This is a genomic window from Helicobacter pylori SA213A (genome assembly GCF_000476275.1).
Classification (GTDB): domain Bacteria; phylum Campylobacterota; class Campylobacteria; order Campylobacterales; family Helicobacteraceae; genus Helicobacter; species Helicobacter pylori_CL.
Map to the genome: position 1 here is coordinate 1 of NZ_CBOM010000002.1, position 57671 is coordinate 57671.

53 protein-coding genes, 1 tRNA gene and 4 pseudogenes (1 of these 58 running past the window's edge) are annotated in these 57671 nt (G+C 39.0%); 29 read left to right on the top strand and 29 right to left on the bottom strand.

All coding sequences use genetic code 11. The features are described from left to right. The 4 genes and pseudogenes from hofE to acnB form a co-directional block, all read right to left on the bottom strand. Positions 1-823 (bottom strand): annotated as a pseudogene (gene hofE / locus QT74_RS01220) (outer membrane beta-barrel protein HofE); the annotation flags it as partial. 93 nt (positions 824-916) lie between these two features. Beyond that, a complete protein-coding gene (locus tag QT74_RS01225) occupies positions 917-2206 on the bottom strand; it encodes a DDE transposase (RefSeq protein WP_033764010.1) in 1290 nt (429 codons plus the stop codon). A 257-nt stretch (positions 2207-2463) separates the two neighbouring features. Continuing rightward, positions 2464-2730 (bottom strand): hypothetical protein, encoded by a 267-nt coding sequence (locus tag QT74_RS01230; protein ID WP_033764153.1) that lies wholly within the window; start codon positions 2728-2730, stop codon positions 2464-2466. An 80-nt stretch (positions 2731-2810) separates the two neighbouring features. Then, on the bottom strand, positions 2811-5369 hold the full coding sequence (gene acnB / locus QT74_RS01235; RefSeq protein WP_033764012.1) for a bifunctional aconitate hydratase 2/2-methylisocitrate dehydratase: 2559 nt from the start codon (positions 5367-5369) through the stop codon (positions 2811-2813). A gap of 130 nt (positions 5370-5499) precedes the next feature. Here acnB and QT74_RS01240 point away from each other — a divergent pair, with 130 nt between their 5' ends. The 8 genes from QT74_RS01240 (at position 5500) to QT74_RS01275 (ending at position 14019) form a co-directional block, all read left to right on the top strand. Next, a complete protein-coding gene (locus QT74_RS01240; protein ID WP_033764014.1) occupies positions 5500-6183 on the top strand; it encodes an MqnA/MqnD/SBP family protein in 684 nt (227 codons plus the stop codon). Between the two features lie 108 nt (positions 6184-6291). Continuing rightward, complete coding sequence (gene pyrH, locus QT74_RS01245; protein ID WP_001148056.1) at positions 6292-7014, top strand: UMP kinase; 723 nt, start codon at positions 6292-6294, stop codon at positions 7012-7014. A 41-nt stretch (positions 7015-7055) separates the two neighbouring features. Next, on the top strand, positions 7056-7280 hold the full coding sequence (locus QT74_RS01250; protein WP_000712202.1) for a DNA-directed RNA polymerase subunit omega: 225 nt from the start codon (positions 7056-7058) through the stop codon (positions 7278-7280). Next, entirely contained in the window at positions 7267-9594 is a 2328-nt protein-coding gene (locus QT74_RS01255; RefSeq protein WP_033764016.1) for a RelA/SpoT family protein, read from the top strand. The genes QT74_RS01250 and QT74_RS01255 overlap by 14 nt, the downstream gene beginning before the upstream one ends. Positions 9595-9617: 23 nt before the next feature. Next, positions 9618-10826, top strand: coding sequence for a tyrosine--tRNA ligase (gene tyrS, locus QT74_RS01260; protein ID WP_033764018.1), 1209 nt, complete (start codon positions 9618-9620; stop codon positions 10824-10826). A 16-nt stretch (positions 10827-10842) separates the two neighbouring features. After that, the gene (gene fabX / locus QT74_RS01265) at positions 10843-11934 is read left to right on the top strand and encodes a decanoate oxidase/trans-2-decenoyl-[acyl-carrier protein] isomerase FabX (protein WP_000255243.1); all 1092 of its coding nucleotides are present in this window, start codon (positions 10843-10845) and stop codon (positions 11932-11934) included. 6 nt (positions 11935-11940) lie between these two features. Next, a complete protein-coding gene (locus QT74_RS01270; protein WP_033764020.1) occupies positions 11941-13263 on the top strand; it encodes an N-acetylmuramoyl-L-alanine amidase family protein in 1323 nt (440 codons plus the stop codon). A gap of 18 nt (positions 13264-13281) precedes the next feature. After that, positions 13282-14019, top strand: a complete 738-nt coding sequence (locus QT74_RS01275; RefSeq protein ID WP_033764022.1) for a hypothetical protein — start codon at positions 13282-13284, stop codon at positions 14017-14019. 93 nt (positions 14020-14112) lie between these two features. Here QT74_RS01275 and flhB read toward each other — a convergent pair whose 3' ends face one another. After that, positions 14113-15189, bottom strand: coding sequence for a flagellar biosynthesis protein FlhB (gene flhB / locus QT74_RS01280; RefSeq protein WP_033764024.1), 1077 nt, complete (start codon positions 15187-15189; stop codon positions 14113-14115). After that, the gene (mobA, locus tag QT74_RS01285) at positions 15182-15787 is read right to left on the bottom strand and encodes a molybdenum cofactor guanylyltransferase MobA (protein WP_033764027.1); all 606 of its coding nucleotides are present in this window, start codon (positions 15785-15787) and stop codon (positions 15182-15184) included. The genes flhB and mobA overlap by 8 nt, the downstream gene beginning before the upstream one ends. 87 nt (positions 15788-15874) lie before the next feature. Between mobA and moaA the strand changes: the two genes are divergently transcribed. From moaA to QT74_RS01305, 4 genes and pseudogenes are all read left to right on the top strand, one after another. Next, a complete protein-coding gene (gene moaA / locus QT74_RS01290; RefSeq protein WP_033764029.1) occupies positions 15875-16840 on the top strand; it encodes a GTP 3',8-cyclase MoaA in 966 nt (321 codons plus the stop codon). A gap of 243 nt (positions 16841-17083) precedes the next feature. Next, positions 17084-18633 (top strand): annotated as a pseudogene (locus tag QT74_RS01295) (hypothetical protein). An 11-nt stretch (positions 18634-18644) separates the two neighbouring features. Further along, the gene (locus QT74_RS01300) at positions 18645-19598 is read left to right on the top strand and encodes a hypothetical protein (protein WP_033764033.1); all 954 of its coding nucleotides are present in this window, start codon (positions 18645-18647) and stop codon (positions 19596-19598) included. Positions 19599-19698: 100 nt separating this feature from the next. Then, complete coding sequence (locus QT74_RS01305) at positions 19699-20019, top strand: YkgJ family cysteine cluster protein (RefSeq protein WP_033764035.1); 321 nt, start codon at positions 19699-19701, stop codon at positions 20017-20019. A gap of 8 nt (positions 20020-20027) precedes the next feature. Here the strand turns inward: QT74_RS01305 and ftsY are convergent, their stop codons facing one another. Both ftsY and QT74_RS01315 read right to left on the bottom strand, forming a co-directional pair. Continuing rightward, positions 20028-20909 carry a signal recognition particle-docking protein FtsY gene (ftsY, locus tag QT74_RS01310; RefSeq protein WP_033764037.1) on the bottom strand — a complete coding sequence of 294 codons (882 nt, stop codon included), beginning with the start codon at positions 20907-20909 and terminating at the stop codon, positions 20028-20030. Between the two features lie 5 nt (positions 20910-20914). Beyond that, positions 20915-21472: a hypothetical protein gene (locus QT74_RS01315; protein WP_033764039.1), complete on the bottom strand. Its 558-nt coding sequence runs from the start codon at positions 21470-21472 to the stop codon at positions 20915-20917. Between the two features lie 97 nt (positions 21473-21569). Between QT74_RS01315 and QT74_RS01320 the strand changes: the two genes are divergently transcribed. Further along, a complete protein-coding gene (locus tag QT74_RS01320) occupies positions 21570-22244 on the top strand; it encodes a 5-formyltetrahydrofolate cyclo-ligase (RefSeq protein ID WP_080247122.1) in 675 nt (224 codons plus the stop codon). After that, positions 22222-23733, top strand: a complete 1512-nt coding sequence (gene rny / locus QT74_RS01325; protein ID WP_033764155.1) for a ribonuclease Y — start codon at positions 22222-22224, stop codon at positions 23731-23733. Before QT74_RS01320 ends, rny begins: the two co-directional genes overlap by 23 nt. Here rny and QT74_RS01330 read toward each other — a convergent pair whose 3' ends face one another. The 15 genes and pseudogenes from QT74_RS01330 to QT74_RS01400 all read right to left on the bottom strand — a co-directional run bounded on the left by QT74_RS01330 (position 23734) and on the right by QT74_RS01400 (position 37476). Beyond that, the gene (locus QT74_RS01330; protein WP_267864631.1) at positions 23734-25050 is read right to left on the bottom strand and encodes an MATE family efflux transporter; all 1317 of its coding nucleotides are present in this window, start codon (positions 25048-25050) and stop codon (positions 23734-23736) included. After that, on the bottom strand, positions 25050-26363 hold the full coding sequence (locus tag QT74_RS01335) for a Na+/H+ antiporter family protein (RefSeq protein WP_033764045.1): 1314 nt from the start codon (positions 26361-26363) through the stop codon (positions 25050-25052). Before QT74_RS01335 ends, QT74_RS01330 begins: the two co-directional genes overlap by 1 nt. 126 nt (positions 26364-26489) lie before the next feature. After that, positions 26490-27368: a carbon-nitrogen hydrolase gene (locus tag QT74_RS01340; protein ID WP_000638593.1), complete on the bottom strand. Its 879-nt coding sequence runs from the start codon at positions 27366-27368 to the stop codon at positions 26490-26492. Positions 27369-27371: 3 nt separating this feature from the next. Next, positions 27372-27518: a hypothetical protein gene (locus QT74_RS01345; protein WP_000656207.1), complete on the bottom strand. Its 147-nt coding sequence runs from the start codon at positions 27516-27518 to the stop codon at positions 27372-27374. Between the two features lie 25 nt (positions 27519-27543). Continuing rightward, entirely contained in the window at positions 27544-28203 is a 660-nt protein-coding gene (locus QT74_RS01350; protein ID WP_195742332.1) for a tRNA threonylcarbamoyladenosine dehydratase, read from the bottom strand. A 52-nt stretch (positions 28204-28255) separates the two neighbouring features. Further along, a complete protein-coding gene (locus QT74_RS01355; RefSeq protein ID WP_025275877.1) occupies positions 28256-28495 on the bottom strand; it encodes a hypothetical protein in 240 nt (79 codons plus the stop codon). Then, positions 28482-28862 carry a flagellar export chaperone FliS gene (gene fliS, locus QT74_RS01360; RefSeq protein ID WP_001199081.1) on the bottom strand — a complete coding sequence of 127 codons (381 nt, stop codon included), beginning with the start codon at positions 28860-28862 and terminating at the stop codon, positions 28482-28484. Before fliS ends, QT74_RS01355 begins: the two co-directional genes overlap by 14 nt. 43 nt (positions 28863-28905) lie before the next feature. Further along, entirely contained in the window at positions 28906-30963 is a 2058-nt protein-coding gene (gene fliD / locus QT74_RS01365; protein ID WP_033764048.1) for a flagellar filament capping protein FliD, read from the bottom strand. 16 nt (positions 30964-30979) lie between these two features. Next, positions 30980-31339, bottom strand: a complete 360-nt coding sequence (locus QT74_RS01370) for a FlaG family protein (protein WP_000245951.1) — start codon at positions 31337-31339, stop codon at positions 30980-30982. Between the two features lie 96 nt (positions 31340-31435). Next, complete coding sequence (locus QT74_RS01375) at positions 31436-32638, bottom strand: murein hydrolase activator EnvC family protein (protein ID WP_033764051.1); 1203 nt, start codon at positions 32636-32638, stop codon at positions 31436-31438. Continuing rightward, positions 32631-33436 (bottom strand): annotated as a pseudogene (locus QT74_RS01380) (FtsX-like permease family protein). Before QT74_RS01380 ends, QT74_RS01375 begins: the two are co-directional and overlap by 8 nt. Then, positions 33423-34094 carry an ABC transporter ATP-binding protein gene (locus tag QT74_RS01385; protein ID WP_000111071.1) on the bottom strand — a complete coding sequence of 224 codons (672 nt, stop codon included), beginning with the start codon at positions 34092-34094 and terminating at the stop codon, positions 33423-33425. Before QT74_RS01385 ends, QT74_RS01380 begins: the two are co-directional and overlap by 14 nt. Then, positions 34091-35272 carry a tRNA (guanosine(46)-N7)-methyltransferase TrmB gene (gene trmB / locus QT74_RS01390; RefSeq protein WP_033764053.1) on the bottom strand — a complete coding sequence of 394 codons (1182 nt, stop codon included), beginning with the start codon at positions 35270-35272 and terminating at the stop codon, positions 34091-34093. Before trmB ends, QT74_RS01385 begins: the two co-directional genes overlap by 4 nt. 10 nt (positions 35273-35282) lie before the next feature. After that, positions 35283-36530, bottom strand: coding sequence for a fibronectin type III domain-containing protein (locus QT74_RS01395; RefSeq protein ID WP_033764055.1), 1248 nt, complete (start codon positions 36528-36530; stop codon positions 35283-35285). After that, positions 36493-37476 (bottom strand): RluA family pseudouridine synthase, encoded by a 984-nt coding sequence (locus QT74_RS01400; protein WP_033764057.1) that lies wholly within the window; start codon positions 37474-37476, stop codon positions 36493-36495. Before QT74_RS01400 ends, QT74_RS01395 begins: the two co-directional genes overlap by 38 nt. Positions 37477-37610: 134 nt before the next feature. Between QT74_RS01400 and QT74_RS01405 the strand changes: the two genes are divergently transcribed. From QT74_RS01405 to QT74_RS01420, 4 genes and pseudogenes are all read left to right on the top strand, one after another. Further along, positions 37611-38075, top strand: coding sequence for a GTPase (locus tag QT74_RS01405; protein ID WP_033764060.1), 465 nt, complete (start codon positions 37611-37613; stop codon positions 38073-38075). A 163-nt stretch (positions 38076-38238) separates the two neighbouring features. After that, positions 38239-38821 (top strand): annotated as a pseudogene (locus tag QT74_RS01415) (YcjF family protein). Positions 38822-38841: 20 nt separating this feature from the next. Then, positions 38842-39987 carry an FtsW/RodA/SpoVE family cell cycle protein gene (locus QT74_RS08075; protein ID WP_080247132.1) on the top strand — a complete coding sequence of 382 codons (1146 nt, stop codon included), beginning with the start codon at positions 38842-38844 and terminating at the stop codon, positions 39985-39987. Further along, a tRNA-Ile gene (locus tag QT74_RS01420) sits at positions 39949-40025 on the top strand. Before QT74_RS08075 ends, QT74_RS01420 begins: the two co-directional genes overlap by 39 nt. Before the next feature lie 23 nt (positions 40026-40048). Here QT74_RS01420 and QT74_RS01425 read toward each other — a convergent pair. The 6 genes from QT74_RS01425 to QT74_RS01450 all read right to left on the bottom strand — a co-directional run bounded on the left by QT74_RS01425 (position 40049) and on the right by QT74_RS01450 (position 45355). After that, positions 40049-41005 carry a ribose-phosphate pyrophosphokinase gene (locus tag QT74_RS01425; protein WP_080247125.1) on the bottom strand — a complete coding sequence of 319 codons (957 nt, stop codon included), beginning with the start codon at positions 41003-41005 and terminating at the stop codon, positions 40049-40051. A gap of 64 nt (positions 41006-41069) precedes the next feature. Beyond that, positions 41070-41555, bottom strand: a complete 486-nt coding sequence (locus tag QT74_RS01430; RefSeq protein ID WP_033764063.1) for an HIT family protein — start codon at positions 41553-41555, stop codon at positions 41070-41072. A 9-nt stretch (positions 41556-41564) separates the two neighbouring features. Next, entirely contained in the window at positions 41565-43046 is a 1482-nt protein-coding gene (locus tag QT74_RS01435; RefSeq protein WP_033764066.1) for a Mur ligase family protein, read from the bottom strand. Then, positions 43033-43758, bottom strand: a complete 726-nt coding sequence (estV, locus tag QT74_RS01440; protein ID WP_033764068.1) for a lipase EstV — start codon at positions 43756-43758, stop codon at positions 43033-43035. The genes QT74_RS01435 and estV overlap by 14 nt, the downstream gene beginning before the upstream one ends. Further along, positions 43758-44801 (bottom strand): D-alanine--D-alanine ligase, encoded by a 1044-nt coding sequence (locus tag QT74_RS01445; RefSeq protein ID WP_033764163.1) that lies wholly within the window; start codon positions 44799-44801, stop codon positions 43758-43760. The genes estV and QT74_RS01445 overlap by 1 nt, the downstream gene beginning before the upstream one ends. A 77-nt stretch (positions 44802-44878) precedes the next feature. Continuing rightward, positions 44879-45355, bottom strand: a complete 477-nt coding sequence (locus QT74_RS01450; protein ID WP_033764070.1) for a phosphatidylglycerophosphatase A family protein — start codon at positions 45353-45355, stop codon at positions 44879-44881. Positions 45356-45504: 149 nt separating this feature from the next. On the opposite strand from QT74_RS01450, the gene QT74_RS01455 reads away from it, so the two are divergent. The 11 genes from QT74_RS01455 to sabA form a co-directional block, all read left to right on the top strand. Continuing rightward, positions 45505-46614, top strand: a complete 1110-nt coding sequence (locus tag QT74_RS01455; RefSeq protein WP_033764072.1) for a pyridoxal-phosphate-dependent aminotransferase family protein — start codon at positions 45505-45507, stop codon at positions 46612-46614. Between the two features lie 8 nt (positions 46615-46622). After that, positions 46623-47084 (top strand): phosphoribosyltransferase, encoded by a 462-nt coding sequence (locus QT74_RS01460; protein WP_000559434.1) that lies wholly within the window; start codon positions 46623-46625, stop codon positions 47082-47084. A 1-nt stretch (position 47085) separates the two neighbouring features. Then, positions 47086-48405, top strand: a complete 1320-nt coding sequence (gene rimO, locus QT74_RS01465; protein WP_033764074.1) for a 30S ribosomal protein S12 methylthiotransferase RimO — start codon at positions 47086-47088, stop codon at positions 48403-48405. A 110-nt stretch (positions 48406-48515) separates the two neighbouring features. Continuing rightward, positions 48516-50366 (top strand): GTPase, encoded by a 1851-nt coding sequence (locus QT74_RS01470; protein WP_033764166.1) that lies wholly within the window; start codon positions 48516-48518, stop codon positions 50364-50366. Then, positions 50363-52081, top strand: a complete 1719-nt coding sequence (locus QT74_RS01475) for a LeoA/HP0731 family dynamin-like GTPase (RefSeq protein ID WP_033764076.1) — start codon at positions 50363-50365, stop codon at positions 52079-52081. The genes QT74_RS01470 and QT74_RS01475 overlap by 4 nt, the downstream gene beginning before the upstream one ends. 163 nt (positions 52082-52244) lie before the next feature. Further along, on the top strand, positions 52245-52496 hold the full coding sequence (locus QT74_RS01480) for a hypothetical protein (protein ID WP_229261562.1): 252 nt from the start codon (positions 52245-52247) through the stop codon (positions 52494-52496). A 9-nt stretch (positions 52497-52505) separates the two neighbouring features. Then, positions 52506-53573 (top strand): HP0729 family protein, encoded by a 1068-nt coding sequence (locus QT74_RS01485; RefSeq protein WP_033764081.1) that lies wholly within the window; start codon positions 52506-52508, stop codon positions 53571-53573. A 49-nt stretch (positions 53574-53622) separates the two neighbouring features. Further along, the gene (gene tilS / locus QT74_RS01490) at positions 53623-54633 is read left to right on the top strand and encodes a tRNA lysidine(34) synthetase TilS (protein WP_033764168.1); all 1011 of its coding nucleotides are present in this window, start codon (positions 53623-53625) and stop codon (positions 54631-54633) included. A 92-nt stretch (positions 54634-54725) separates the two neighbouring features. Next, a complete protein-coding gene (locus QT74_RS01495) occupies positions 54726-55712 on the top strand; it encodes a tRNA dihydrouridine synthase (protein WP_033764083.1) in 987 nt (328 codons plus the stop codon). Then, positions 55682-56599, top strand: a complete 918-nt coding sequence (locus tag QT74_RS01500; protein ID WP_033764084.1) for an outer membrane beta-barrel protein — start codon at positions 55682-55684, stop codon at positions 56597-56599. The genes QT74_RS01495 and QT74_RS01500 overlap by 31 nt, the downstream gene beginning before the upstream one ends. Positions 56600-56817: 218 nt before the next feature. Then, on the top strand, positions 56818-57671 hold the 5' end (the start) of the coding sequence (sabA, locus tag QT74_RS01505; protein ID WP_033764086.1) for a Hop family adhesin SabA/HopD. The gene runs 1096 nt beyond the window's last position; the window shows 854 of its 1950 coding nt (coding positions 1-854); the start codon lies at positions 56818-56820; its stop codon lies beyond the right edge, outside the window.

The window sequence follows — 57671 nt, forward strand, 5'->3', positions numbered from 1 at the left end:
TTTGAGATCGTAATCCTAAACCCCTAAATTTCGGGTTGCTATCAATATGGATTTTAATCCCGGGCGCTTCGTAAGTCTTAGGTGAAAAATAAAAAAAGGGCGTGGCTTGAACATGTTTGCTAGAAAAATAGAGTTGCACCGCATGGATGCCATAATCAACATCTTTTCTGCCATCTTCAGTAACAATAGGGGCATACCAATCTCGTATCCATTGCCCCGCAGCTAAAGCCCTCCCAAAAGAGCTGAACCATTTTAACGCTATTTTAGAGTTGATTTTATAATCCAGTTCAAAGCCTTGCGTATAACCGCTCATAAAATCCATGTTAGAAAGGTAACGCCCTAGTTTTAGGTGGAATTTATCGCCGTAAGAATAAAACAAATAGGAATTATACAAGACATAATTACGGGTGTGAGCGTCAGATTCTATGCGAGAGTCTTTCCAAGGAGCGTCGCCTAAATACCCCCACCAACGCCCTATGAAGAAAAAAAGTTCTGAGCCATAGACTTGATGCGTGGCTTGGTCTATGAGCGTTTTGGTAGAATCGTAAGCGAGCGCTCCTAAAATCCCGCCAACGCCTATTTTTAAGCTGTGTTTTTCAATGTTTTTAGGGAGCAGATTGGAATCCACTTGAAGCTTGATCGTGGCGGTTACAAAAGTGGCTGTGGGGAAAATCCCTTCTTTGGAATTGAGTTTGGAATGGTTAAACCCCACTTTAGAAAAGGATTCCGCTACCCCGCTAAATTTATAATCAAAAGCCAACAAAGGGCTTTGATTGTAAAGAATGGAAACAAACAATAGAGGTAATTTTTGAAATTTTAACACAGAATAACCTTTGTTTAATTTTCGCTCGTATCATATTCTAATTTTGTTAAAAAACCCATTAAAAATAAAAGTATTCAAATAATTATCTAAATATTATTCTTTTTTTGTCCCGCTTTCATTTTTTATCGGTTCAAAAGAATACCCTAAAGCCTGATAAATTTGATTGTGGTAACGGACTTGATTGTCTTCTAAACTTTCTTGAAAAGACTTTTTAAAATGCGGATCCAGTGTGTTTAAAAACACCTCTAGCCCAATTGCACTGGAATAATTCACCCAATCATGCCTTAAATCGCTCTCCAATAAGGAGGCGTATTCTATAAGCGTTTCATCGCTATTTTGTAAGGCATTGACAATGAATAAATTCTTTCTGTCTTTAGGCTGGGTGAGCAAGAGTAAAGAGAGGTTGAAATTGATTTGTGTGGAAAGGATTTTAAAGGGCTTGTATTCTAAAAGCCCTATTTGAGAAAGAATAAGGCCGCTTTTAGTGGTAGGGGTGTTTAAAATCAAAATAGAATTTTTAAAAAACGCATCGTTTTTTCTAAAATTTTTAGAAAAACTGGTGGCTTGCTTGTAAGAAATATTTTCTTGGTGTTTGACTTCAATGTTTAAAGACTCCGTGATTTGCCTCAAGCGTTCGCCTATTAGGCCGTCATCATCGTATTCAATCACGGGCGAATTAGGGTTAATGAAAGCCGTGAGCATGCCTAATTGCTCTTTATAGTCAATCCCCCCAAAATACAAGCGCTCGCTTAAAGAAGGCTCGGTATGATTTGCTAATTGCGCTTTATTCACCGTAGGCACATAAGTAGGGGTGCTGATGGTGGTGTTTTGGAGCAAATTTTCCACGCCTTCTTTAGTCAATAAGGCTATCACAAAAGGGAATTTTTCTTTTTCAATTTCTTTATAGGTTTGCTCTAATTTTTCAGGACTCTCTTCATCGCTGTCAAAGACTTGGATATTGAAATCGTTGTTTCTGGTGTTCAAATACGCTAAAAGGGTGTTCATCACCGAAATGGCATAACGCCCCACCACCTTTTTAGGCAGTAAAACCGCTAATTCAATCTTAGGCTCATAGCTTTCTTTAGCTGGAGTTTGAGAGGCGATAGATACGGGGTTGAGTTTGTTGAGTATGTCATGATAATAAGTTTTAAGGCTCTCATCTTGGTTGTTGTTATCGTATTGAGACACAAAAGAAAAGATTTGATTTTGCAACATCAAGTCTTTCAAGCATTCCAAAGAGCAAGGCTCTGTCTTAATGATTTGCTGGTGCGCTGGAGGCAGTGGGGAAAACAGATAGCTTTTAGCGTTCAAGCTTATCGCGCAAAAAGTTGAAACAATCAGCACAAAGCGTTTGAAAAATCTTTTTCTTAAGGCGTATGGCATTTTTTAATATCTTTTAAACTGAATTTCCTAAAATTTTATTATAGAATATTTAATAAGGGGACTGATTTTACCCCCACAACCCAACAAGAGAACTTTTTTCAAGGCGTGTGGGATCAAACGCGTTTTGAATACTCAAACCCTATAAAATCCTCATTACATGGACACAAAGCGAGAACCAAACCCCCCAACTTTAATTCCTTCAACCATTAAAGGATTGCATCATTGAATGGCACATGCTTTCATTTTTTGATTATCCCCTAGCGCCAATTATAGATATAAGGCCTTAAGCTAATGCAATAATCTCTAGTGCTTAATATATCCTTACGCATATCCCCTAATTGCCCAGACAACACTTCTTGCACTTTTCTTAAATTGTTAATCTCAGTGTTTTGCGCACTAATGATTTTTTTCAAGTCCCCTATCTCTTTAATCAAATCCGCATTACTGATCGCTTTATTGGCTTGCATTGAATCCGCGCTTAAAAAAGCCAACGCTACACACCAACTCACAACGATTTTTTTCACCACCACTCTCCTTTTTTATCCTCTCTCAACACTCAGCCATAGCTAAACAAAAGGGATCACCCCTTTTAATGAAAATAAAACTAAAGCCTGAAATTCTCCATTAAATTAAAGTTCATGTAGCGATAGATCTTGTCTTTTTGGCTCTCTAGCTTTTCGCTCACTAAATTCATGTATTCTTCTTTAGTGGGGATTCTCCCTAGTAAAGCACACGCCGCCCCAAGCTCCGCGCTACCTAAATACACTTTAGCCCCTCTACCCATGCGATTATCAAAATTGCGCGTGGAAGTAGAAAAAACGACCGCATTATCCCTAACCCTCGCTTGATTGCCCATGCACAAGCTACAGCCTGGGACTTCAGTCCTTGCCCCGGCAGCCCCAAAAATCGCATAATAGCCCTCATTAATAAGCTCTTGTTCGTCCATTTTACTGGGTGGCACTACCCAAAGGCGTGCTTGACTGGGAGGAGCGTTTTTAACGATTTCGCCAAAGGCTCTAAAATGCCCAATATTCGTCATGCAAGAGCCAATAAACACTTCATCAATAGCGTGGGGTCTTTTGCCGGTCGTATCCGCTAAAACTTCGCTCAAAGTAGCGACATCATCAGGGTCATTAGGGCATGCCAAAATAGGCTCAGTGATTTCTGACACATCAATTTCAATGACAGCGGCGTATTGAGCGTTACTATCTGGCTCTAACAACACCGGATTATCCACCCAAGCTTGCATTGCATCTCGGCGTTTTTTCAAAGTCTCTTTATCTTCATAACCGCTTGCAATCATCTCATCAATGAGCTTGATATTGGATTTCAAGTATTCAATCATCGGCTCTTTATTCAAACGCACCACGCAAGCAGCCGCGCTCCTTTCAGCGCTCGCATCGCTTAGTTCAAAAGCCTGCTCCATTTTAATATCAGGCAAGCCTTCAATCTCTAAAATACGCCCGTTAAAGACATTGATTTTACCCTTTTTCTCCACCGTGAGTAACCCTTTTTTAATGGCATAATAAGGGATCGCATTCACTAAATCCCTTAAGGTGATCCCAGGATTCATTTCCCCTTTAAAACGCACTAACACCGATTCTGGCATGTTCAATGGCATCGTGCCTGTAACCGCTGCAAAAGCGACTAACCCGCTCCCTGCCGGGAAACTAATGCCTAAAGGGAAACGGGTGTGGCTATCCCCCCCTGTGCCTAAAGTGTCAGGCAGTCCCATGCGATTCAGCCATGTATGGATCACGCCATCGCCCGGATGCAACGCCACACCGCCTCTTTGAGTGATAAAGCCAGGCAAGGTCGCATGCAAACTCACATCGCTAGGCTTTGGGTAAGCGGCGGTATGACAAAAACTCTGCAACACAAAAGGTGCATCAAATTTCAAACTCGCTAATTCTTTAACCTCATCTCTAGTCATCGCCCCTGTGGTGTCTTGACTGCCCACGGTGGTAACCTTTGGCTCACAATAAGTCCCAGGTAAGATCCCTTTTACCCCACAAGCATGCCCTACAATTTTTTGGGCTAAAGTGTAGCCTTTAGCGTCGCTTTTAGGAGCGGCTGGCTTTTTGAACGCTTCCGATTCGCCTAGCCCTAAAAATTTACGCGCTTTATTAGTCAAGCCCCTACCAATGATTAAAGGGATACGCCCAGAAGCCCTGACTTCATCTAATAAGGTTTCAGGCTCTAGTTTAAAAGTGCTAACCACCTTATCGTTCAGCGTGATTTCGCCTTTATAAGGGTAGATTTTAATAATATCGCCCTCTTTTAGATCCTTAACATCAGCCACAATAGGTAACGCCCCGCTATCTTCACAAGTCGCAAAGAAAATCGGAGCGATCACCCCTCCAATCACAATGCCCCCACTCCTTTTATTAGGCACAAAAGGAATGTCCTTACCAAAATGCCACATGATAGAGTTTGTCGCGCTTTTTCTAGAGCTTCCTGTGCCAACCACATCGCCCACATACGCTACAGGAACGCCTTTAGTTTTAATAGCTTCAATGCGTTGTTCGTAATTTTCAATCCGGTTTTTTAGCATGGCTTTGGCGTGTAAAGGAATATCGCTTCGTGTGAAAGCATCGCTCGCCGGGCTTAAATCATCGGTATTGGTTTCGCCATCAATCTTAAACACGCACGCTTCAATGCATTCATTCAAAGGCTCTTTATTCAAAAACCATTCGGCATTCGCCCAAGACTCTAACACTTCTTTAGCCAGAGCGTTAGTTTTACTCATTGCGGCGATCTTATCAAACGATCCATAGACTAAAAGAGTGGTTTTTAACGCTTTCGCGCTCTCTTTAGCGATGCTTTTGTCTTGACTCTCTAAGCCCATAATCAAAGGCTCTACATTATACCCCCCAAGCATCGTGCCTAAAAGAGTGGTCGCTTCTAAAGCGCTAATGTGTGCACATTCTAGTTTTTTTTGAGACAATTTGGCTAAAAATTCCGCTTTCACTTTCGCCCCCTCATCAACCCCAGGGCTTACTCTGTGAATGAGTAATTCTTTAGCGAAAGCGGCGTTTGTAGGATCTTTTGTTAAAATCTCAACAACGGCTTGAACTTGTTTAGCGCTTAAGGGGAGTGGTGGGATATTCTCACTTTCTCTTTCTGAAACGCTTTTTTTGTAATCTTCTAAAAAATCTTTCATCATTTCTCCTTTTTAAATAGCATTATTTACTAATGCCCTAATCATTTGCCCCATGATAACAAAACTCTTTTTACTTTTAGTTAAGTTGTAAGAAACTTTAGCTACCATGCGATACAAAAAAGGATTTTAAGTGCGTTTTGGTAAAATTGATTATTTGAACATGCTCCCTTTTGATGTGTTCATCAAATCCTACCCCACCCCTTGTTATTTCAAACAATTTTTACGGCTTAAAAAAACCTACCCTTCCAAACTCAATGAGAGTTTTTTATTCAGGCGTATTGATGCGGGGTTTATTTCTTCTATCGCCGGCCATTCATTCGCTCTCCATTCCCATTCTCTAGGCATTGTGGCTTATAAGGAAGTTTTAAGCGTGCTGGTTGTAGATACAAAAAACGCTTTTGACAAAGAAAGCGCTTCTTCAAACGCCCTCTCTCAAGTGTTAGGGTTAAAGGGCGAAGTGTTAATCGGCAATAAAGCGCTGCAGTTTTATTATTCCAACCCCAAAAAAGATTTTATAGATTTAGCCGCTCTTTGGTATGAAAAAAAACGCTTACCGTTTGTTTTTGGGCGTTTGTGTTATTATCAAAACAAGGATTTTTACAAGCGCTTGTCTTTAGCTTTCAAACATCAAAAAACAAAAATCCCTTACTACATCCTTAAAGAAGCCGCTTTAAAAACCAACTTGAAACGACAAGATATTTTAAACTACTTGCAAAAAATTTACTACACTTTAGGCAAAAAGGAACAATCAGGCTTAAAAGCGTTCTATCGTGAATTGTTATTCAAACGCATCCAAAAACCCAAGCGTTTTTAGTGATTCGCTGAGTGAGAATGTAGGCTTAAAATTTAGAAAGGGTGTTTTTAAGCAAGATTAGGTTACAATCACAAGTTTTATTAAATATTAATTAATTAAGAAGGGATCATGCAAGCAAAGATAAAAAACAAACGGGTTTTGGTGAAATTTTCTGGGGAAGCGTTAGCTGGGGACAACCAGTTTGGGATTGACATTCATGTGTTAGATCACATCGCTAAAGAGATCAAAAGTTTAGTGGAAAACGATATTGAAGTGGGTATTGTGATTGGTGGAGGCAATATCATTAGGGGGGTTAGCGCGGCTCAAGGGGGGATTATCAGGCGCACCAGTGGGGATTATATGGGCATGTTAGCCACCGTGATTAATGCGGTAGCGATGCAAGAAGCTTTAGAGCATATCGGCTTAGACACAAGAGTGCAGAGCGCGATTGAAATCAAAGAGATTTGTGAAAGTTACATTTACAGAAAAGCGATCAGGCATTTAGAAAAGGGTAGGGTGGTGATTTTTGGTGCAGGCACGGGAAACCCGTTTTTTACTACGGATACGGCGGCCACTTTAAGAGCGATTGAAATTGGATCGGATCTAATCATTAAAGCGACTAAAGTGGATGGCATTTACGATAAAGACCCTAACAAATTTAAAGACGCTAAAAAATTAGACACTTTAAGCTATAACGACGCTTTGATAGGGGATATTGAAGTGATGGACGATACCGCTATTTCTTTAGCTAAAGACAATAAGCTCCCCATTGTGGTGTGTAACATGTTCAAAAAAGGGAATTTATTGCAAGTGATTAAGCACCAACAAGGCGTGTTTTCTATGGTAAAATAAGCCCTTTAAAATTTGATAGAGCTCAAAATAAAAGGATCAATTTGAAAAAAGAGAGAACAGAGAGTTTAGTCGCTCAAGCCTTAAAAAATATTGGGAACGACCGCTACATGTTAGATAATTTAGTTTTCGCTCGTGTGAAGCAATTAAACGCCGGAGCCAAAACTTTAGTGAATATGGACCCTAAACGCCATAAATTAGTGGATATTGCCATTAGAGAAATCGCTGAAGGGAAAATTGATATAGACAGGATAGATGAACGAAATTGATAAATCCGTTGATATCGGATTCTTACGGATTTTGGATGTTATTAAAAAAGTTACGACCCCAAAGGGTGGCATTGAAATCTTAAGGACTTTAATTGATTCCACGCCCAAAATTGAAAACGCCCTAAATTTAGCGACCAAAAGCCATAAGGGGCAATACAGAAAAAGCGGCGAGCCTTATATTGTCCATCCTATTTGTGTGGCAAGCTTGGTAGCGTTTTGTGGGGGCGATGAGGCGATGGTGTGCGCTGCGCTTTTGCATGATGTGGTAGAAGACACGCCCTGTAAGATTGAAACGATTGAGCAAGAATTTGGGCAAGATGTGGCTAATTTAGTGGATGCGCTCACTAAAATCACTGAAATCAGGAAAGAAGAGTTAGGGGTGAGCTCTCAAGATCCCAGAATGGTGGTTTCAGCGCTCACTTTTAGAAAGATTTTAATTAGCGCGATACAAGATCCAAGAGCCTTAGTGGTAAAGATTAGCGACAGGTTGCACAACATGCTCACCTTAGACGCCTTGCCTCATGACAAGCAGGTGCGTATTTCTAAAGAAACTCTAGCGGTTTATGCCCCCATAGCGAGCCGATTGGGCATGTCTTCAATCAAAAATGAATTAGAAGACAAGAGCTTTTATTATATTTATCCAGAAGAATATAAAAATATCAAGGAATATTTGCACAAAAACAAGCAGTCTTTACTCTTAAAACTCAACGCTTTTGCGAGCAAGTTAGAAAAAAAACTTTTTGATAGCGGGTTTAGCCATTCGGATTTTAAACTTGTTACAAGGGTGAAACGCCCCTATTCTATCTATCTTAAGATGCAACGAAAGGGCGCGGTTAATATTGATGAAATTTTGGACTTGTTAGCCATTAGGATTTTATTGAAAAACCCGATTGATTGTTATAAAGTTTTAGGGATTATCCATTTGAATTTCAAACCCATTGTTTCTCGTTTTAAAGATTACATCGCTTTACCGAAAGAAAATGGCTATAAGACGATACACACGACCATTTTTGATGAATCTTCTGTTTATGAAGTGCAGATCCGCACCTTTGATATGCATATGGGGGCGGAGTATGGTAATTCAGCCCACTGGAAGTATAAAGCTGGGGGCGTGGATCATGAAGATCACCATGAGGGCATGCGGTGGTTGCAAAATTTTAAATACCATGACAGCGATCTAAAAAACGACCCTAAGGAATTTTACGAACTCGCTAAGAACGATTTGTATCGTGAAGATATTGTCGTTTTTTCGCCTCATGGGGACACTTACACCTTACCGGTAGGAGCGATTGCTTTAGATTTTGCTTACATGGTGCATAGCGATTTGGGCGATAAAGCCACGGACGCTTATATCAATAGTAAAAAAGCCTTACTCAACCAGGAATTAAGGAGTGGGGATGTGGTTAAAATCGTTAAAGGCGATAAAATAATACCTCGTTTCATTTGGATGGATCAGCTTAAAACTTCTAAGGCTAAAAACCATTTGCGCATCCAAAGAAGAAACCGCTTGAAAGAAATTGACACTAAGAGCATGATTAATATCTTAGCGACTTTTTTTGGGCGCTCTGTTTTTGAAGATGTGGGTTTAAAAGATTATAAAAACTTTGAAGAAAAATTAACAGATTGCGGGGTGGAGATTACCTTAACAGAAGCGATGAAAAGCTTTGAAAATTTAGCCAAGCTCACTGAAGAAATTGAAAATAAAGTATTTTCTTTAAAAGAAGATGCGATTTTAGAATACCAAGAGATGAGTTTATGGACTCGAGGTTTAAGGTATTTGGGTTTTAAAACCAATGTCTTGAATTTTTTAACCCCCAATCGGCAGTGGCAGTGTAAGGAATTAGAACATTTTAGCGTTTGTTCAAGCAACGCTTTAGAAATCAAACAGGTGTTGTTGAATGATTGTTGTTACCCTAAATACGGCGATGAAATCATTGCGATTGTAACGGATTTGAAAGATCCAAAGGCGGTTGCACACCATAAATTTTGCAAAAAAGCGATGGCGGAAGTGGACGCTAAAGCGCCTATGGTTTATATAGAATGGCACAAACGGGATCGAACGATTTATAAAATGATGTTTTATTTAGGCGAAAAAAAGTCGGTTTTAGCGGGTTTGTTAACTTTTTTAAACAGGAATGAATGCAATATTGTGGGCGTGTCTTATTTGGGCTATAAAGACAAATATTCTAGCCATTGCGAAGTGAGTTTTGAAATAGCCACGGATAAGGCGGATTGGATCAGAGCCTTAATCAATCGCAAATATCAAGATAGGATTGTAGAATTATCCAGTCTAGATGACGCTTATGAGTCATAATAAGCCCTAATTAAGGAATAAACATGGAACAAAAAATCAGTACCGCCTTAAAAGAGATCAAAAGAGGCGCTAATGAAATCATTGGATTAGAATATATTGAAAAGCTGGTGAGAAAATATTACGAAACCAATGAACGCTTTATCGTTAAAGCCGGGTTTGATCCTACCGCTCCCGATTTGCATTTAGGGCATACGGTATTGATCCAAAAATTAGCTTTATTGCAACAATATGGGGCTAGGGTCAAGTTTTTGATTGGGGATTTTACCGCTATGATAGGCGATCCTACAGGGAAAAATGAAACGAGAAAACCCTTAAACCGGGAGCAAGTCTTAGAAAACGCTAAAACTTATGAAGAGCAAATCTATAAAATTTTAGATCAAAAACACACCGAAGTGTGCTTTAATTCCACTTGGTTGGATGCTTTAGGCACAAAGGGCATGATAGAATTGTGCGCGAAGTTTTCAGTCGCTAGAATGCTAGAAAGGGACGATTTTGCTAAACGCTATAAAGAAAACCGCCCCATTAGCATCGTGGAATTTTTATACCCTTTGTTGCAGGGCTATGATTCAGTGGCGATGGATGCGGATATTGAGCTTGGGGGCAATGATCAAAAGTTTAATTTGCTAGTGGGGCGCTTTTTGCAACGGGCTTACGGCTTGAATAAAGAGCAATCTATCATCACCATGCCTTTATTAGAGGGGCTTGATGGGGTGCAAAAAATGAGTAAAAGCTTGGGGAATTATGTGGGGATCACTGAAGAGCCTAATGCGATGTTTGGAAAGATCATGAGCGTGAGCGATGATCTCATGTGGCGCTATTACACCCTTTTGAGCGCTAAGACTTTAGAAGAAATTGAAGACTTAAAACATGGCATTTTAAACCAAACCTTGCACCCTAAAGCCGTTAAAGAAGATCTCGCTAGTGAAATCGTGGCTCGTTATTATGATAATGAACAAGCATTCAAGGCTAAAGAGCAATTTTCTAAAGTGTTTAGCGCAAACCTTTTGCCCGAAATTTTATCAGAGAGCGATTTTGATGAAGGGGTTGGGGTTTTAGATGTTTTAAAACAGATTGGCTTTTGCCCATCCACTTCACAAGCCAGGCGTGATATTCAAGGAGGAGGGGTAAAGATTAATCAAGAAGTGATAAAAAATGAGAGTTATCGTTTTGTTAAAGGAAATTATGTTATACAGCTTGGTAAGAAAAGATTTATGAAATTAAATATTAACTAATATTAAGGAAAGAGCTATGGTATCAACACTCAAACCGCTAAAAATCGGTAAGCACACCATAAAATTCCCTATCTTTCAAGGGGGAATGGGTGTGGGGATTAGCTGGGATGAACTAGCTGGAAATGTTGCCAAAGAAGGGGCTTTAGGAGTGATTTCAGCCGTAGGGACTGGTTATTATAAAAACATGCGTTTTGTAGAAAGGATTGTGGCTAAAAAACCCTTTGAAGCTTTGAATTTTTACTCCAAAAAAGCGTTGAATGAGATTTTTGCAAACGCTAGGAAGATTTGCGGGAACAACCCTTTAGGAGCGAATATTTTATACGCTATCAATGACTATGGCCGTGTTTTAAGGGACTCTTGTGAAGCGGGGGCGAATATCATTATTACAGGGGCTGGTTTGCCCACCAACATGCCTGAATTCGCTAAGGATTTTAGCGATGTGGCGCTCATCCCTATTATTTCTTCAGCGAAGGCTTTAAAAATCCTTTGTAAAAGATGGAGCGATCGCTATAAAAGAATCCCGGACGCGTTTATTGTGGAAGGGCCTTTGAGTGGGGGGCATCAGGGCTTTAAATACGAAGATTGTTTTAAAGAAGAATTCCGATTAGAAAACTTAGTGCCTAAAGTCGTGGAAGCTTCTAAAGAATGGGGGAATATCCCTATCATCGCCGCTGGGGGGATTTGGGATAGGAAGGATATAGACACCATGTTGAGTCTTGGAGCGAGTGGGGTGCAAATGGCGACTCGTTTTTTAGGCACGAAAGAATGCGACGCTAAAGCGTATGCCGATCTTTTGCCCACGCTTAAAAAAGAAGATATTTTACTCATTAAATCGCCTGTAGGTTATCCGGCTAGGGCTATTAATACGGGGGTGATCAAACGCATTGAAGAGGGTAACGCGCCCAAAATCGCATGCGTGAGCAATTGTGTAGCGCCTTGTAACAGAGGTGAAGAGGCTAAAAAGGTGGGCTATTGTATCGCTGATGGTTTGGGGCGCAGTTATTTAGGGAACAGAGAAGAGGGGCTTTATTTTACCGGGGCTAATGGCTATAGAGTGGATAAGATTATCAGCGTGCATGAATTGATTAAAGAGCTTACAGAGGGTTAATTTGTAGTGCTTGTGAGGTTAGGGGTTGTTGCATGTCTTTTTTGGTTGCATTTTGCTTATGCTACAACCCTTAAAATTACCAACATTGTGCCTTTTGGCTCTAGCAGCGTTAAAATTCTGTTCAATCAAGAAATTAAGAAATTCAAAGAAGTTCCGCTTAAAAATTTCAAGAGTTATTTGGAATTAGAGGCCGTTTTAACCATTCCTAAAAAGCATTACCAATTTTCCAAGCAATCTTTTATCACGATCGCGCAATTCAGCCCTAAATTAGCGCGAGTGGTTATCGGCTATGCTCCTAAGATGACTTATGAGATTAAAATCCTTAAAGACAAACTCTATGTTTCTATCGTGGAGAAAAAGCCATTAGCTAGGCATCAAATGGTGCTAAAACCACCCAAACACCATGCACTCAAACACACAACGCCAAAACCCACCCCTAAGCCCATTAAAAAAGAGGCTAAAGAGGCTAAAGAAAAAACGCCAACTAAGCGTGCACGCTCAAAACATGCGCATTCTCCATTGAACGAAAGGAGCGCTAAAAAAGAAATTCCTAAAAAAGAAATTCCTAAAAAAGAAGCGGAAAATGAGAGTAAGAACCAAGTCTTTATAGCAGAAAAAAATGATACTTTCATCAAAACCAAACGCAAAAAACACAAAAAGATCGTTTTAGACGCCGGGCATGGGGGGAAAGATTGCGGGGCGATGAGCGCGAATTTGGTGTGTGAAAAAGACATTGTTTTAGAAGTGGTGAAGTTTTTGCATAAAGAGCTTAAAAAAAGAGGCTATAGCGTTTTATTGACAAGGGATAAGGATGTTTATATTGATTTAGTGGCTCGCACGGAATTAGCCAATAGAAAAAGCGCGGATTTATTCATCTCAGTGCATGCCAATTCCATCCCCAAACATTCCACTTCTAACGCTCATGGCATAGAAACTTATTTTTTATCCACCGCAAGGAGCGAAAGGGCTAGGAAAGTGGCTGAGCAAGAAAATAAAGACGATGTGAATTTGATGGATTATTTTTCTAAAAGTTTGCTTTTAAATTCATTGAACACGCAGCGACTGATTGTTTCTAACAAACTGGCGATTGATGTGCAATACGGCATGCTCCAAAGTGTCCGCAAAAATTACCCTGATGTGGTGGATGGGGGTGTTAGGGAGGGGCCTTTTTGGGTGTTAGCCGGGGCTTTAATGCCTTCAATTTTAATAGAAATTGGTTATAATTCCCATGCGATAGAATCTAAACGCATCCAAAGCAAACCGTATCAAAAGATCTTGGCTAAGGGCATTGCTGATGGCATTGATAGTTTCTTCAGCAAGAATGATTAGGCAATGATTAGGTTGTAGATGAATTTTTATCAAAAAATATACACGCATAAAGTCGTTTTTTCTTCATTGTTTTTTTTGTTGTTTTTGTTCAATGTGGAAACTTTGTTGCTTTCGCATTTCAGCGATGATTTTTCGCAATTGTTTTTTTTGTTTGAAAACCATGTTTATGATTTCATTGTCAAATTAGATTACTTGGGGCTAATAGGCGTTTCTTTAATTTATCTGCTTGTGCTTATTCTAAAGCCTTTCACCCTCACGCGCCAAAAATGCGCTTGCGTAGGGATATTATGCCTTTCTTTCTACGCTTGGAATTTTCCTGTTAAACATTCTTTAATCGTGCTTTATCTTTTCTATTTTGCGCTGTTAGCGACTTTATTGTGGCGTTTTTTAGGGGCTAGCATGAAACAATCCTTCTTGCCGTCTATGAATATTTGCATCGTGTGGGTTTTTGCTTCTTCTTTACAGAGTTTTAGATTTTTAAGCGTGTCCGATTGCGTGGATTTTTCCCTTTTTACACTCGCTCTTATTTTATTGATACTGGTTTTAATCTATCACAAACGCCTTTTTGGGTTGTATGAATACGCTAACACGCTTATTTTGATTGTGGGGCTTAGCGTGGTGGTGCTGTGTTCTAGCATGTTCATTCAAACCAAAGAATACTATGGCATGCGGTTGGGTTTTTACTTTTTAGGCTTGTTAGGGTGGCTTTTAGAATACATCCATAACACTTTAAGGCGTTTGGAGCATAAGATTTAAAGGCTTGGCCCTCATTCAATAGGGATAGCTAAAGTTTTTTGAGTGTCTTTGATTGAGTGTCTTTTTGGGGCTTAAAAGCGGGTTTAAGAAATCTTAAAGAGGTTTGATGATTTTTTGTTTTTGGCGTTCTTGCTCTAGTTTAGCCACTTGAGCGAAGACAATCGCCACCGCTTCAAACAATTCTTCTGGTATGGCAGCGTTTAATTTCACATCTCTATAAAGCTCTCTAGCGAGCGTTTTATTTTCTATAATTTCTATGTCATGCTCTCTAGCGATGCCCTTAATCCTAATGGCTAAATAATCCGTGCCTTTAGCCACCACCACAGGCACAGGGTGTTCTTCATCAAATTGAAGAGCGACGGCATAATGGGTAGGGTTAGTAACCACGACATTGGCTTTAGGGATTTCTTGCATCATTTTATTCGTGGCGTTTTTTACCATCATCTGGCGGATTTTGGCTTTGATTTCTGGGTTTCCTTCTTGCTGTTTGTATTCGTCCTTAACTTCTTGTTTAGTCATTTTTAAAGAGTTGGTGTATTGGCGGCGTTTGATGACTAAATCCACAAAAGCCAAGACAAAAAATAAAAACAAGAGCGAAGAAATGAGTAATAACGCCTTATTTTTAAACCACAATAACTGGCCTTGCAAATTCAAAAGAGCCGCATGGTTTAATTCCCCTAAAAATAAGGAAAAGATGAAAAACCCCAGGAAAAAAGCTAAAAAAACTTTTAAGGTGATCAAACTCCCATCAAGGAGCTTTTTTAAAGAAAAAAGGTTTTTGACGCCATTGATAGGGTTGATTTTAGAAAATTTAGGCTCAATGACTTTAGGGGCAAAGAGCCAGCCAAATTGCAAGACATTGGATAAAAACGCCACCACCATTAAAATGATTAAAAGGGGTAAAAGCAATAAAAAAGTGTCTTTAGCCAGCTGGTTAAACAGCTCTTGAACGCTTTCTTTATTGAAATCTAGGGAAAAATCTTTCAACACATGGCGATACATTTCGCTAAAGCCATCCACCCACCATATGAAAAAAACAAAAATACTCATTAGCCCGGCCAATAACCCCAAAACCCCCACCACTTCCATGCTCTTAGGCACATTGCCTTCTTCTCTGGCTTTTTGGATTTTTTTCGCGCTAGGGAGTTCGGTTTTTTCTTCTTCAGCCATTGGCCCTCTCTTTTAAAATTTGAACGGCTAATTCATAGTCTTTTAAGGTGTTGAGGTTTAAAAATTCTTCTTCTTTGTCAAAATGGATAGCGATAGAAGAGGTATTTTTCACAAGATCGCTCAAGCGATAATTTTGCGTTTTAAGAGCGTAAAAAAGAGCGTTAAGGCTATTTTGATGCCACAGAGAAATTAAATAATGTTCTTTTGTGGGGCTTTTAGCATAGATTACGCTAAAATTTTTAATCCCACAAAGAGCCTTGATGCTCTCAAAGGACACTAAAGGCGTATCTATAGGGATAAAAAAAATATAAGGGGTTTGCAGCGTTAAAAAAGCGTTATGAATGCCAAAAAGGGGTGAAAAAAGATCGCTCTCTTTTTCTAAAAGGTAGGGAGCGTTTAGTTCATACGATTTTTTAGCGCTGATAATGACTTTTTTGAAAAGTTTTAAAAGGTGCGTGTATTGGTATTCTAAAAGGCTAGAATACGATTTTAAAGGCGCAAGAGCCTTATTAATTTGAACGCCATTAATGATAAAACGAGAGCTTTTGCCCCCAGCCAGTAAAACGCAAGGAATGTTATCAATGATAGGGTTTTTCAAAAGATCTATCCTTGTTTAATGTTGTTAAGTCATTGTTTTATTATGTTACACTAAAAGCTTAAATAAAAGGGCATAAGGGAAAAGGGAGTGTTAGTAGATAGTTTTAATAGGGTTATTGACTATATTAGGGTGTCTGTAACCAAGCAATGTAATTTCAGGTGTCAGTATTGCATGCCTGCTACGCCATTAAATTTTTTTGATGATGAAGAATTATTGCCTTTGGATAATGTTTTAGAATTTCTTAAAATCGCCATTGATGAGGGCGTTAAAAAAATTAGAATCACGGGTGGGGAGCCGCTATTACGCAAGGGTTTAGACGAATTTATCGCTAAATTGCACGCTTACAATAAAGAAGTAGCGTTAGTTTTAAGCACTAATGGTTTTTTACTCAAAAAAATGGCTAAGGATTTAAAAAATGCCGGGTTATCACGAGTGAATGTTTCATTAGATTCTTTAAAAAGCGATAGGGTTTTAAAAATCTCTCAAAAAGACGCTCTTAAAAATACTCTAGAAGGGATTGAAGAGTCCTTGAAAGTGGGTTTAAAACTTAAATTAAACACGGTTGTGATGAAAAGCGTTAATGATGATGAAATCTTAGAGCTTTTAGAATACGCAAAAAACAGGCATATACAAATCCGCTACATTGAATTTATGGAAAATACGCATGCTAAAAGTTTGGTTAAAGGCTTGAAAGAGGAAGAAATATTAGATTTGATCGCTCAAAAATATCAAATCATTGCGACAGAAAAACCCAAACAAGGGTCTTCTAAAATCTACACGCTAGAAAATGGCTATCAATTTGGTATTATCGCCCCGCATAGCGATGATTTTTGCCAATCTTGCAATCGTATCCGTTTGGCTTCTGATGGCAAGATTTGCCCATGTTTATACTATCAAGACGCCATAGACGCTAAAGAGGCAATCATGAATAAGGATACAAAAATGATGAAAAGGCTTTTAAAACAATCTGTCATCAATAAACCAGAAAAAAACATGTGGAATGATAAAAACAGCGAAACTCCCACAAGGGCGTTTTACTACACAGGGGGGTAGGGAAAATATTTATTATTTTAAACCTTTTTATTAAAAATAAGGCGGTTTGTTTAGGATTTTTGGTTATAGTGGCTAGGATCAAACAATAAGGAGGTCTTTATGGAAAAAGTCCTAGCGTTTTTTAGTCCTAGTCTTTTATTTCTAGCTTTTCTGGGGGGGGGGTTACTTATAGGCCTACCCTAAACCTTTTAAAATCCCCAAAATCTCTCGCTTTTTTAAAACTCTCTTTTTTGGAGTTGAATCATGAAAAAAGATCGAGAAAAAAACAAAAATACAACAACATTACAGATTTAACCATCATGGGTTCAACTGCTGAAGAAAGTGCACTTCATGCTAGCGCCAATAGGGAGCATTTTTCTGCCTGGGATAGATTAGAAGAGATCTCAAAAAGGAAGATAAACCCTAACTATACTAAACAAAATATCAACCAACAGGCGGGGTATTCTGCTGAAATCAAAGAGCAAGCCCATGTTAATGCACATAATATCCTTGCAGGAAAAATGGGAAGGTTGCGTCAGTATGATGATCTTTCTAGTGAGCAAAAGGCTCAGGTTAAAAAGCTTTTCCCAAACTATGCCACGCCCAGTAAGAACCACGAACTCGTGGATTATATCAGTGTGGATGAAAAGGGGAATGTCATTCCTGGCACGGCTGTGCAGAGTAAATTTGTGGGCAGAAATGGTGAAGAGTGTTTTAAAAAACTCTTATCTAAAGACTATGAAAAATACTTTGAAAACGGTGCGAAGATGAAAATCGCTAGGAATCATTATGGGGATTTTCAAAGAGCGGTCAATACTAGGATCAAGAGCCTAGAATCTCAAATCGCTAAACAAAAGGGGCTTGGCGATTTTCAAAAAGCCGCTCATTTAGAGGAAAAACTCCAAAAATGCAAAACAATCAAAGCCCATACAAGGCCTGCGAGTGCCACTAAAGCAGAGGCGATTGAAGCCAGATTGAACCCAAAACTCTCCACTGCCAAAGATGTTGCCAGCATTTCGCATCAAGCAGGAATGAACGCCGCACAAACCGGTGCGTTGATAGGTGGTGGGGTCTCAGCAATAACAAATATCTATGAATGTATCGCAAATGGCAAGGATCCTATGAAGGCGATCAAGCACACCGCCATTGCTACCCTAAAGGGTGGAGCGCTTAGTTATGGTAGCGCGTTTGCAAGCTCATCTTTGGGAGGTTTGATGCAAAGCAGCGCTAATAAAATCATCCAAAGCCTTGGCAAGGGTTCATTGCCTGCAATGTTTGTGGGTGTTTGTGTGGCAAATACCACGATATTAGGTCGCTATCTTTCTGGAAAGATTGATGGAACAGAGCTTCTTAAACAGCTTGGGAAAGCTAACACCACTCTTGTAAGTAGTGGGGCTATGGCAGTTGCTGGGCAAGCGCTCATACCCATTCCTGTAGTTGGGGCTCTGATTGGGGGTCTTGTGGGCGCAGTGTTGAGTGAAACTTGTTTAAACGCCCTTCTAAAGGCTCGTGAAGAGGCTAAATTGGCGCGCCAAAGGCGTATTGAGATTGAAAAAGAATGCCGTGAAATCATCAAGCACTTAGAGGCGTATCAAAATCAATTTAAGGAGGTGTTTGAGAAATATTTTCATGAAACTACAAAGTTTTTCAATCAGAGTTTTAATGAGCTTGAGAGGGCGTCTTATGCTGGCGATGCGGATTTGGCTATAGCAGTCAATAACAAATCCCGAGAATGGTTGGGTCAAAAGGCGTTATTTGATAATAAACAAGAAGGTTGGGAACTCATTACTAGCAATAAAAACATAAGAATGTAAAGGAGAAAAACATGCCATTACCATTTATTTTAGCTGGAGTAGCCCTAGCGGCGGCAGGATACGGAGTTAAAAAAGGGATTGATGCGCTCGATGCCGATTGCGAAGCTGATGAATTTATCAAAAAGGCAGAGAATTTAAAAGAGGAAGCAAAAAGAAAAGTTGATAGTGCACAGTCTAGTCGCAATCAAGCTTTAGTGAGATTGGGTAAGAAAAAACTCCATGTTTTAAGCCATACGGTTTCAAACTTTTTGGATCATTTCCACCGATTGAATCGCAGTAGGATTACTATCGGTACCAAAGATACTGATATGCAAGACATTCAAAAACAAGTGTTAGGCGCGCGAAATCTCCTTAACCAACTTAACACCAACGGTATTGATGGAGACTCTGCTCTAGGAGTGATTGCAGGCTGTGGTGGTTTAGGCGCTTCTAGTTTTACTGCTGGTGCTATTATGGGTGGAGGGCTCGCTGCGAGCGGTCTTGCAGGTATGGCAGTGGTTGGAGGCTTGTTAGCAGCTCCTGCACTCGCTATTTTGGTGGCTATTAGCGCTGATGAAATGGAAAAAAAGCGAGACGATGCCAAGGCTTATTGCTCTCAAGTTGAAGTAGCCGTCAAAAAAGCGGATGTGATGGTTGATCAGTTTCAAGCCGTTAGGAAAATGGCAGATCTTTTCATCGAACAGATTACAAGATTTGAAAAGCTATTCTTCTCGCTCTCCATAGATGCTATTACTACGATGAAAAAGCATCACTACGATACCTCTCGTTACAATCAAAAAGAAAAAGATCAGCTCTGCGTTACCGTTTCAACGCTCTCGACTTTGAGCGCTTTTTTGAAAGTGCCTATCATGGACGAACACCAAAAGCTTAACGAAAAAGCAAAAAACGCACTCAATCTCATGCGAGATCAAATTGGTAGCTTAGAAAATGGGCATTATAGCTTGCGTGGTATCAGATTTAGGTAGGTGCAGCTTGAAGATCTAAGAGACGACAAGACTTCTTAGGACTATAGAGCTTTAAAAGAGGAAAAAAGGGCGTGAAATAGAGGGTATAAAGAAGCGAGCAATGGAAGAATCCAAAAAGCAAACAACCCTTAATCGTTTCCCTTGCACCTCTTGCGGGCTTTGCTGTAAAAATATCACCGGGATTATTGAGCTTATTGGGTTTGATGCTGGCAATGGGGTGTGTAAGTTTTTGGATTTAGAAACGAATCTGTGCAAGATTTATGAATCCCGCCCATTAATTTGCAGGGTTGATGAAGCGCACAAAAAGCTTTATCCCCACATCCCGCTTAAGGAGTTTTATGCCAAAAACGCAGAGGTTTGTAACGCTTTGCAAGAGGCAAACCACATGGATATAAGTTTTAGGGTTATTCTTAATCAATAATTTTTAATTTATTGTTCCACAAACACCGCATCAACCAAATCTTCTATAAATCGTTCTTCATCAAAAGCGATCAGATCGTCTTCTTTTTCGCCCATTCCTAAATAAAGAATGGGTAATTTCAACTCATACAGCACGCTTAAAATCGCCCCGCCTTTAGAAGTGCCATCAAGCTTAGTCATGATCACGCCATCTAACGCCAAAGTCTCATGGAAAATCTTGGCTTGAGTGAGACCAGAACTCCCTTGCGTGCCGTCTAAAATAAGGAATTTATAAAAGGGGGCGTCTTTTAAAACTTTAGAGCAGGTGCGCGCGATTTTAGAAAGCTCGTTTTTAAGGTTGGTCTGGTTGTGTAACCTCCCGGCGGTGTCTATAAAAACTTCATCTATATTTTTAGCGATCGCGCTTTCTATGGTGTTATAAGCTAGAGAGCTTGGATCGCTCCCTTCTTTAGCGCTAATGACTTGAATGTTAAGTTTTTCGCCCCATAATTGCAGCTGTTTGACTGCGGCCGCTCTAAAGGTATCGCCTGCCCCTAAAAGCGCTTTTTTATGCTGTTTTAAAGAAAGCTTGGCGAGTTTAGCGATCGTTGTGGTTTTACCCGCCCCATTAACCCCAACGATCAAATGCACTAAGGGCTTTGTGGTGATGGTCTTTAGGCGGGTTTTATCATAGTAGCTTTCCCCACGCACAAAACGCAATAAAGCGACTTCTAATTGCTTGGGCGTAACTAAATCGCCTAAATGCTTTAACAAGCTCTCTATCAAATCGTATTGGATGTCAAAACTAATCAAAATTTCTTCTAATTCCTCTTTAGGAATATTTTCACGCTTTTTTTCTTTAACCTCTTCGCCCTTAATTTTATTGACAATTTTTTTAAAAAAATTAAACATTAAATTCAGTCCTTTAAGTTAGAAATATCAAATTGGAGCATTTCTATTGGCACGATCCCTTGATATATTTTAATCAATTGGTGTTTGTCATATAAGAGCATGTTAAAAGAATGGTTTAAAATATCATGGTTTAAATGATCAAAAAGAGCGGTATCTTTAGGGTTTAAAATCATCAAATCAGCTTGAAAGGGTGCAATAAAGTCTTTGATTGCATCGCTTGAATAGGGTTGATTGAGTAAAATAAGCACCCTCAAACGATCTTTAAAAGTTTTTTTTAAGATGTTAAAGCTGGGGGCGTAATCTTTTAAAGAATTATCTAAAGCGCTTAAAACTAATAGGGTAGGGGCGTTGGAATCCGGGCTGATATTGAGAGAATCTAAATCGCCTGTAATCGTGTATTCTTGGTTATTCAAATCCATAGCGGTGTAGGTTTTAGGGCTATTTTCTTGTGGGGTATTGTTTTGAGAATCTTGAGATTTTTGAGAATTTTTACAAGCGCTAAAACCCAACAAAACGATCAAAACCAGCGCGATAAAACGCAAAAAATAAGCCTTAATTCTCATTATAAACACATCCTTAAGAATAATAAAATGGTAACTAATAACCTAAAATTATACTATAATGTAAGTCTAAAATTTAAGGATTATAACCATTAAAACGATTTTTAGAGATTTTTGTAAAGAACGCTTGAAAAGGGCTAAACCAACCAAAGATAAAGCAGTCAGGGATAAACTGGCTTGCAAGCTTTTATTTTGGAAACTCAAAGATTATCAAAATATTTTATTGTATAGCCCGTTAGGGCATGAGCTTGACATCAGGCCTTTGATTTTGAAGTTAAGACAAAAAAATAAGTGCGTGTGGTTGCCTAAAAGCGTCAAAAAAGGCACTGATTTTTCTAAAGAGGGTTTCACTATCGCACCCTTTAGGTTGCCTTTAAGGCGTTTGGGGTGGTTTGATGAGCCGAGTTTATCGCGCTATTATAAGCAGGAATTAGATTGTATTGTCGTGCCGATTTTAGGAATGGATACAAGCTTTAGGCGCGTGGGTTTTGGGCTAGGCATGTATGATAGGAGTTTGCCCCAATTGCTCAAAAAACAACTAAAACGCCCCTTAATCGTGTTTGTGAGTAGGGAGTTAGCGATCGCTAATGGTATCCTTACAGACGCTTATGACATTGAAGCGAATCTTTACATGAATGCTCGTATCGTTATGAAGAATGATAAAAGGAAACATTATGAGCAGCGGGTTAATTTACATTTCATTAGAAGTTTTGGTAGCGTGTTTGATCACCGCTCTAATCATGTATTATGTGATGAAAAAGATCTATTATGCTAGAGGGCAAGCCATTTTAAAAAGTGCTTCCGCTAAAGCTAAGCTAATGGAATTTCAAGCGAAATCTTTTGTGGATGCTGAAGAAATGCGCATGAAAAGCCAAGAATGCAAGTTGCAACAGCAATATGAAAACAAGAATTTGCAACTCCAAACCCATTTTGATAAAAAAGAAGCGCATTTGAAGCATTTAGAAGCGCAGCACAAAGAATTTGTAAGAGATGAAAAACGCTATTTGGAAAAGGAAAAAAAAGAGCTTGAAAAAGAGCGCCAAATTTTAGAACAGGAGAAGGAAAATTTTAAAAAACAGCACGCTATTTGTAAAGAAGCTCAAGCCAAAGCGCTAGACGCGATGCTCAATTACATGGCTTATACCAAAGATGAAATTAAAAGCATGATCTTGGAGCAATTAGAAGAGGAACTAGAAGCGCAAAAAAGCACCTTGATCAGGCGTTATGAAAAAGAAGCCAAAGAAGAGGGTAAGAAAAAATCGTATGCCATTTTAGCGGAAGCGACAGCCCGTTTTGCGGGTGATTATGCGACAGAGAATTTAACAAGCCGTATCGCTTTGCCTTGCTCAGATTATGTGGGTCGTGTGATAGGAAAAGACGGGAAAAACATTGAAGCGTTTAAAAAGATCAGTGGGGTGGATATAGAATTTAGCGAAGATAGCAGCGAATTGTGCTTGTCCAGTTTCAATATTTATCGGCGTGAAGTGGCGAGCGAGACGATTAAAATTTTAATAGAAGACGGCCGTATTCAGCCTAACAGGATTGAAGAGGTTTATCATAGAGTCGCGCGCAACATGGAAAAAGAATTGCTTTCTGAAGGGGAGAGCGTGGTGCTAGAATTAGAGCTTGGAACTATGGAAGATGAGCTTAAAATTTTAATAGGCAAAATGCGTTATCGTTCTAGTTTTGGGCAAAACGCTTTACAGCATTCTAAGGAAGTCGCTCTTTTAGCCGGCTTGATTGCAGAACAGCTTGGGGGGGATAAAAAACTCGCCAGAAGAGCCGGTATTTTGCATGATATTGGTAAAGCGCTCACTCAAGAGCTTGGGAGAGACCATGTGAATTTAGGGGTTGAGGTGTGCAAGCGCCATAAAGAAGACCCGGTTGTGATCAATGCGATTTATGCCCACCATGGGCATGAAGAAATCATGAGCGTGGAGTGCGCGAGCGTGTGCGCGGCTGATGCGCTTTCAGCAGGGCGTCCTGGGGCTAGGAGAAAGAGCGATGAAGAATACGCTAAACGCATGCAAGCTTTAGAAGAGATCGCGTTAGAATTTGATGGGGTGGAAAAGGCGTATGCGATGGAGAGCGGGCGAGAACTAAGAGTGATTGTCAAATCCAACCAAGTCAGGGACAATCAAGTGCCTATTATTGCCAGAAAGATCGCTAAAAAGATAGAAGAGAGCGCTCAGTATTTGGGTGAAGTGGGCGTGCAAGTGGTGCGAGAAAATCGTTTCAAAACGACCGCTACGCTCAAGCAATGATTAAGCCTTTTTCCCGCACCTTTTCCATATGCCTTTAGAAAAAACTTTATAGTAGATGAATGAGCGCAAAAAAGTTTCTGATGCGATCACTACAAAAATAAATTCCACCTTAAAATGATAGATTAAAAGCAAGTAAATAGGCATGATCCTTAACCCCCATAAGCTTAAGGTGTTAATGTATAGTGAGACTTTAGAAATGCCAGCCCCCCTAAAAACTCCATCTAGCACAAAATACCCAATTAAGGGGGCTTGAGAGAGACCCACAGCGATCAAATAAGAGCGCGCCACTTCCAAAACTTCTTCATCTTGAGAAAAAAGGCTCGCAAATTCTTTAGCGAATAAGACTAAAATAACCCCTAAAACCCCCATTAAACCCATAGAGATTTTTAAAATCAAATGCGCGTATTCTGTGGCGATCTTTGGCTTGTTCGCCCCTAAATTTTGCCCTGTTAAAACCATCGCTGCGATCATAAATCCAAATCCGGGCATGAACGAAAAGGTTTCCACCCTGATGCCTATTTGCATGCCCGCTAACACCTTATCCCCATAGCTCGCTACAAATTTAGACAAGAGTATTAAAGAGAATAAGCTCAATAAACGCTCAAACCCGGCCGGCCAACCCACTCTAAACATGGTTTTTAAAAAAGAAAAATGAAAGGTTATTTTGAATTTTAAAGGGATTTTTTTGATTTGTATCCAAACGCCAAGCGCGAGTAATTCCCAATAAGAGACAACCACATTCGCTAAAGCAGAGCCTACAATCCCCATTTCTTTAAAACCAAAATCCCCAAAAATCAAGGCTTGATTCAAAAAAATGCATGCGATGACCATGATGATTTTGACAATAAAGGGGGTTAGGGTGTCTGAAAAACTAGCGAGCGCTGAAACTAAAACATTTTTTAAAAAAATACTCGGTAGTGCGATAACTAAGACTTCTAAATAATCTTGCGTCAATTGGCGCGAAGGATCTTGTAATTGCATCCAATTTAAAAAAGGCTCAATCAAAAAATAAGAAACAAACAGCACGCCCAAACAGATGACAAGCGCCCCTATAAAAATACTTGAAAAAGCGTGATTGATTTGAGCAAAATCCCTAGCTCCCACAAGCCTGGAAAGAATGGCGTTAGTGCCGGTGTATAAAATCGTGTTGATGCCATAAAAAAGCATCAAAAATTGCAAGCCCACCCCTAAAGCCACAATGTGATGGTGCGAAATCTTACCCACAAAAAAAACCGAGAGTGCGACCACCAGCACATCTAAAAAAGCATTGACCCCAGAGGGTAAGGCTAAAGAAAAAATTTTCTTAACTTGATAGATTAGCCTAATAGTAACGCTCCAAGAACTCCAAAAACAATCAAAGGGAGGTTATAGACTAAAAAAGTCGGCACGCATGTGTCATAGATATGATTGTGTTGGTTGTCTGCGTTAAGCCCGCAAGTGGGCCCCATGGTGCTATCGCTAGCCGGTGAGCCTGCATCGCCTAAAGCTGCGGCTATGCCGATGAGTAAAATCGTAGATTCTATGCTAAAACCTAATTTCGCACATAAAGGGGCATAAAACACAGCGATGATAGGAATAGTGCCAAAAGAAGTCCCTATCCCCATAGTGATAAAAAGCCCTACAACAAGCATCAAAAAAGCCCCTAAAAACTTCCCTTGGATTATGCTTGTGATCGCATTCACTAAGCCATCTATCGCATGCACTTTTTGCAACACTTCTCCAAACCCGCTAGCCACTAACATCACAAAAGCGATAAACGCCATCATTTTTACGCTATCGTCCATTAAAGAGTCTGTTTCTTTAAACTTAATGCCACGGCCTAGTAAGATAATCGCTAACGCTAAAAAAGCGGCTAAGGGCATCGAATCGGTGGCTAATTGGATCACAAACGCCACGACAATCCCTATAAAAGTCAAATAGTCATGGTAGTTTAAGTTAAGTGAGGCGTAATCTTCTATATTAAAAGATTTTTCTTGGTAGTGTCTGGGTTTTTTGTATAGCGTTAATACCGCTAAAAGTAGCCCAACGACCATCGCTAACCCTGCTATCCACATCACTCCTGTGATTTGCGCTATGGTGGTGCTAACGCCATTGGCTTTCAATTGCTCTAAAATGGTGGTTTGAAAAATCAAGCCAAACCCTACAGGAAGCACCAAGTAGGGGGCTTGCAAGCCAAAGGTTAAAGCGCAAGCGACCGCTCTTCTATCCAACTCTAGCCGGTTCATCAAATGCAAAAGAGGGGGGATTAGAATAGGGATAAAAGCGATATGCACCGGCACTAAATTTTGCGAAAAGCATGCGATGAAAGCGATCAAAAAGCAAAAAGTGGATCGCTTGTAATCCATTAAGCCTATTAATTTGCTCAAAGCGACTTTAATGAGGTTGCTTTTAGCGATCGCTACCGCTAAAGCCCCTAAAAGGATGTAGCTTAAAGCGATGTTTAAATTGCCTTTCATGCCGTCTATCATCACATTAAAACTCTCCGTGATTCCAAGCCCTCCCATAAGCCCTGCTATGAGAGTCGCGCTAATCATAGAAAGCATGACATTGAGCCTTAAAAGGCTAAGAACGCACATGCAAATGATAGCCACAAAGGCAGGATTGCTCCATACAGAGCTATTTTCTAGCATTTTTGCTCCTTGTTAAAATGAAAATACCGCACAAAAATGATAGAACTTTTGCGCTTGTTTAGTGCAAAAAATTACACCTACCATGTTCAATCCTTTCTAACCTTAAATTTTAAATTGATTGACTGATTAAATATAGCGTTTCAACAAATCGTTATAAAAATCAATGCGTCTGTCTCTTAGAAACGGCCACATTCGGCGCACTTCTTCGGTGCGTTCTAAATCAATTTCCGCATACAAAATCTCTTCTTTATCGCTAGCTTTAGCTAAAAACTCGCCCAAAGCCCCCACCACAAAACTAGAGCCAAAAAAAGTAATGCCCCCCTTAATCGCACCACTAGGATCTAATTCTACGCCCACTCTGTTAGTCGCAATCAAAGGCAAGCCATTAGCGATCGCATGCCCTCTTTGGATCGTCTCCCATGCGTTTTGCTGGCGCTTTTTTTCTTCATTAGAGTCTTCTTCTAAAAACCCTATCGCGCTAGGATAGATTAAAATTTCTGCCCCTTTTAAAGCCATGATCCTTGCTGCTTCAGGATACCACTGATCCCAGCATACCATAAGCCCTAATTTGCCCACGCTTGTAACAATAGGCTCAAAGCCCAAATCCCCCGGCGTGAAATAAAATTTTTCATAAAACCCTGGGTCATCAGGAATGTGCATTTTGCGATACACTCCAGCGATTGATCCATCTTTTTCAAACACAACCGCGCTATTGTGATACAACCCTTTAGCGCGCTTTTCAAACAAAGAAGCGATAAGCACCACTTGAAATTTTTGAGCTAAAGCGCTAAAAAAAGCCTTATCTTCTTCAAAATATTCGCCCAAATCAAAAAATTTAGGGTTTTCGCTCTGGCAAAAATAACTATAAGGGTTTAATTCTTGCAACACCACTAAATTGGTCTTAGGGTGTTTTTTTAGCGCTTGTTCAAGCAAGTTGGCTGTATGCTCTATGGTTTTTTTTCTAGAGCCGCAATAAGCATGCTGGAGGACGCTCGCATAAATCATTTTTCACTCTTCTTCATAATCAGAGTTATAGTCTTCATAATCGTCATCATCATAGACATTCTTATAATCATTATACTCTTCATCTTCTTCTTCAAAGCCCTCTAATTCTTCTTCTTCAAAATCTTCCAATTCGTCTTCGTAATCTTTCATTCCACTTCCTTTCGTTGTTAATATCTTATTTGATAATGTCTTGCACGACTTCGCTCGCTATTTGCAAACCAAAACTCGCCGTAACCGCATTAAAACTCCCAAGCTCTATGCAATGCGGGACTTCAGGGCTAAAAACCACTTTAAAATCCCCTTTAAAACGGCGTTTTTTTAAAAAATCCCTAAATTTACGCCCGAATTTATCGCCATAGCTTTCCCACACGCTCCTTACTTGGATGTGTTTAGGGTTCAAACGCTTCGCACTCCCCATAGAGCTGATAAACTTCCCGTAAGCGAAATTCTGGCATTTTATCGCCAAGCTTGTTTTAATAGGCAAATCGTCCATGCAATCTAAAATGTAATCATAATCTCTAAAATTAAATGAATTTAAAAACGCTTCATCTATGCGATAATTCAAAGCTTGAATGCCCTTATAGAGATCTTGCAACACCAACACTTTAGATTCTCCTATCCTTTCTGATCCGATCTGGCGGTTTTGATTGGTTGCATCAAACACATCTTTATCAATAATAGTGATTTGCCCTATCCCCACACGATACAAAGCGTCTAGCGCAAAGCCCCCAACGCCCCCCACGCCACAGATTAAAACCCTTTGTTGGCGGATTTTTTCAAAATCGTTTTTAAACAACCACCTTATGCGCGTGAATCTATCTATGGGTTCAGACAATCTTTAGCCTTCAATAAAAATAGTGCTTTTATTGTATCGTAGTTTAAAAAATCTAAGACAAAAATTTTTGAATCTTCTTAGCCTTATGCATTTGTGATTGCAGTTCTTCTTTTTCTTTTTCTAATAGTTCAATGCTTTGGGCTATCATTTCCTTAAGGCTTAAAAGCGTGTCTAAATCCAAGCTTTTTATTTGCTCTAAAGAAAGGCGCTCTATCAATGAAAAGGCGAGTTTAGAATCTTTTTTAACAAGAGCGATTTTAAAGGAATCTAATAACATATTAGGCGAGTTCATCTGAATGGATTTCCCTCCATGCTTCTAACAACCCCCTAGCCACATTCAACACCAAATCAATCTTACTCGCATCATTTTCCACATTGGCTTGCGTTAAAACTTTGATTTGATGGGTGTATAAGCCTGTAAGATACACTGCCACTTCTCCCCCTTTTTCATAATCTAAAATATTCAACAATTCCGTGAAAATATCCGTAACCCTGTTAATATAATAAATCTTTTTTTCAATGTCTTCATTTTCAATACAGCGTTTGGCTTGCGAAGAAAATCTTAAAATCCCTTCATAAAGCATTTCAATGAGTTTTGCTGGGGATTCCACACTCACTCGGTTATGCTGGTAGGCTTGATAAGCGTTAGCGTATTGCATAATGTTCCTTTATCCTTTAAAATTGATGACTCTCTGTTTTTTTTTAATTCTTTTTAGCCGCCGCTTGATCGATCATCATTTGCACGGAGTTGAATTTTTGATTGGCTTTAGAGATTTGGCTATCATAAGCGGCAAAGCGCTCCGCCATGATGTTGTAGCGGGTTTTTAAAAGCTCTTGAGCGTTTTCTTTGTCTTTGGTTAAGCTTTTAGCGTCTCTGTCTAGGGAATCTTCATAAATCTTTAACTTAGCGTTCCCTCCGTCTATGAGATTGGCGATGACTTGATTGAATTTAGAAAAAATGCCCTCTTGGTGGATTTCCCTGCCCCCCATATCCTTGCTGTCGCTCCCATAAAAAAAATCTTGAGTCGCTTTAGGGTTAGAATTTAATGCGCTTGATAATTTAGCTTCATCCAAACTCATCACGCCCTTATCGTCTAAACTAAGCCCGTATTTCATCAAGCTTTCTACCCCATTATCCGTATGTACGCTATAAGAAAACACATTATTAAGAGAGGATCTAATGGCACGAATATCGCCCACGCCGTTAAAAATCCCGGCGATTTTAGTGTCAGCGTCATAGCGCGTGTCTTCGTCTAGTTTAGGGATAAGCTCATTATAGGCTTTGACAAATTCCTTAAGGCTGTCTATAATGACTTGATTGTCTCTGCTCACGCTGATAATGGCAGGCTTATTAGGCTCTGTGGTTTGCTCTAAAGTGATATTAACCCCGCTAATCACATCATTGACCTCATTAGTGGGGCGTGTGATGCTCACCCCATTGTAAGTGAATTCTGAATCGCTCGCTTTTTGCAAATTCTTAGACATAAAAAGCGTGTTTTGTGAAGCTTCATAAGATTGCACCATGCCAGCATTTAAACCCAAATCCTTCAAACTATTCTTGCCTAAAGCGTCCTCGCCCTTAATCGTTAGCATTCCGGTTTTAGAATTGATCACAAGCTTGCCTTCGGCGTTCTTAAACGCATTCAAGCCTTCTTTAGCGTTAATCGCTTGAATGATAGCGTCTGTGTTTTCTTCACTGGTGTTGCCCTCTTTGGTTAAGGCTTTTAAATCTAGTTTTTGACCATTCAAGCTAATTACCCCTTCTAATTTACCCTCTTTTATCGTGCGAGAGCTTTTTAACAAATCGCTTTCTTGGGTGGTGGTTTGCAAAAACCCAAGCTCTTTAGCCTTACTCCCTTTAACTTCAATGTTTCCCCCACGCCTGTCATTAATGATTAAAGATTCCCCCCCATGAAGAGTGTCTATGGAAATATCCCCATTAGCGATCAAGTCTTTAAAATTAGGGTCGTTTTCTAAAGCCTGCTCTATCGCTTTTTGGATCGCTGTGTTTTTTTGTTTGATAGAAGCGCTTTCAGGGAGTTCTAGCATGATGGGGACTTCATGCATGTTCCCATCAGCCCCCTTTAAATTCAAACTCAATTCGCTTTTTCCGCTTCCATCAATCCCCAAAGAAAGGGCGTTTTTGTTAGTGAGCGTGGATTGGAGGTGTGAGCCAAAATAGATGCGGTTGTCTTCGCCGGTGTTTTTGGTATTCACCATTAATTGATAGGGGTCATTCCCTCCTGTTTTCATCACAATGCCCATCACTTCGCCATTGGTAGCGTCCGTGATGCTTTGAGCCACATCGCCTAAAGTCATTCCTGCTTTAATATCAACGGCGTAGTCCTTGTTTTGCGTGTAAAATTTGAGCGTGGTATCCACTTGGCTAAAAATATCATCTCTTGAAGAAAATTTCGCCCCTAATTCGTTAATATCGCCTTGCGCTAAATTTTGCACATCCACTTTAATATCCTGGATAGGCACGCCAGCCCCCACGCTCGCGCTCAATGCATCGCCTGTAACATTGCTTTTTCGGCTGATATAAGTGGAATAATCTGAAAGCGTTTTAACCGGACCTTTTAGAGCTGAAAGGAGCGTTTTGATTTCTACAAGGGCTTTTTGTTTTTCAACATTTTGCTCCATTTTCTTGTCTAAGGGGGCGATTAACGCTTTTTCATCAGCGTCCTTAAGCTTGTCAATCACATCGTAATTCAAAACCTTACTGCCAAGCCCTAATGAGCTTAATGAACCTATTGCCATGTTTTACCTCTAATGTTTAGCCTCTTTTATCAAAGATAATGCCTATCACATCGCGCATTCTTTGCATAAGCTCCACGGCTTCTTTAGAGGGTATTTCTCTTATCACCTTATCCCCATTAGCGTCTTTGACTGAAACCACTAACCCTTTGATCGTATCGTTATAACTAAAATTAATATCCGTGCCAATGCGTTTCATTTCTTCATTCAGACGCTCGCTCAATAATTCTAGCTTGGGTTTGTATTGATCAGGGTCTATCGTTGTCTTAGATTCATCAATAGTGTTTATAGTGTTTGCGCGACTGATCTCTTTTGTGGGGGTTGTTTGAACGCTTGTGTGAGATGTGGGAATCCCAATCCCTTGAACTTCATTGACCATAAAAACCTCCAAATTTTTCCATACCTATAAATGTAACTATTTCTTTGTTTGTTAAATTCTTTAGCTAATATCGGCAAAAAGACGATTTGTTAAATCTTAATTGCGTGCAATGAGTTCTAAGGGGTTGATGTGTTTTTCTCTCATGGTAACTTCAAAGCCCAAGCGTTGCTCAATGCGCCCTAAAACATAGCCTTTTTGGATCCGCATGCCGCTTTTAATGGTGGGGGCGATTTTATCCAGTTGAGAATAAATCGTGCGGATGCCGTTTTTATGCTCAATGATAACGACTTTTTTAAGCATGTTGATTTCTTTAGCGAACACGATTTTCCCGTCTAAAACGTTACGCACTAAAGCGTTTGGGGTTTTTGACACTAGCGTAATGGATTCGCTAAAAATTTTTAAATTATAAACTGGGTCAATATAGGGGCCAAATTTTTGCACCACTTCATAATCGTTCAAGGGAGCGATCGTTTTTGGCCCGTTATAGCTCGTGGTGTTGATATTTTGATAAGAGCTAGCCACTTGTTTGACTTCTAAGGCTTGAGAAGATTTTTTCAAACTGACTCTCTTTTCATTTTCTCTATTTTGTTTGATGATATTCAAGCGTTTTAAAAGAGCGTTTAAATTCTGGCGCTCTTTTTCTAAAAGGGTTAGGCGTTGGTTATAGATCGCATAGTCTTTTTGCATGCTCAAAATGAGCTGATTTTGTTCGGTTTGCAAGGATTTTAAGGCTACTTCACGATTTTTTTGTGCATCTATAATGGAGGAGATTTTTTGAATGCTGCTTTTGACTTTTAAGGCTTGCGCGTTGAGATCCTTTTCTTCTTGGCTTAGTTGCGACATTTTAGACAGGGTGCTTTGGTGCAAGTTTTCAAACGCTACTTGTAAAATCACATCGTTAGAAGAGGCTAAATTCTGCCCCTTTAGGGCTTGTGAAAAAAGAAAATCCTCTAAAAGTGTATCAAACACCCTCTTTTGTAAAAACGATCGTTGTTTTTGCAAATGATCTAAAGACTTGCGGTAGTTAGTTAGGACTTTTTCTTGAGCCAAACTTTCGTTACGATTTTTTTCAAGACTCTTTTTTAAAGCCGCCATTTGGCGCTCAATTTCCGCTTTTTGAAGCTCTTTAGAGCGGATCGCTTCGCCTAAAGAACTCAAACGGCTGTTCAGTTGGTTTTTTTCTTCATGGGTTTTTTTCAAAAGGGTTTCTTTGTGTTGGATATCTTTAGCAATATCGCTCACTTTTTGCGTGTTAGCTGATAGTAAGGTGGCTAATAAAAATATTCCTAATTTATACATGTCTAGTCCTCCAAGCTACAAGTAAAACAGAAACAAATGAGACCACAAGGCTAAAAAGCAGTCCCCATAAAAAATGGTTTAAAACAAACGCGCCTCCTATAATACCCAAAGTATCCATCGTTTTTTCAAAACCTTTTTGCGAAGTGATATAAAGCATGAGCATGGGGGCTAAAAAACTAGCGATTAAAGAATCCATTAAAGCTATTTTATACAAAAACCCGTTTTTAAAAGACACCGAAGCCCCTAATAAATCCATGATCTCTAATCTTTCATGGTATTGATAGATCCAGATGCGGACTTGCTTAAACATCAATAAAACCGATAAAACAAAGACCACTAACGCAAAGATATAGACCGCTGCTTTAATAAAACTCAAGAGATCATACACTTGCATGTAAGTTTTGGCAAAGACTTCAACTTTTTGAACGCCAGGGATTTTGAGCAATTTTTCTTTAATGTTTTCTAAACGCTCTTGAGTGGGGAATGTGGAAAGTTGTAAAGAATAAAAAAAGGGTAAATTTTTTTTAATTCCTTAAGCCCGTCTGTACCTAAAGTTTTTTGAAGAGGCTCTAAAGAATAATTAGGATCAATTTCTTTTAACGCTATGATTTCGTTAAAATTTTGACGCAACAATTCCAAGCTTAATTTTTGCGTGCTGGCCAACACGACTGAATAATCTTCAATCAATTTTTTTTCTTTCTGTTCGATTGCTTGATTGATAAATAACACACACTCCAAGCTAAACAATAACGCTACTAGGGGAATGATAAAGGCTAAATGCTTTTTAAGAGTATTCATAAACTTCCCCCTCTTCTATGTAAAATTTTCGGTGATAAGCGCTAAAATTTTTAGGGAATTTGTGCGTAACCACCACGATCGTAGCGTTTAATTGCGTGTTCATGCCCCTTAATAAGCTCCAGATTTTATCGCTAGAATAATCGTCTAAATTCCCGGTAGGCTCATCGGCTAAAATGAGTTCAGGGCAGTTCGCCATAGCCCTAGCCATAGCCACTCGCTGTTGTTCGCCTCCGCTGAGCTCTTTGGGGTAGCGGTTAGCTTTATGGCGTAAATCAATATGCCCTAAAAGTTTTTCTAGCTGCAAGTGGCATTCTTCTTTTTTAACGCCACAAATCACCATGGGCAGTTTGATGTTTTGCTCAATCGTGTAATCTTGGATCAATTTATAATCTTGGAAAACCACGCCAATATTTTTACGCAAATCCAAAATCGTTGATTTTGAAGCGTTGTTCATGTTGATATTACAAACTTCTAATTTACCGCTAAAAAGTTTTAAATCCCCATAAAACGAACGCAAAAGCGTGCTTTTACCGCTCCCGCTAGGCCCTGAAATGAACACAAAGTCCTTGCGTTTGATGCGTAAATTAGCATGCTTAATGACCGGTTCGTTCTGCTGGTATTGTAAGCATAGATTATTCGCTGCGATGATCACACTCATCCAATTCCCTTCTGGCTTAGGATATTTTGAAGCAAAAGATGCGCTTTGTGGTTGTTTAAGGTTTTTAAGGGGCTTTTATTGAGGTAAAAAATCTGATTTTCTGCCAATAAAACAAACAAACGCACAGGCCAATCAAAATCCCCCATACTCAATTCCACTAAAAAATCCCCCTTATTTTCATAAATATTACAAACATGCACAAAATACCCCTCTTGGATGATTTTTGGGGTTTTTAAAATCGTTCCAACGCTCTTTTTATTTATTGTTATTGTATCAAAAGAAAAATCCAATGCATGGTTTTGAGTAGGGTTTTCACCCAATTCTAAAGAATAAATTCTTAAATCATAAATATCTTTTTTGAGTTTATTCCAACGCGCTTCATACTTGCTGACAACCGGTATTTGAGCGTTTTTTTTGATTTCTATCTCGCATTGAAAGTTTTTTAGGGCTAATTTTAAGCTGTCTTCAAAATAAAGGGCATCATCGGTTCGTAATTCCAAAAACCCTTTAGGCTTTAAAACCCTTAAAGCTTCGTTTAAAAACTTTTCGCTTAACACTCGGCGGTGTTTTTTCTCATTCCATGGCACAGGGAAATGCACAAAAATTTTCTCGCACCTGTGATTTGGCATGCTTTCTAAAACCAAACGGCCATCGCCTTGCAAGATGTGCAGATTTTTTAAATCTAACAATTCAATTTGCTTTAACGCTTGCGCGATAGATGGGGTGTGAATCTCTATCCCTAAGCATGTTTTAGTGGGGTTGTTTTTGGCCAATTCTATCAAATGCCTCCCGCTTCCAAAACCAATTTCTATTAAAACAGGGGCTTGATTTTTTTGGATAAAGTCTTCAAAAGTTTCTAAATCAAGGGCTTTTTTTTGGCTCGCATGTTTAGAATTTTCTTGCAAATTATGCGAAATCACTTCAAAAGATTGCGAATAAATCCTTAAAGCTTGTTTTAAAACCTCTCTTTTTAAAGGCGTTGCTTTTTCGCTTTTGATTAGAAAATCATTCGCTCGCCTGATTTTTTGCAATAAAAAAATGTGATTTTTAAAACTCGCATACACACAGCTTTTAGTGGGGTGTTTTAAGCTTAAAAATTCCTTATGAAAACAAAAATCCCCCCTTATTAAGGGGTATTCTAAAGGCTTGGAGTCTAGCTTGGCTAAAAAATGGGGCATTAAAACCCTTTTAGCGCTCTAAAAACAAACGCACTTCTTTGCTTGGGTGCGACTCTAAACCATCTTTATCCACGCTCACCACCTGATAGCGGTAAGCCACGCCCACTTTCATGTCCTTATCCACGAACTGGTTTTGTGTGATATTCCCAAAACGCAAAGGGGTTTTAGAATTGGCTTCAAAACGATACACCGCATAAGTGGCTATTTTAGCGCTTGGGTTATTTTCCCATTGGATCAAGGCCGAAGAGTCTTGAATAGTCCCTTTAGTGATGATAGGGGCTTCAGGCCTATCAGAGGTCTCACCCATGGCAGGCTCTTTAGGTAACGCCCCTTCAAGATGCGTTTTATCAAGGGCAACGACTTTATAATAACGAGTGAGATTGTCTTTTTCTATTTTATCCACATAGGAAGTGTTATTGGTTTGAGCGATGAATTTGTATTTGTCGTTGCGGTTATTGGAAGCGTAAATGCGATAAGCTATCACATCTTCTTGGGTGGATTTATCCCAACTCAATTCAATGTGTCGTGTGAGGTTTTGGCTCACTCTAACATTAGTGATTTCTTTGGGTAAGTCTTTGGTTTTCCCCTCCACTATCACGCTAGGCCTGGATTTATCCCCCATGAAATTTTCAGCAATGACTTGGTAGCGGTATTTTTTCCCATCCTCTAAATCTTTATCAAAAAACTCCACAAACAAGCGGTTTTTTACAGCCCCTACATTTAAAAATTTGCCGTCTTTATTCTGCCTTTGAATGATGTATTTAGAAACGCTAGGGTTAGGGTGCGGGCTCCAAAAGATTTTCACGCTTTTAGGGTATTCAAGGCTTGCGAACACGCTTTCTACAGGATTGATAAAAGAGGTTTTTACTAGAATGGGGTCTGAAAGGTTAGAGATTTTATCGCCCTTGTAAGTGGCGAGCTGGTAAGTGTAAGAACTCTCTGTTTCTAGCCCCTCATCATAATAGTGGGTCGCATAAGGGTTTTTAATCGTGGCGATTCTTTTAAGCTTGGAGTCTTTTTTCAAACGATACAAAATAAACCCATCAATGTCATAAGTATCAGCGATTTTAGGCCATTCAAAACCCACTGAACTCACATCGTTAATGGTTTTAATAGAATGGACTACCGGGAGCTTAGTGTCTGTATTTTCTTGATTATTAAGGGCTGAAAAAGTATGATTCCTGGTAGAAGAACACCCTATAAAAACCGCTAATACCACACTACTTTGCAATAAAAGCGTGAAGTATTTTTTCTTCATCCAAGACCTCATCTAAATTCTCCTTGTTAAAAACTTTTTTAAGATATTCTAACATATCCTTTAATAGGGGAACTTTAAAGCGCAGTTTTTGCTCGCTTCTAGGGTGTTTGAACTCTATCAAATAGGCATGCAGCATGATTCTTATTTCTTCTTTAGAAAGCACCCCATTAAGCCCGTAAAGATTATCGCCTATGATGTGTCTGTTCAAATATTCTAAATGCGCTCTGATCTGGTGCGTGCGCCCGGTGAATAGTTTAGCCCCTATCAAATCCATGCCATTTTGAGAAGTCAGCAAGCTGATAAATTCGCTTTTAGAATAACGGCTTTTTTCTTTTTTAGCCGCTTTGAGCGCTATCATTTTTAAGCGGTTATTAGGGTTTCTTGTCAAATAGCATTCCACGCTCATTTTTTCTTCTTTTAAGGGCGTTGAAAGCAAGGCGATATAGTAGCGCCCCATTGTTTTAGTTTTGAGTTGCTCGCTCAAACAAACATGGGTAAAATTGTTTTTAGCGATGACAATCCCTCCGCTTGTATCCTTATCCAAACGATGCACAATCCCATAGCGCTCTTTTAAGCCTAGATTAGAAAGCTCGTAATTTTTAGATTCCAGCCAATCCACTAAAGTAGGCTCTTTCACGCTTGGGGCTTTATGGACGACTAGATTAGGGGGCTTATTCAACACCAACAAGTCTTCATCTTCAAAAATGACTTCTATTTCTAAATCAAGCTCTTTTTTTAAGGGTTTGGGCGCGATCTTGGGCGTTAAAAGCGTGATTGCATCGCCCTCTTTTAAGGCTAGCCCCCCTTTTTTGACCTCCTTTTTTTGACAAAACACCAGCCCTTCTTTAATTAAATTCAACACTTGGTTTTTAGAAATTTGCAATTCTTTGGCTAAAAATTCATCAATGCGTTTGTAATGGGTAGGGGCGATGAAAACTTTTTGCATTCAAACTCTTTTTTGCATTTTTAAAAACCATTATTCTACTCAAAACCTTAAAAAAATCCTATTTCATTATTTGAATACGCTATAATACGGTGCGACAACATTTTGTGGCTCAAATCATTTTTAAAGGGGTTTTAATGGAACACGACGGACATGATAAACTGAACGGCGTTTTGCGTGGCTTTTTAGGCGACTCATTCACGCTTGATGGGAAAGAAGGAGGATTGAATATGGAAAAATTGCACGAAGTCATCAAAAAAGAAAAACCAAAGATGAATATTTTGCTCATGGGAGCTACTGGGGTGGGTAAAAGCTCGCTCATTAACGCTCTCTTTGGTGAAGAAATCGCTAAAGCAGGCGTAGGAAAGCCCATCACTCAGCATCTTGAAAAATTCATTGATAAAAAGAAAGGCTTGATTTTGTGGGACACTAAAGGCATTGAAGATAAAGATTACCACGACACCATGCAAAGCATTAAAAAAGAAATGGAAGATTCTTTTAAAACACTTGATGAAAAAGAAGCCATTGATGTGGCGTATTTGTGCGTTAAAGAGACTTCTGGTAGGATTCAAGAGAGAGAGAGAGCTATTAAGCTTTGCTAAAAATTGGAATATCCCAACGATTTTCGTTTTCACCAACACACAAGAAAAAGCCGGCGATGCCTTTGTCAAAGAAACTAAAAAAATCATAGATGAAGAATGGGGCTTTAAAGGTTTCATCAAAGCCTATGCGAGGGTCAATTCCGTTGCATTTTCATTTAGAGGTATTGAAGTTTCCATTGAAGGTTTAGAAGAATTGGTAGATGAAACGAAAAAATGCTTGATAGAAGCTAGGAAAAACAAACAAAACTATTTCTTGCTGATTCAAAAAGCTAATATCCAAGCGATAAAATAAGCCATGATAGATGAAAGTAAAACCATTATCCATCTTGCATCAGGAGCGGCTGGATCGGTTGGGCTTATCCCCATACCTTTTAGCGATGCGCTCGCTATTGCACCCATATCAAGCAGGAATGATCTATAAAATGAATGACGCTTTTGGAGTGGATTTGGATAAATCTGTAGCCGCATCGCTCATCACCGGATTGTTAGGCGTAACCGCTATCGCACAAGTGGGGAGAACGCTCGTTAATGGTTTCCTTAAATTCATTCCTGTTGTGGGGAGTGTTGCAGGGAGCGCGACCGCTGTGGCTATCACCGAAGGCATTGGGTTTGCTTATTTGAAAGTGCTAGAAAAATGCTTTAACGATGAGACAGGCGAAGTCGAATTGCCTGCAGTTTATGTGATAACATCCCTTTTCAAGGAGAATTATCTCAATTTGGATACAATCAAAAAATTAAAACCATAAGATTAGGGGTTGAAAAACGCATGGCATTAGACAAAAGAATCTGGATGCATTTTGATCTTTTGCCTTTTGTGTTTATCATCCCCTTGCTTGTGGTTTCTTTTTTATTGATCTTTGAGAGCAGCGCGGTTTTGAGCTTAAAGCAAGGGGTTTATTATGCGATAGGGTTTCTCCTCTTTTGGATCGTGTTTTTTATCCCTTTCAGAAAGCTCGATCGCTGGCTCTTTGTGTTTTATTGGGCGTGCGTTATTTTATTAGCGTTAGTGGATTTTATGGGGTCTAGCAAGCTTGGGGCGCAACGATGGCTAGTCATTCCTTTCACTTCTATCACTTTACAGCCTAGCGAACCCGTGAAAATCGCTATCCTTTTGTTATTGGCGCATTTGATTAAAATCAACCCACCCCCCTTTAAGGGCTATGATTGGGGCATGTTTTTAAAGCTTAGTTTTTACATTTGCTTACCGGCGGCTTTGATTTTAAAACAGCCTGATTTAGGCACGGCTCTTATTGTGCTCATCATGGGTTTTGGGATTTTATTGATTGTGGGTTTAAGGACTAGGGTGTGGCTCCCTCTTTTTATCGCTCTTTTAGTGGCTTCGCCTATCGCTTATCATTTTTTACACGATTATCAAAAAAAGCGCATCGCAGACTTTCTTTCTGAAAAGCCTAATTACCATGTCATGCAATCCATTATCGCTATAGGATCGGGTGGGTTTTTAGGCAAATCTAAAGAGGCTTGCACGCAAACCAAATTCAAATTCTTACCTATCGCAACGAGCGATTTTATCTTCGCTTACTTCGTGGAGCGTTTTGGGTTTTTAGGGGCTATGTTGCTTTTTGCAATTTATATAGGCTTGAGTTTGCATTTATTTTTTTACATGTTTGAGAGCAACAGCGATTGGTTTTTAAAGATTGTAGCCCTTGGGATTTCTATTTTAATCTTTGTTTATTCCAGCGTGAATATCGCCATGACTTTAGGGTTAGCCCCTGTGGTGGGGATTCCCTTACCCTTATTCAGCTATGGGGGGAGCAGTTTTATCACTTTTATGATCCTATTTGGGATCTTAGAAAACCTGCTTGCTTTCCGCTATATTTTTGGATACAATAGCAAACCATCTTTTGGGAATTTTGGATTCTTAGCTCAGCTGGTCAGAGCGCTCGGCTCATAACCGATTGGTCGTAGGTTCAAGTCCTACAGAATCCACCACTCCCGCTTTTTTATTCTCCTTTTTAAGTGAAAAGCGATTGGACGCTTTCGTTATGATAAATCCTTCTGATCACTTCCGCAAATAAGGGCGCTACGCTTAAGGTGGTGATTTTATCGCATTTTTGAACTAAAGGGATAGAGTTAGTTACCACCACTTCATCTAACGCGCTTTCTTTAATGCGCTTGATCGCATTCCCGCTCAAAACCGCATGCGTGCCTAACGCCATGACAGAAGTTGCCCCTTGCTCTTTTAAAGCCAAAGCGGCTTTACAGATCGTGCCTGCGGTATCAATCATGTCATCCACTAAAATCACATCGCGCTCCTTGGCTGAGCCGATAATATTCATCACTTCGCTTTCATTAGCTTTTTCACGGCGCTTATCCACGATGATTAAATCTAAGCCCATTTGATTGGAAAAATACCTAGCTCTTGTAACCCCACCCACATCAGGGCTGGCGATTACAGGGTTTTTTAACGCTTTAGAGCGGATATAGTCTCTAAAAACGATAGATCCGTATAAATTATCCACCGGCACATCAAAAAAGCCTTGGATTTGCCCGGCATGCAAATCCATTGTAATGATCCTTTCAATCCCCACTTCTTGCATCAAATTAGCGACCATTTTAGCCGTGATAGGCACTCTTGGAGCCGCTTTTCTGTCCTGTCTGGCATAGCCAAAATACGGCAATACCGCTGTGATAGAATTGGCCGAACTGCGCCTTAAAGCATCTACCATGACTAACAATTCCATTAAATTGTCATTGACCGGCACGCAAGTGGGCTGGATGATAAAAATATCTTTACCGCGCACCGATTCGCTGATTTGGATATTGATTTCGCCATCGCTGAATTTGCCTATCACCGCTTTGGATAAGGGAAAGCCTAAATGCTTTGACACTTCTTTACCAAATGCAGGGTGAGCGCTCCCTGAAAAAATCTTAAACCCACGCATCTTTGTCTTAAACCCACGCGCCTTCATCGCTTACACTCCCTAAAATGAATTAAAATCAATTGTAGCGCACCCAAACTAAAAGCGTTTGTTTTCAACCAAGCTCCTTTTCTAATAAGTTTTTTAAGGTAAGATAGGTTTCATTTAAATCAATCCCGCACACCCTGGTTTGAGCGATAACGCTCATAAAATTGCTATCGCCTAAAAACCTAGGCACTAAATGCATGTGCAAATGCTCAGGGATTCCTGCTCCGGCGTTTCTGTGCAAATTCAAACCTACATTGATCCCTTGAGCGCCATAAGCATACAACGCTTTTAACACTTTAGGCACTAATTTATTCATGTTCAGCCAAGTATTCAGATCTAAAAGTTCCACGCTCGCTTGATGCGCATGGGGAATGATCAACAAATGCCCTGGGTTATAAGGGTAGGCGTTCATCACCACAAAGAGATCGCTATTTCTATAAAGCACTCTGTTTTCTGAATCTTTTGTAGGGTTTTGAGAAATTTCACAAAAGACACAACTCTTATTTTTCTCTTTCAAATAACTTTCGCGCCAAGGAGCGTATAAATGTTGCATGTTTATTTCCTAAATGTAATTAGGGGCGTCATTAGCGAATAAAATCAAATCGCCTTGAATCGTGGTGGCTTGTAAGATATTTTCCAATTGCACCTTATCCTTGAGTAAGATTTTTTGGGGGGTTTTCAATTGTGAAGCAATCGTTTTGGAGTTCAACTCCCCTGTGATGATAGCGACATCAAAAACCCCGTCTATTTTTTGCGCTAAAATTTCATTACTTTCTGTATTGCTTTCCACTAATCCCGGTGTTACAATGACTTTACGCCCTTTGTGCAAACTCGCTAAACGAATGCCCTCTAACATGCCCTTTAAATTCCCATTAAAGCTATCGTCTATAATGATTTTTTGATTCACTTCCAAAAGTTGCAAACGATGGGCGATAGGGTTGAGTTCTAAAACAAGCTGTTTGATCCTTTCGGTTTCTAATCCTAAATGCTTAGCGATTAAAATGGCTGAAGCGATATTATAAGCGTTAAATTTGCCTAAAACCTTCGTTTCAAAGCTTTCCCAAACGCTATCTATAAGCATTTCAAAAGAAGTGCCTTTTAAAGTGGATTGGACGTTTTTAACCAGGCTAGAAACATCTATTAAGGGGCTATCTTTAGGGGCATAGGGTTTGATTTTTTCCACAGAGTAACAAAAGGCTTTTTCTAATCGCTTGGAATCCAATAATTCCGCTTTAGTCTCGCAAATATTTTCTAAAGTTTTAAAATATTCTAAATGCTGTTCGCCCACTTCTGCGATCACGGCAAGGTGCGGTTCAATAAGGCGGGTGATTTCTTTAATATCGCCCTTATTCCTTGCCCCGGCTTCAGCGATATAGATTTCGCTCTTATCGTCTAAATTCTGGTTAATATCATTCGCAATGCCTAAAAGGGTATTGACGCTTTTGGGGCTTGCATGCGCGTTGAATGTGGTTTGTAAGATTTGAAGCAAGAAATTTTTGGTGCTGGTTTTCCCAAAACTTCCGGTAATGGCGATGACTTTTAAATTTTTTAAAGAGGTGATTTTGTCTTTAGCGGTTTGCAAATACTGCTTGGATAAGACTTTTTCAAAGATTAAAGAAGCACTCAAAACGAATATAAATAAACACAAATAGCCAAGCGCGAGCGAAATCCCATTCAAAGGGACTAATTCTATATTTAAGATTTCATGCAAGATTAAAAAGAGTAATAAGAAAATAAAAAAGCGCTTCACCCTTGGCGTGAAAACTAAAGGCTTGTCGTTGCGTTTGGCCCAGATAATGAGTATGGGCATTTGAATCACGCCGCAAAAGAAATCAAAAACAAACGGCATTTTGAAAGCATACGATAGGATAAACACCCCTAAAGGCAATAAAAAATAAATCCCATGCCAACGCATTTTGTGGTGCTTGGTTAAAATCCTAAACACGCTGTAATGATACCATTGCAATAAAGTCATTATATAATAGCCAAGCCCTGTTATAAAGAGCCAACGAAACGCTAAATTCAGCCAACTAAGACTTTGCATGATGATATTTCTCCACTAGTTTTTCAATCTCTTTTGCTTGGTTTAAAAAAAAGAAATGATCCCCTTCTAAAACGAATAATTCGCTCTTTTTCAACAAGGTTTGCATTGTTTGAGCGGAGCTTAAGGGGGTTGCTTTATCATCTTTACCCCAAAATAATAAAACTTCCTTCTCGCATCGTTTGAAATGATCGCTAAAGTCTTCGCTAACCACTTTTTTAAAGGTTTCATACATCACTTGATTAAGCCCCATAGCGTCCTTACTCCTTAAAAACCCTAAATTCAAGCCTAATTTTTTAAAGATTTTAGCTAAAAGGATTTTACAACGCACTTTTAAGGGTTTTGGCTCTAAGATCCCCGCGCTGCTCAATAAAACCATCCGTTCGTTTTCACACAAGATCGCTACTTTCCCTCCAAAGCTATGCCCAAAAACGACATGCGCTTTTTTATCCACGCTTTTTAAAAACAGATTGATGATATTAGCATAATCTTTAGTCTCTAAAACTTTTTCATCGTTAGGGCTTTGATTGAAACCGGGCAAATCCACATACAAATGGTTGTAATTTAAAAAACAGCCTTGAAACGCTTGTTGCATGATTTCTTTAGAACTCCCCCAACCATGCAAAAACAAGGCGTTTAAAGGGCTATGGTGGTCTATAAAAGTGTAGGAAATGTCAAAAACGCTATCCAAATAAGCGATACTGCGTTTGGCCATTACTTATTCTTTTGGATTTGCAACAAATAAGAGTTTTTGATTTGGATTTTAGGGGTTTTGGGTAACGATTGCGCTAAATGTTCTAGCGTTGTTTTAAAATCATCAAACAAATAATTCGCTAAACTGCCAGGAATGGGGTTGATCTCATTGAGATACACTTCATTTTCTATGACAAAAAAATCGCAACGAATGATCGCGCCATCAAACAAATCGTTATAGAGTTTTTTAAAATTTTCTTTTAATTGTTCTTCTAGGGCGTTAGAAAGGTTCGCTTTAGGGGCTTTGGCGCGTGAAAAATCCAAATATTTTTGTTTGAAATCTAAAAATTCTTGTTTGTTAGGCTCTTCAATATAGGAAAAACAAAAATCCTTTTTGATCTTACAACCAGCCAAATTGTATTCTTTCACTCCCTGAATGAAAGGCTCTATTAAAACTTCTTTAGAATATTCAAACGCGCTGTCTAAAGCGTAATTTAATTCTTTTTCTTCTTTCACAACATTCACCCCTAAAGAGCTTCCGGCGTTGCTGGGTTTGATTATGAAAGGGAAATTAAACCCAATCAAATCCAGGGCGTTAGTGCGGTTTTTTTTATTCAAAAGAACATAATCTAAAGTCTTTACCCCTAAGTCTTTGGCATAAAGCTTGGTTAAATATTTGTTGTAACTCAGCACGCTCGCTTCAATTCTAGGGCCTATAAAAGCGATACGATAAAATTCTAACAAGCTTGCTAATTTCCCGTCTTCGCCATCGCCCCCATGCACAAGATTGATCACTAAAGGCAATTCTATTATCTTAGCGCCTAAGAACGAGTTTTTAAGCAAGCCATTGTGTGTGAGGATTAGGGGGGGTAATTTTTTTTCTTTGATTTGAGCGAAGTATTTTGAATGCATGTTAGATGCTTCAATCAAATAAAAATGATGGTTTTCATCTAAAAAAATAAAATATTTAATCCTATCTTTTAACACCCCTTTAAGCGCGATCGCACTCACAATGCTGATTTCATGCTCAAAACTCGCCCCACCAAATAAAACGCAAAACTCCACGATCAAACTCCCTAAAAACGATTGCAATCAAGTCTATCTATATTTACCTAAAAAAAGGCTTTTGAATTTTCTTAAAATTAAAGTTTAATGTTAAAAAATCCTAAAATATGGATGACTAATAACGCGCTCAATCCGGCTAAAACACCCGCTAAAGCGTCATCAGCCACAACCCCTAAGCCCCCTTTAACTTCTTTGTCTATTTTGCCAATGAGTGAGGGTTTAGTGATATCATAGATCCTAAAAAAGATAAAACTCAAAACCACGCCCGCTAACGATAGCCCGCTAACCGCCATCGCCAACCACATGCCCACTAATTCGTCTATCACAATGTAAGAGCTGTCATGCCTCTTAGTCTCTTCTTCTTCTTTGTCTATTTGAGCGATAGCGATAAGCCCAATGAAAATCGCCCCTAAAAACAAAGTGTTAGCCGAAAAAATTAAAACGGGTAAACCTAGTAACAACGCTACTAAACTCCCTATCGTTCCTGGAGCTTTTTTAGAATACCCGCTAAAAAAAAGGGTTAAAAAACACGCGCGAAGACTAAATTTATCCAATCATTGCCTCAAATTCTTTTTAAATCATGGCATTTTAGCATTTTATTTGCATTAAAAAGCGATTTTCTTAAACAATAAGGCTTAATTTTAAGCGCGTTTTAGTATGATAGCTTTTAAATTCTCTTTAAAAATTAAAGGTTAATTTTAAAATGTTGCTTTTCACTCCAGGCCCTGTAGCCATTAATGAAGAGATGCGCACAAGCTTTTCTCAGCCAATGCCCCACCACCGCACCAAAGATTTTGAAAAGATTTTCCAAAGCGTGCGAGAAAATTTGAAAAAAATGACCGGTTTAGAAGAAGTTTTGCTTTTAAGTAGCAGCGGAACTGGGGCTATGGAAGCGAGCGTGATTTCCTTATGTCAAAAAGAGTTGCTTTTTGTTAATGCGGGCAAGTTTGGCGAAAGGTTTGGCAAGATCGCTAAAGCCCATTTTATCAAAGCCCATGAATTAGTTTATGAATGGGACACGCCCGCTCAAGTGGATGAAATACTAAACGCACTTGAAGCCAACCCTAACATTGATGCGTTTTGCATTCAAGCATGCGAGTCTAGTGGGGGGTTACGACACCCTGTAGAAAAAATCGCTCAAGCGATCAAAGAAACTAACCCGAATGTTTTTGTGATAGTAGATGCTATCACCGCTTTAGGGGTTGAGCCTTTAGAAATAACGCATGTTGATGCACTCATTGGAGGGAGTCAAAAAGCGTTCATGCTGCCTCCTGCGATGAGCTTAATCGCATTGAGCCAAAAGGCAATTGAACGCATAGAAGAACGCGATGTGGGGTTTTATTTTAATTTAAAGAGCGAATTGAAAAACCAAAGAAATAATACCACAAGCTACACCGCTCCTATTTTACACACTTTAGGGTTGCAGCGCTATTTTGAATTGGTGCAGAATTTAGGGGGCTTTGAAGCACTCTATCAAGAGACCAAAAGAGTCGCTTTAGCCACTCAAAAAGCCGTTTTAGCTTTAGGTTTAAAGATTTTCCCTAAAAGCCCGAGCTTGAGCATGACAACGATTGTTAGCGAGCATGCCAAAGAATTGCGAAATCTTTTGAAAGAAAAATATCAGGTGCAATTTGCGGGCGGTCAAGAGCCTTATAAAGACGTGCTCATTCGTATCAACCACATGGGGATCATTCCTGTTTATAAAAGCGCTTACGCTTTAAACGCCCTAGAATTAGCCCTAAACGATTTGGATTTAAGGGAATTTGACGGCGCGGCGAACGCAACTTTTTTGAAGCAATATTACGAAATTTAAGGATCACAATGCATTATTCTTATGAAGCCTTTTTGAAAGACAGCCTGGAATTAGTCAAACAAGTGGAGCGCCTTTGCGGTATCCCAGAAGCCCTTGTGTGCGTGATGCGAGGGGGCATGACTTTAGCGCATTTTTTGAGCTTGCACTGGGATTTAAGGGAAGTTTATGGCATCAATGCGATTTCTTATGACACCACCCACCGACAAAACGCCCTAAAAATTGAAAATATCCCCACGATCAAAGATCATTTAAAAACTATTTTGGTGGTAGATGAAATCGTAGATAGCGGTAATTCTTTAGAAGCGGTGCTTAAAGTGTTGCAAGACAAACACCCTGATAAAAAGTTTTATAGCGCGAGTTTGTTCCAAAAAACAAGCGCGAAATACAAAGCCGACGCGTTTTTAAAAGACGCTCCTGAATGGATTGATTTCTTTTGGGAAGTGGATTTGAAAAACTTAAAAAGCCATTAACATGCAAATTAAAGAAAACAAACAACTCTGCTTAATTTCATTAGGTTGTTCTAAAAACTTGGTGGATTCAGAAGTGATGTTAGGCAAGCTTTATAATTACACGCTCACTAATGACGCTAAAAAAGCCGATGTGATTTTGATCAACACTTGCGGTTTTATTGAAAGCGCCAAACAAGAGAGCATTCAAACCATTCTCAACGCCGCCAAAGACAAAAAAAAGGGAGCGATTTTGATTGCGAGCGGGTGCTTGAGCGAACGCTATAAAGATGAAATCAAAGAGTTGATCCCTGAAGTGGATATTTTTACCGGCGTGGGGGATTATGACAAGATTGATATTTTGATCGCTAAAAAACAAAACCAGTTCAGCGAGCAAGTGTTTTTAAGCGAGCATTATAATGCGCGCATCATCACGGGATCGAGCGTGCATGCTTATGTGAAAATTTCTGAGGGTTGTAACCAAAAATGTTCTTTTTGCGCTATCCCTAGCTTTAAGGGGAAATTGCAAAGCAGGGAATTAGACTCCATTTTAAAAGAAGTAGAAGATTTGGCCCTTAAAGGCTATAAGGATATGACTTTTATCGCTCAAGATTCTAGCTCGTTTTTATACGATAAGGGGCAAAAAGACGGCTTGATCCAGCTCATTAGAGCGATTGACAAACAACAAGCCTTAAAAAGCGCGCGTATTTTATACCTCTACCCCTCTAGCACCACTTTAGAGCTGATTGGCGCGATTGAAGACTCGCCCATTTTTCAAAATTATTTTGACATGCCCATCCAGCATATCAGCGACTCCATGCTTAAAAAAATGCGGCGCAACTCCAGCCAAGCGCACCATTTAAAGCTTTTAGATGCCATGAAACAGGTTAAAGAAAGTTTTATAAGAAGCACGATCATTGTAGGGCATCCGGAAGAAAATGAGGGTGAATTTGAAGAATTGAGCGCGTTTTTAGACGAGTTCCAGTTTGACAGATTGAATATTTTTGTTTTCAGTGCGGAAGAAAACACGCATGCCTATTCTTTAGAGAAAGTGCCTAAAAAAATCATTAACGCCCGCATCAAAGCCTTGAATAAAATCGCTTTGAAACACCAAAACGACTCCTTTAAGGCTTTGTTGAATAAGCCCATTAAGGCGTTAGTGGAAAATAAAGAGGGCGAGTATTTTTACAAAGCTAGGGATCTCAGGTGGGCGCCTGAAGTGGATGGGGAAATCTTGATCAATGATAGCGAACTAACCACCCCTTTAAAACCTGGGCATTACACGATTGTGCCTAGCGCCTTTAAAGACAATATCTTACTCGCTAAGGTTTTAAGCCCTTTTTAAAAGTTAGCCATAAGGCTGAAAGCGCAGCTGGAGCGCGGCTAGAGCGTAGGAGTTTGCGTTTTTTTTTTTTTGTTAAAATGCGTCAGAAAAATCCTCTTGAGATAGGCAAAATGAAAAACATTTATCTTGATGTGAAAGCCAGTATTGAAGATCTCCAAAATATTTTTAAGAACACTGATAATGAAAATGAAAGACTAAAAAAATCCAACCAGGAAGCACTGGAAGTGTTTCAAAAATTAGAATTTGAAAGTTTAAAAGAGCTTGAAAGCTTGAAAAATAATGAAGAATGGGAAAATTTTACCATCGCTTTTTATGGGGAAACCGGTGCGGGGAAATCAACCCTCATTGAATGCTTGAGGCTGTTTTTTAAAGAACAAAGTAAAATAAATCAACAAGAGCACTTCAAGCGGCTTTATTCAACTTACCAAAACAATTATCAAAATGATGAACGCAAAAAACAAAATATTTTAAAAGAACTCCATTCATTGCAAGATGGAGCGATTATAGGCGATGGGAGGAGCGATTTCACTTTAAAAACACGATCTTATTCTTTCCAATACAACCATCAAAACTTTACTTTGCTGGATGTGCCAGGGATAGAAGGCAGCGAAAAAAAAGTGATCGATCAGATTTCTAACGCAACGCAAAAAGCCCATGCTATTTTTTATGTTACCAAAACGCCTAATCCTCCGCAAAAAGGAGAAGAAGGGAAAAGGGGAACGATTGAAAAAATCCAAAGACAACTCGGTTCGCAAACAGAGGTATGGACGATTTTCAACAAACCGATTAACAACCCAAGAGCTTTCAAAGATAAGCTTATTAATGAAAGCGAAAAAGAAAGCTTAAAAATTTTAAATAAAAAGATGAAAAACATTTTAGGCAAACACTATATGGGCTATAAAGCAGTGAGCGTCCAAGTGGCTTTTTATGGCCTTTCACAGGCTTTGATCCCAGAGACTGATTTTTATGAAAAGAAACAAAAATTTTTAAAAGATTTTAAAGCAGAAGAATTATTGTATCAATCCCATTTCAAACCATTAGCAGAATTTATAGCCGAAGAGCTTCTTAAAAACTCGCGCGCCAAAATCATTCAATCCAACTGCAATAAAGCCTTAAAAGTGGTAGAACAATTGCAAAAAGCGATCGAAATTACGATTGAAAAACGGATCGATCCAATGATTAAAGAAGCACAAGAACACCAACAAGAAGCCCGCTATAATCTGGATCGTTCTACAGAAAAATTTATATTAAATTTAACCAATTCAGCGTTCTACGAAATCGATCAATTCAAATCTGACTTGAGAGAAAAAATGTATGCACATATTAACAAAAATATTGAAGATGAGGAATGTAAAGAAATTTTTAAAAATGAACTCATTCAAGGAATTGAAACATTGCATGAAGACATAAAATGGCGGTTTAGAGAATGTGAGAAACGATTTGATGGAGAGATAAAAGAAGCTATTAAACAACTTGGATACAGAATTAAAGATTCTCTAGCAATGTTAGAGTGCATCAGTATTGATAGAGGCTTTAATCTTAATTTTGATACTGATAGCGGTATTGATGGAACAAAATTAGCCGCTTCAATAGGAGGTTTGGGTTTGCTTGGGATATTTAACGCTTGGAATCCTATGGGTTGGTTTGCTCTGACTGCAGGGATTATTACAGGATTAGTTGGAATAGCTAGATCAATATGGAGCTTTTTTAGTTCAAGATATCAAAGATCCCAACAAAAAAAAGAAGTGGATAAGAATTTACATCAAATTTGTGAAAAAATTGTGCAGGATGTGAAAAGCCGACTTGAAAGTCGCAAAAAAGACATATGGGAAAAGATTGAAAAACTCAAAGCCAATCTTAGACCTGTTGATAATTACAAACGCATGAAAAGACAATTGGAAGAAGCCCATGAAAAATTAGGATACATCTCTCATAACATCAAAACAAGGAGCATGCAATGAATAATGAAACGCTAGAACAATTTAAAAGAAACCAAAAGAGGAATCAAGAAATTCTTAAAAAATTACTTGATTTTGTCCAAACTGGGGAAAAATACGGAATCAAGGTTGAAGAGTCTCTCAAAGACAAAATCCATAATGCGATGGAAAATGTTGCCGGTCAAAAACTTAAAGTGGCGTTGGTGGGAGGTTTTTCTGAAGGAAAAACATCTATAGCGGCAGCTTGGATCGAGCGGCTGGATAAAGAGAGCATGAAGATAGACCATCAAGAATCCAGCGATGAAGTTAAAATCTATGACATAGATAATGAAATGGAGCTGGTTGACACTCCGGGACTATTCGGGTTTAAAGAAAAAATAACCGATAGCGGCAAAATAGAACGCTATAAAGATATTACGAAAAAATATATCAGCGAAGCCCATCTCATTTTATACGCGCTCAACCCGTCAAACCCCATCAAAGAAAGCCATAAGGACGATTTGAATTGGTTGTTCAGGACGCTCAATCTTTTATCCAGGACGATATTTGTCATCAGCCGTTTTGATGAAGAAGCGGATATTGAAGATGAAGAAGATTACAACAAAAGATTTAAGATCAAAAAAGAAAACATTCAAAACCGACTGAATGATCTGATTTCTTTAAGCGAAGAAGAAAAAGAAAGTTTGATTATTGTCGCTGTTGCGGCAAACCCTTTTGATTTGGGGGTGGAACATTGGCTAAAGCATAAAGAAGAGTTTCAAAAGCTCTCACACATCAAAGCCTTGCAAGACGCGACACAAAAAAAGATTAAAGAAAATGGCGGGAAATTAACCATCATAGAAGAAGCCAAAAAAAGCGTCATTCAAGATGTTATCTATAGGCAAATGCCGCCCGCAAAACAAGCGTTGCAAGATATTAATAGAGAAATGGAATATTTGAATAGAATGATTGAAAAAAGGCGAAAGGATCTTCAAAATTTAAATAGTGAAATTTCTCAAGCCCGTATTCATTTAAAAGAATTTATAACGAGGTATTTCAGCGATCTCATCTCTCAAGTTTCTGGCACCAGCCTAGAAACCTTTAATGATTTCGCTATGAGAGAAATAGGCGATAAAGGCATCAATATAGAAACAAGAGTCCAAAATGCATTTGAAAAACAAACGCAAGGGATCTTCAATGAAATCGCTAAAATTGAAACCGGTTTTAATACCGATATGAGTTTTTTTGAAAAGCATGCCGGAGCGTTTGGAAAGATTGGAATCGATCTTTTAAAACAAAGCGGTTTTATCAATGCAACTAATATCAAACTGGCTAGAGACACGATAGCGGCTGCGGGAAAATTTGTGGGCATAGATTTGGCTTTGAAATTCAAACCTTGGGGCGCTGTAAACTTGGCAGGCAGCATAAACAAAGGTTTACCGCTTATCGGTCTTGCTTTTGAAATGTGGGATTCTTGGAAAGAAAGCCAAAAAATAGAAAAACTTGAAAAAGCTAAAGAAGAAATGAAATCTAATTTTGACGGACAAAAACAAGAAATCTTAGCCCTCATCAACGATGAAACCAGATTCAAACAAACAAGTTTCCCGAGCGTGTTTGAACTAGAAAAATGCATTCAAGAATGCGAAGAAAGCGTTAAAAAAACGCAAGAGTGCGCTCAAGGACTGGAAAAATGGATTCAAACTGGCGAAGATTTTATCAAGGGCGAAGATTTCATAGATGTTGAGCCTGAAGAGGAATGAACTAAAATTGTGCTAAAATTTCAAAAACGCATCAAAAAGGCTTTTTGGCTGAGCTTGAAACGGGCTAAGCCAACAAGCGGTATTTTAAATCTTTTAATAAAGAGAAGCGATGTTTTCTAAAATTTGCGCATCTTTTAAGCTTGCCAACGCATTCAAAGGCTTTATATGCAAACGTATTTCAAGCCCTGGGCAAAGTGCTCGCATTGCCAATATGGTTTTGGATATAAAAAACGCTCTTGAGGGCGAAAACGATCCATCAAACAAGGCGGGCAAGACTTTGGATTTGATCGTGGGTTTTAAGAAAGAATACCCGCAAGATTTTAACGAATTGTTTGAAATCTTAAAAGATCTCATCCAAGAATACGAACAAAATCCTGACGAGATCAAGAAAAACCTCAAAGAAATCCTAAAATAAGCTCAAGGCATGAACCACCTTTTAATCCTTTATAACCATTATTATCAAAAAGATGTGATCCAACAACATTTAAGCGTTTTACAGGAAAAATCCCAAGTGGGTTTTGGTAAAATCCGATCAAAGCTTAACGATCAAGAAAAGCAAGACTCTTTAGAAGAGATTTACAAAGCCACCAATGAAAAAAATTTTTTGCAGCTTTTTTTGACCGATTACGCTAATTTATTTGCCGCTAAGGTGATAAAAGTTTCTAAAGAGATTGATGAGAGTTTGATCCCTAGCTATTATAAAGAAAAAAATTTGGAAGTGGAAGACTTTTTTATTATTAGCGATTTAAGGGAATTAGTCAGGGAAGACTTTAGCCTTTTAAGGGATCGATTTTTAGCCAATTTCATCGCGCCAAACAACCACACTTACGCCATTTATGGGAATAATTATGTCTATCCTTTGCCGGTGAGGTTGAAAGAAGAGCGTTCTTATTTTTTAGGCGATGAAAAGCATTATCTGAGCGTGTATAAAAGCAAAGAATATTTAACCATGCAAGAAAATTTCATGCGTTTTGTTTTTGGCAAAAGGCTTTTTTACCTCTTACACCCTGATAGCATCAATAACATCATCCATGCCGAATTAGAGCTTTTACAAAGCGAAAACGATCTTTTGAATGATTTTACCAGCATCATCGTCAAATACTCCAAAACCTTAGAATACGAAATTTATACTTTTGCTAAACAAGTTCTTTTAAAGGCTTGCAAAAAAGATCCCAGCCTTTATGATTTAGATTATGAAGTCCAAGGAAAATCTCTTACGCTTAAAGATTTTTTCACTCAAAAGCCTAATCTTGGGAGCATTAAATTTTTACTCAAACACGAAAAAATCCAATGCCATTTAGAAGAAAACTTAAAAAGATTCATCAATTATCCTTTTTCAAGAAGCCTAAGTCTCATTCAAAACATCCGCAACGAAGCCGTCCACGCAAAAGCTCCAGGTTTGAATGAAGTGGAAAAACTCAGGAATGAAATTTTAGGCATAGAAGGCGCGAGCTTGTTGAAGAGCATTCTGACTCGCAAGGAAATTGCATGAAAAATTGCATGAAAGAAGACGCTCTATCAAGCCCAGTGCCGATCGTGTAATGCAAGATTTTAAACCCTATTTAGAGCCTTTAAAGGAGAGCAAAAATTTATTGGGCTTTTCGGGTGGGTTGGATTCCACTTGTTTGTTCCATCTTTTAGTTGGAGAAAATATCGCTTTTGACATCGCTTTAGTGGATTATAACACGCAAAAACAACGCCTTGAAATCATCCAGCACGCTCAAAAACTCGCAAAAACACACCATAAAAAATGCTATATCCATTACGCTCCAAAGATCGCACGCAATTTTGAAATGCAAGCGAGAAAGATCCGTTATGATTTTTTTGAAACTTTGATCAAAGAGCATTCTTACAAGCATTTGATTTTAGCACACCACTTGAATGACAGGCTGGAATGGTTTTTGATGCAATTAAGCAAAGGAGCCGGACTAAACACGCTTTTAAGCTTTCAAGCCTATGAAAAAAGAAAATCTTATGCAATCGTTCGCCCTTTACTTTACACCCCTAAAGACACCCTTAAAACGCTCGCTAAAAATTTGAAATTTTTTGAAGATGATTCTAATTCTTCTTTAAAATTCAAACGCAATTTTTTCAGGAAACATTACGCTAACGCCTTGATGCAAGATTATTCTAAGGGCATTATCCAAAGTTTTAAATTTTTGGATGAAGAAAAAGAGCGGCTTTATCCTTTGACGATTGTTTCACAAATGCATGGGATTACTTTTTTTAAGTATTCGCAAAACGTGCTGTTTATGGTGGATAAAATCTTAAAACAAAAGGGGTATGTGTTGAGCTTTTCTCAAAAAGAAGAAATCAAACGCCATTTTTTTAGCTTAGAAATCGCTCAAAAATTCATCATTGAAAGCGATAAAGAGCATGCGTTTATCGCTCTTAAACCCCCAAAAACTTTAAGCATGCCAAAGGATTTTAAAGACAGAGCCAGGAGGCTGAATATCCCTAAACGCTTAAGGCCTGTTTTATACGCAGAGTTTTTAAAACAACCAACGCATGATTTTTTAACCCGTTTTAAACAGAGTTTAATCAATCTATAAAAAAGCTTCATTTTAATCAAGCGATAAGTTTTTAAAGCGCTTTTTAACCTTGATTGTGTCAAAATACAGCAAAAACTTTGATATGAGAGCGAATGGACTTTAAAAATAAAAAATGGCTTTTTCTAGCCCCTCTAGCAGGCTATACGGATTTGCCTTTTAGAAGCGTGGTGAAAAAATTTGGCGTGGATGTTACCACAAGCGAAATGGTGAGCTCGCATTCGTTAGTGTATGCGTTTGATAAAACTTCTAAAATGTTGGAAAAATCCCCTTTAGAAGATCATTTCATGGCGCAAATTTCAGGTTCTAAAGAGGGCGTAGTCAAGGAAGCGGTTGAAAAAATCAACGCTTTAGATCATGTGAGCGGGATTGATTTTAATTGCGGTTGTCCTGCCCCTAAAGTGGCTAACCATGGTAACGGGAGCGGGTTATTGAAGGATTTAAACCACTTGGTGAAGATTTTAAAAGTGATTAGAGAAAATACCAATAAAAAAATCACAAGCGTGAAAGTGCGTTTAGGTTTTGAAAAAAAAATCCCTGAAGAAATCGCTCATGCCTTAAATGATGCGCCGGTGGATTATGTGGTGGTGCATGGGAGGACACGAAGCGACAAATACCAAAAAGACAAAATAGATTATGAAAGCATCGCTTTGATGAAAGGAATTGTAAAAAAGCCTGTGATAGCCAATGGCGAAATTGACAGCGTGAAAAAAGCCTTTGAAGTCTTGCAAATCACGCAAGCTGATGGGCTAATGATAGGGCGAGCGGCCTTAAGAGCCCCATGGATATTTTGGCAAATCAGAAACAACACCACAAAATTGCCCGCAGTCGTGAAAAAAGACCTGGTTTTAGAACATTTTGATAAAATGGTGGAGTTTTATGGGGATAGGGGGGTAATCATGTTTAGGAAAAATTTGCATGCTTACGCTAAGGGCGAAATGCAAGCGAGCGCGTTTCGTAATTGTGTCAATACCCTTACAGAAATAAAGAGCATGCGAGAGAGCATAGAGGAATTTTTTAATCAAGAAATGTTGCAAAGTGAAGTGCCATTATGGGTAGAATTGAATCAAAAAAGCGTTTGAAAGCGCTTGTTTTTTTAGCCAGTTTGGGGGTTTTGTGGGGCAATAGCGCTGAAAAAACGCCTTTTTTTAAAACGAAAAACCACATTTATTTGGGTTTTAGGCTAGGCACAGGGGCTAATACGCGCACGAGCATGTGGCAACAAGCCTATAAAGACAACCCCACTTGCCCTAGCAGCGTGTGTTATGGCGAGAAATTAGAAGCCCATTATAAGGGGGGTAAAAACCTGTCTTATACTGGGCAAATAGGCGATGAAATAGCTATTGATAAATACCATATTTTAGGCTTAAGGGTGTGGGGGGATATAGAATACGCTAAAGCGCAATTAGGTCAAAAAGTGGGGGGTAACACCCTTTTATCCCAAGCCAATTATGACCCAAGCGCGATTAAAACCTACGATCCTATTTTAAACGCTCAAGGCTCTTTGAATTTGCAAAAAACCCCAAACCCTCAAAACTTCCTTTTTGATAACGGGCATTTCATGGCGTTTGGTTTGAATGTAAATGTGTTTGTTAATCTCCCTATAGACACCCTTTTAAAACTCGCTTTAAAAACAGAAAAAATGCTGTTTTTTAAAATAGGCGTGTTTGGTGGGGGTGGGGTGGAATACGCCATATTGTGGAGTTCTCAATATAAAAATCAAAACACCCATCAAGACGATAAATTTTTTGCAGCGGGTGGGGGGTTTTTTGTGAATTTTGGGGGTTCTTTGTATATAGGCAAGCATAACCGCTTCAATGTGGGGCTAAAAATCCCTTATTATAGCCTGAGCGCGCAAAGTTGGAAAAACTTTGGCTCTAGCAATGTGTGGCAACAACAAACGATCCGACAAAACTTCAGCGTTTTTAGGAATAAAGAAGTTTTTGTCAGCTACGCGTTCTTGTTTTAGTGCGGTTTCGTTCCCATTAAATACTGATGATAAAATTCAAAAAATCATTTTATCGTTACAAAAATTAACACTTCAAAGATGAATAAGTTAAAAACACCCTAAAATCTTTTTTTTTTTTTGGAAATCCAATAAGTTTATTATAAAATTAAACTCATTGTAAATCTATTATCATTTTAGAATATTTTTGCAACAAAAAAATTACTTTAAGGAACACTTTTATGAAAAAGACAATTTTACTCTCTCTCGCTTCATCGCTCTTGCACGCTGAAGACAATGGCTTTTTTGTGAGCACGGGCTATCAAATCGGCGAAGCGGTGCAAATGGTGAAAAACACCGGTGAATTGAAAAACTTAAACGACAAATACGAGCAATTAAACCAGTATTTAAATCAAGTGGCTTCGTTGAAGCAAAGCATTCAAAACGCCAACAATATTGAGCTGGTCAATAGCTCTTTAAACTATTTAAAAAGCTTTACCAACAACAACTACAACAGCACCACCCAATCGCCCATCTTTAATGCCGTGCAAGCCGTTATCACTTCGGTATTGGGTTTTTGGAGTCTTTATGCGGGGAACTACTTCACTTTTTTTGTGGGCAATAAGAATGATCAAAAACCCGCTGATGTCTATGGTAACCCTCCTTTTCAAACGATTATAGACAACTGCTCAGGAATTGAAAACTGCGCTATGGATCAAACCACTTATAATGAGATGAAAAAACTCGCTGAAGATCTCCAAGCAGCTCAAACAAACTCTGCCACTAAAGCGAACAATCTTTGCGCTTTATCCGGGTGTGCTGCAACAGACTCAACATCAAACCCGCCAAACTCAACCGTAAGCAGCGCTCTTGAAACCGCACAAAAGCTTATGGATCTAATCGCAAACACTAAGACGGCTATGATGTGGAAAAATATCGTCATCAGTGGCGTTTCAAACGAATCCGGTGCTATCACATCCACCAATTACCCAACGCAATACGCGGTGTTTAACAACATTAAGGCGATGATACCTATCTTGCAACAAGCGGTTACGCTTTCTCAAAGTAACCACACCCTATCTGCTAGTTTGCAAGC

What these genes read in the sequence shown, in the direction of transcription:
- QT74_RS01225 (WP_033764010.1), bottom strand. Translation starts at nt 2,206, where the DNA reads ATGCCATACGCCTTAAGAAAAAGATTTTTCAAACGCTTTGTGCTGATT.
- acnB (WP_033764012.1), bottom strand. Translation starts at nt 5,369, where the DNA reads ATGAAAGATTTTTTAGAAGATTACAAAAAAAGCGTTTCAGAAAGAGAA.
- pyrH (WP_001148056.1), top strand. Translation starts at nt 6,292, where the DNA reads ATGCAAGCAAAGATAAAAAACAAACGGGTTTTGGTGAAATTTTCTGGG.
- QT74_RS01255 (WP_033764016.1), top strand. Translation starts at nt 7,267, where the DNA reads ATGAACGAAATTGATAAATCCGTTGATATCGGATTCTTACGGATTTTG.
- tyrS (WP_033764018.1), top strand. Translation starts at nt 9,618, where the DNA reads ATGGAACAAAAAATCAGTACCGCCTTAAAAGAGATCAAAAGAGGCGCT.
- fabX (WP_000255243.1), top strand. Translation starts at nt 10,843, where the DNA reads ATGGTATCAACACTCAAACCGCTAAAAATCGGTAAGCACACCATAAAA.
- QT74_RS01275 (WP_033764022.1), top strand. Translation starts at nt 13,282, where the DNA reads ATGAATTTTTATCAAAAAATATACACGCATAAAGTCGTTTTTTCTTCA.
- flhB (WP_033764024.1), bottom strand. Translation starts at nt 15,189, where the DNA reads ATGGCTGAAGAAGAAAAAACCGAACTCCCTAGCGCGAAAAAAATCCAA.
- QT74_RS01300 (WP_033764033.1), top strand. Translation starts at nt 18,645, where the DNA reads ATGCCATTACCATTTATTTTAGCTGGAGTAGCCCTAGCGGCGGCAGGA.
- QT74_RS01305 (WP_033764035.1), top strand. Translation starts at nt 19,699, where the DNA reads ATGGAAGAATCCAAAAAGCAAACAACCCTTAATCGTTTCCCTTGCACC.
- ftsY (WP_033764037.1), bottom strand. Translation starts at nt 20,909, where the DNA reads ATGTTTAATTTTTTTAAAAAAATTGTCAATAAAATTAAGGGCGAAGAG.
- QT74_RS01315 (WP_033764039.1), bottom strand. Translation starts at nt 21,472, where the DNA reads ATGAGAATTAAGGCTTATTTTTTGCGTTTTATCGCGCTGGTTTTGATC.
- rny (WP_033764155.1), top strand. Translation starts at nt 22,222, where the DNA reads ATGAAAAAGATCTATTATGCTAGAGGGCAAGCCATTTTAAAAAGTGCT.
- QT74_RS01335 (WP_033764045.1), bottom strand. Translation starts at nt 26,363, where the DNA reads ATGCTAGAAAATAGCTCTGTATGGAGCAATCCTGCCTTTGTGGCTATC.
- QT74_RS01340 (WP_000638593.1), bottom strand. Translation starts at nt 27,368, where the DNA reads ATGATTTATGCGAGCGTCCTCCAGCATGCTTATTGCGGCTCTAGAAAA.
- QT74_RS01345 (WP_000656207.1), bottom strand. Translation starts at nt 27,518, where the DNA reads ATGAAAGATTACGAAGACGAATTGGAAGATTTTGAAGAAGAAGAATTA.
- QT74_RS01355 (WP_025275877.1), bottom strand. Translation starts at nt 28,495, where the DNA reads ATGAACTCGCCTAATATGTTATTAGATTCCTTTAAAATCGCTCTTGTT.
- fliS (WP_001199081.1), bottom strand. Translation starts at nt 28,862, where the DNA reads ATGCAATACGCTAACGCTTATCAAGCCTACCAGCATAACCGAGTGAGT.
- fliD (WP_033764048.1), bottom strand. Translation starts at nt 30,963, where the DNA reads ATGGCAATAGGTTCATTAAGCTCATTAGGGCTTGGCAGTAAGGTTTTG.
- QT74_RS01370 (WP_000245951.1), bottom strand. Translation starts at nt 31,339, where the DNA reads ATGGTCAATGAAGTTCAAGGGATTGGGATTCCCACATCTCACACAAGC.
- QT74_RS01375 (WP_033764051.1), bottom strand. Translation starts at nt 32,638, where the DNA reads ATGTATAAATTAGGAATATTTTTATTAGCCACCTTACTATCAGCTAAC.
- QT74_RS01385 (WP_000111071.1), bottom strand. Translation starts at nt 34,094, where the DNA reads ATGAGTGTGATCATCGCAGCGAATAATCTATGCTTACAATACCAGCAG.
- trmB (WP_033764053.1), bottom strand. Translation starts at nt 35,272, where the DNA reads ATGCCCCATTTTTTAGCCAAGCTAGACTCCAAGCCTTTAGAATACCCC.
- QT74_RS01395 (WP_033764055.1), bottom strand. Translation starts at nt 36,530, where the DNA reads ATGAAGAAAAAATACTTCACGCTTTTATTGCAAAGTAGTGTGGTATTA.
- QT74_RS01400 (WP_033764057.1), bottom strand. Translation starts at nt 37,476, where the DNA reads ATGCAAAAAGTTTTCATCGCCCCTACCCATTACAAACGCATTGATGAA.
- QT74_RS01405 (WP_033764060.1), top strand. Translation starts at nt 37,611, where the DNA reads ATGGAACACGACGGACATGATAAACTGAACGGCGTTTTGCGTGGCTTT.
- QT74_RS08075 (WP_080247132.1), top strand. Translation starts at nt 38,842, where the DNA reads ATGGCATTAGACAAAAGAATCTGGATGCATTTTGATCTTTTGCCTTTT.
- QT74_RS01425 (WP_080247125.1), bottom strand. Translation starts at nt 41,005, where the DNA reads ATGAAGGCGCGTGGGTTTAAGACAAAGATGCGTGGGTTTAAGATTTTT.
- QT74_RS01430 (WP_033764063.1), bottom strand. Translation starts at nt 41,555, where the DNA reads ATGCAACATTTATACGCTCCTTGGCGCGAAAGTTATTTGAAAGAGAAA.
- QT74_RS01435 (WP_033764066.1), bottom strand. Translation starts at nt 43,046, where the DNA reads ATGCAAAGTCTTAGTTGGCTGAATTTAGCGTTTCGTTGGCTCTTTATA.
- estV (WP_033764068.1), bottom strand. Translation starts at nt 43,758, where the DNA reads ATGGCCAAACGCAGTATCGCTTATTTGGATAGCGTTTTTGACATTTCC.
- QT74_RS01455 (WP_033764072.1), top strand. Translation starts at nt 45,505, where the DNA reads ATGTTGCTTTTCACTCCAGGCCCTGTAGCCATTAATGAAGAGATGCGC.
- QT74_RS01460 (WP_000559434.1), top strand. Translation starts at nt 46,623, where the DNA reads ATGCATTATTCTTATGAAGCCTTTTTGAAAGACAGCCTGGAATTAGTC.
- rimO (WP_033764074.1), top strand. Translation starts at nt 47,086, where the DNA reads ATGCAAATTAAAGAAAACAAACAACTCTGCTTAATTTCATTAGGTTGT.
- QT74_RS01470 (WP_033764166.1), top strand. Translation starts at nt 48,516, where the DNA reads ATGAAAAACATTTATCTTGATGTGAAAGCCAGTATTGAAGATCTCCAA.
- QT74_RS01475 (WP_033764076.1), top strand. Translation starts at nt 50,363, where the DNA reads ATGAATAATGAAACGCTAGAACAATTTAAAAGAAACCAAAAGAGGAAT.
- QT74_RS01485 (WP_033764081.1), top strand. Translation starts at nt 52,506, where the DNA reads ATGAACCACCTTTTAATCCTTTATAACCATTATTATCAAAAAGATGTG.
- tilS (WP_033764168.1), top strand. Translation starts at nt 53,623, where the DNA reads ATGCAAGATTTTAAACCCTATTTAGAGCCTTTAAAGGAGAGCAAAAAT.
- QT74_RS01495 (WP_033764083.1), top strand. Translation starts at nt 54,726, where the DNA reads ATGGACTTTAAAAATAAAAAATGGCTTTTTCTAGCCCCTCTAGCAGGC.
- QT74_RS01500 (WP_033764084.1), top strand. Translation starts at nt 55,682, where the DNA reads ATGGGTAGAATTGAATCAAAAAAGCGTTTGAAAGCGCTTGTTTTTTTA.